Below are 57,671 nucleotides of genomic sequence, written 5' to 3'. Positions count from 1 at the left end.
GTCATTTTGAGAAAGGTGGGCGAAGCCGCATAATTGTCGTGGGCTGAAAGGAGGATGTTTATGAAACGCTTTTCATTCTCGATGATCGGACTGGCGCTCGTAACCGCCATCATCGCCAATCCGGGCATTGCATTCGCCTGCAACAAGCTGATCGGCACCTGAGCCGCACCCCCCGCTTCCAAGGCGCGGTTTTGGCTGCGCCTTCTCTTTACGCGGGAATGCGAAATATCGGTGCCCGAAGGCTGCCCCTTGCGCCCAAGGACAATCCTTTCTATATCGGTGCCTCATCGAGAGACGGCGGCCGATCCCGCCGGAGATCAGCAATCCGCCGCAATTGCAGCGCAAGGGCGGATCGTGACCGCGCAGAATTGGCACCATCGTTGAACACACTGGATTTTGACAAGAAGCCGGAAGAGACCCGTGTCGTCGTCGCCATGTCGGGCGGCGTCGATTCATCCGTTGTCGCTGGCCTTCTCAAACAGCAGGGTTACGACGTGCTCGGCATTACGCTGCAGCTTTACGATCATGGCGCCGCTGTTCACCGCGCCGGCTCCTGCTGCGCCGGCCAGGATATCGACGATGCGCGCCGCGTTTGCGAAACACTCGGCATCCCGCATTACGTGCTCGATTATGAAAAGCGATTTCGCGAGACCGTGATCAACCCCTTCGCCGAAAGCTACGTGGCGGGCGAAACGCCGATCCCTTGCGTTTCCTGCAACCAGACCGTCAAATTCGCCGATCTTCTGGCGACCGCCAAGGAGCTCGGTGCCGATGCACTGGCGACCGGCCACTATATCCGCTCGGGACCGAACCCTTCGCCCGAAAATCCCGGCCGCCGCGCGCTTTTCCGCCCTGCCGATGCCGACCGCGACCAGAGCTATTTCCTCTTCGCCACGACGCAGGAACAGATCGATTATCTCCGCTTTCCCCTGGGCGGCCTGCCGAAGGCCGAGACCCGCAGGCTCGCCGAAGAGATGGGCCTCGTCGTTGCCAAGAAGGCCGACAGCCAGGACATCTGCTTCGTGCCGCAGGGCAAATATTCGGACGTCATCACCAAGCTGAAGCCGAATGCGGCGCTCGCCGGCGAGATCGTCCATCTCGACGGCCGCGTGCTCGGCACCCATGAGGGCATTCTGCACTTCACGATCGGCCAGCGCCGCGGCATCGGCATCGCCACCGGCGAGCCGCTCTACGTCGTCTTTCTCGACGCCCGCTCGCGCCGCGTCATCGTCGGACCGAAGGAGGCGCTGGAAACGCACCGCGTCTACCTGCGCGACGTCAACTGGCTGGGCGACGAGACGCTTGCGGAAGCCGCCTCCGGCAAGGGCTTTGCCTGCTACGCCAAGGTCCGCTCGACACGGGCGCCGGCACCCGCCGTGCTGCATGTCGATGCAACGGGCACCTATGTCGATCTGACGGTCGGCGAGGCGGGCATCGCGCCCGGCCAGGCCTGCGCGCTTTATTCCGCCCCCGGCGACAACGCCCGCGTCTTCGGCGGCGGTTTTATCGAACGCTCGGAGCGCGAACCTTCGGCGGAAGCTTGCCTGAAGGCTCTCTTGGCCAGCCCGGTCGCCGCCTGAAACCCATAGATAACGACGGCCGGCAAAGCCCACCGTTTTTCTCGATCATGCGCTTGACACAAAGCCGAAGCGCACCTTATAAGCCGCTCATCCCACGAACCGGCATCGCTTCGCGAGCGGGTATCGTTGACCAGTGGCGGAGTAGCTCAGTAGGTCAGAGCAGAGGAATCATAATCCTTGTGTCGGGGGTTCAAATCCCTCCTCCGCTACCAGTCAATTCCAAAAGAAATCAATGGATTATGAGCCAGATCGCTCTCGCTAATGGCTGGTATTATGTCCTGCGACCTACGCCAAATTTCCTTTTATTTTCAACGGTCGCAATCTCATGGCGGCGGCTCCGCGCGACATGAATGCGACATGGAGTGTGTAGCCGGAGGCGCGCGGAGCTCCCGTGATTTTCATCAACCTCTGGGAAAATCTCTGTGTCAGCATCGGCGCAGCGCACTCGACGTAAGATATTGATCCATAAAATAAATACAAAGAGGCGGCCTTGGCCGCCTCTTCTTCGTCGATCGCCCGTGTCTTATTCCGGCAGCGAACGCATGTAGGTGTATTTCGCCTTGGCCGGACCAAGGTTCGTCTGCGCGTCAATGTAACCAACGTCGAGGCTCGGGTTCATCGTCGCCTTGACGTCGACATTCCAACTGAAGGGCTGGGCAGGACCGAGCACGCTCTCACTGCCGGCAGGCATCTGCACCGTGAGCTCAATTTCGGCGCTCTTTGTGATCGGGTTCATCGTGTACGAACCATCCCATTTGCCATGGCCGATGTCAGATCCGTAAACGCGCCCATTGTCAAAAATCAAAACACCGTAACCGGAGCCATTACGGCCGGCAAACTCAAGCTGATAGAGACCATCTTTCATCGTCAATTTTTCCACTTCGGATTTTTGTATTTCGAGCTCCTGTTGGGAGGGCGAGAGCTTCGAAAAGAGGTTGATGTATGCTTCGGCTGGACCAGGAATGCTTCGCTCGCCGGTAAGCCACATGCTGATAGCGCGCGGTGTTACGTCTAGGAGTTTCGACAGAGAGGCTGCCGAGAGGCCAAGGGCGGACATCGCATTTTTTAGCTCGTTCTGATTCATGAGAACATTGTGCCATCGGACGAACATTGCGTCAAGGCGGTATCAAAATATGCCATGCACAGGATGCGACCCGACTAGATGTAGGGTCCCGAATTTTTTCTCCGATCAGATTTGACGATGGGACCAGAAGAGCGCTACCCAACTGTGACAACTGGGAGGTTTTTCGATGAGCAAAAAGGCCCTTGGCCAACGGGGATCATGGTTTGCCACAGTCGATGGGATAGCGCTGCCATGCGTGCATAATCATTGGCTGAAATGGCCCCACTACCACGATCCGTTTGATCCAGTAGAGAATGGTCCGAGCCTCGCCAAAATTCATAAATACGTCCAGGCAATTCAACATGAGAAAAAGGTGATTCTCACCAACGACACCGTTCACCGCGACGCACAAGGGATGCTGTCGGGATTCACACGAGAAGGCTATGTCGCAATGTTCGAGGTTGACGACGTCACTTTCGATCCGGGCATTGGACTTAAGTTCAGGATCACCAGCAAGTTGTCCGATCTGCAATAACGGTGAGAATAAGCCTCAGGATTTCGATTTCCGCCAGCCGGCCGCCCAAGCTTCAAATTCCGAGCAGAACCACCGTTCTCCATACCGGGGGCTGATCTTCGTCTCTGCGTAGCGTCGCTGCCCCGGCACATGGAAGATGCGCTCGCCGGTGGCGATGCTGACGTTGCCCTTGATCTTGCATGATTGTCCCGAGCCGCCTGAAGCGCTCCATGAGGCCAGCAAGTCGCTCGCGGTCCAGCCGCCGGCTCCACCAAACGCGAGCGCGCCGATGACCAAACCCGGCGCCCCGAACAGCACCGATTTCTTCTGCGGATTGCGATAACCCGGACGCATGCCCCCCATCTCCGCCATTTCGCCGAGATCGTAACCGCGTTAGCGCACGGCGGACATTTATCAAAAAGGGGTATTACTCCCATTGGATGCACTATATTCACAGGACAAATCGATGCATCCTAAGAAGATGCTTCCGTGACTGTGATTGCGCGCTAAACTGGTGGTACAATCGATTCGGCTCAGGGCGCCATGCGGAAGAATCCAAATCTCATCAACAGCGTAGAAGTAAAGTATTTTCGCTCCATCAACACACAGAAAATTCGTGAATGTAAGCCTGTAAATATAATTACAGGAAGTAATGATGTAGGAAAATCAAATTTACTTCGAGCTTTGAATCTTTTCTTCAATGAAAAAAACGAACATGGCGACGATATTGTTTTTCGAGAGGAGTTTTCCCATTCTCGTTTAGACGCTGTTCGGAGAGAATCTATTAAAGGTAAGCAGTTTATACAAATTGAAATTGAATTTAATTGTCAAGAATCATTTCAGAAAACTCTGCCGCCTCGCTTTAAAGTGCGGAAGACTTGGTTCAGGGATAGTAAGAGTCCGAACTTCACCCATGACCTCGAACGTTATATTGCATCCGGAAGTCTGCAAACGACGAAGAATAAGGCAGAAGGAAGCCTTCAACGTTTCCTAAACTCTATCGTTTTCACTTACCTGCCAGCCATTAAGGATAGGGGTATTTTTCAATCTGTACTATCGGAGCTTCAGAGTGTTCTGTTTGAACGAAGTGAAACGTCAGGCGATAATTTCATTGAAGATATCGAGAGATTCAGTAACGAGTTGGAAAATCAAGCGCAGGAGCTTCGCCAAGCGTTCGAAGAAATAACAGGCGTAGACGCGAGAATATCCCTCCCGTCAACCTACGCCGATCTGTTCCGTGCATTTAATATCAAGACGGCTGGTCCATTCGAAGAGTCGGTCGCATTGGACAACAGAGGAGATGGTGTCCGGGTACGATTTCTCCCTGCTATTCTGAATTACATAGCAGAACGTTCTACAAAGGTGCACGTCTGGGGGATTGAAGAGCCCGAAAATTCGATGGAATACAAACGAGCGTTCGAACTTGCGGACACTATGGCTAAATCATACTGCAAGAACGCCCAGATTTTTCTGACCACGCATTCACCTGCGTTTATAGACGTCAATCGCGAAGGCCAGTCGATCTACATGGCACAGCGGAAGGGCCATGATACCGAATTTCTGCATTTGAACAGTGCGCGACGAAATCGCCTCGTCATCGAAGATCCGTATATGCTCGTGGCAGACGAACTCGGTCACATCAAACTGATGAACGAGCTTCACGACAAACTACAAGAGCGCATCTTAGTGGCGGAAAAAGCCGCCGCGAGTCTTGCCGCCACGATGGCTGAGGTTGAGGCCGTCAAAATTCCCGTCTTGTTGACCGAAGGGAAGACAGACGTATTAGTTCTCAAGGAGGCATGGAGAAAACTTAGGGGGACTGCGCTGCCGTTCGCGATCAAATCTTGTAATGTATTGAGTGAAACGGAAAAGAACGATGCTGCTGGCGCTGCACAACTCGCCATCTGCCTGCGATCAATTATGGCAGATAGTCACAGCGTAGTAGTCGGTCTTTTTGATCGCGACGATGAGGGCCAGAAATGTTGGGGTCTTGACGCTAATTTCGCTAAGCAAAACCTCTTCTCAGACGTCAAAGCTTCGAAGAACGGCAAGGCATACGCGATATTACTGCCTGTTCCTGATAGTGAACCGGATCTTGCTAACAGCAGCCACCACTGCCTAGAATTTATGTTTCCGATCGCTGCATTGAACACGAAGAAGGATGGGCGCGGACTGACACTAAAAGGACTTCCTCTTGTCACCAAGTGCGGCAGCAAGATCGTCTCGTCTGTTGAGGGGACAGAGATATGGCAGATGACCATTGTCGACGGGAAGAAGGTTTTTGCCGAAGAGATCGTGCCGACTTTGGAAACAGCCCACTTCAAGGAGTTTGAAAAAATCTTCGGCCTCATCGAAGGAATCATCGCCGCGATTCCTAAACAGCAACCAGATGGGTCAGCCGTGGCTGAGGAAGATGGAACAGAAACCGCCTCTCTAGATATAGTCGCCTAAAAGCCCTCTGTTTGGTCGGCGACTTTAAAGCCGAGGTTGACCAATCGCCGGTTTGAGGCCGGACGATCCGCGCCGAATCTTCCTCGTCGCTTAGGCACATCGGCGAGCGTTGGTTCAGTCACTGACGACGATCTGGAAGGGCCTCAATCCTCATCGGCCGGCCGTAGATCCGGCTCGCCTCCTCGGTTGCCAGGGCGAGAGCCGTTTCCAGCGTGATCCCTAAGCGGGCGCAAAGTTCGTCAATCGATATGCTTTTGCCTTGCGCCCGCTCCACGGCGATCTTTGCAGCTTCGGCCATAATCTGCTCGTCGGTCAGATGCGAGTAATGTTCCGACATGTCCGGTCCTCACGGTTGATCCGCCCTTCTTATTCGCCCTCGTTGAGATAGGCGCCGCGCCAGCCAGTGATGCCGCAGCCGAAATCCAGGATCGCCCGGAATTCGGTTCCCAGCGTGTTCCAGCCTTCGCGTGTTTCCAGTTTCGGCTGCTGGACACCGTTAAGGTAAGCAATCTCAAGGATCGGCGCCTGGTCAGGAGATGCGAAGAGCCGCCAGGCGTCTTCCTCAAGGCGAGGCTCGACCAGCAGAGAAAGCTTCCCGGAGAATGGGTTCACTTCTTCGGTTGCCGAGGGCGTGGTCGCCGCGATGATTTGCTCAGCCGTCGTTTCGTTGCCGCTGCCGACGATGAGGAACTGCGGCTTCAGCGAGAGCGGCGTTTCGTTGTCGAGCCCCTTCTGGTCGCGCAGCGCCTTGCGGCCAGCACTGACGCTGCTGATCGTCAGCCCCGACCCGGCAACCGCTTTGTTTCCTCGCGCATTTGCGAAGAGCGTAATGCCGTCATCGAGCAGCGGCCCGAGGCCGTCATTGTCGAGCAGAAGATCGGCGATCAAATCCGCCTCCGTCTGCGCGGCGGCTTGACCAAATGCCCGAAGCGTATCGGAGAAGGCGTCAAGATCATCGTTGATCAGGGCTTCGCGCGAGATACCGAACATCTTCGCATAGGTTTTGACGCGATAGGTTTCTTTCGCCTCCGAACGCGTGCCGTAGGTAATTTCGGCGCCTTCAAGCACCTCTTCCAGCTTTGGCATTTCCGACATGCGGCCGATGGTCATAGCCTTGAAATTTGCGGCGTTGCGGATACGCGCCAATTGCTTCAGCGGCGTCTCGGCGGCCCGATAGGCGTCGAGCAGGAAACGGTTCGCGGCGTTGCCGGTGACGAACGGAAAATCCGACGTGCTGTGCGTCGCCCCGCTGCTCATTATCTGTGTCGCAAGCCGGTTGCGATTTCTCGAAATGATCCGCTCGCCGCGCGCCTCCAACAGAGCGGCCCCCATGTCGAGTAGGCTACGGCCCTGCCAATCCGAGGCGCGGCCCTGGGCAGGCTTGCCAGCGATCCGGGCATAGAGCGCGTCCTCGATATCGCGGGCGACCATCACTGAGAAGTCGCTGTGCGCATTGGGATTGTGCGACACGCGCCCGCCCATCGGATCTTGATCGGCAAGATGATTGATAACCATCGTCTGCGCTTTGGCGAAGTCGCCTTTCGTGTCGAGCACGATTTTGTTTGCCTCGGCAAGCGTCATCTTCGCGGTGGTGCAGAGCTGGTAGATGCGGGAATTGACGTCTTGCAAATTGGCGGTCGCCTGGTCGTCTGCCGGAGCCACGTTCGGTTCGGTCATGATCGCTTCCTTTCGTTTATGCGGAGCGGACGCAACCGCCACCATGGGAAGACCCATTGCCTTCCGTTCTGTTGCCATCCTCTTCAGACGATCCGGCGCTTTGGCGTACGTGCGATAATCGAAGGCCGCATCAGCCATCGGCGCGGTCGTCGCATGTTCGGAAACCGAGGTGGCGAAGCCGTTGGCAAGCGCGTCCTGCGGCGCCATCCAGGTTTCATCCTTCATCATCTGGCGGATTTCTCTTTCGGAAAGGCCGGTGCGCTCCGCATAGACTTGCGCAAACACGCCGGTCATCGTGTCGAGCACGCCGGCCGTGCGCCGGTGATCGTCGGCCGGGCCGAGGGTCATTCCCGACGGCTCATGGACCATCAACAGGGTGCCGAGCGGCATTTCGATTTCGTCGCCAGCCATGGCGATCAACGAAGCGGCAGACGCGGCGATCGCGTCGATCTTGACGATTACCCTACCGTCGTGACGCTTCAGAGCGTTGTGGATCGCCGAGCCCTCCATGGCGATGCCGCCGCCGGAGTTGAGACGCACGACGATATCGCCGGAAAGCTGCGCCAAAGCCTCGATCACTTGCGAGCTGGTGAAGCCGCTTTCATCCCAAAAATCCATGAAGCCAACCGGCCCGTAAAGCATCAGCTCGTCGTCTACGATCAGTTTTGACATGCTGGCCTCAATTCGTTTGCATCAGGATTTCCCGAAAGCGTGGTCACGAAAAGCCTTAACTCGTGACCAAGATTTTCCTGATCCGCTGGGCTGAAAGCGCGTGATCGACGCGGGTCAAGATGAGCCAGAGCGCCGCATGCAGGTCGCTGGCTTTGTATGGACATGTTTCTTTCTGCCAATCGGCGCGCCAGGCGGAAGCCTCATAGCGTCGGAGGGCTACCGCCAGCTCGTCGGCCTGCTGCTTCGGTTTCAGGGCGGGGAAGAATTTCTCTACGGCTTCCCGAATGGCGGCGTTGCGTGCCTCGACCCGCGACACCGTGCGCCAACCGCGTTTTCCACGTGGTATTTTCAGGTCGAGCGCTGCGGCGACGTCGGTTGTTTCGCCCGACACGAACCGGTTAAGGCGGGTCGCCACCTTGCGCGCCCAGGGCTCCTGCAGCCGGTCTAGGTGCTCCACTACGTCGATGAGGTCCTTTAACGGGGTCGACATGTCATCTCCTAACAACAATCATCATGATAGTGCGTAGTTTAGCGGTGACGCATATAGTCAAATCGTCTGCGCTGCCGCCCTTCCCGCTTTCACCTTCCGGCCGGGAAGAACCTAAGCCCCCGACCCATGACCGCCCGCCTCGGCCTATTCGAGCGCGCGGCTCGACGTCGTTCTGCTTCGACTCGATCCGGTTTAACTGCTCGACTGTGTCGAGTGGATTATCCGCCATTATTGATCGGCCCCTTTGGCATTCGTCCGCCCCAACGCATCGCTATGCCGACGGTCGTGCCGCGAAATGAAATCGGAAACCGCGTCGGCCGGTGTCCGTTGCGCTCGTTGGTCTTTGTCGGCGAACAGCGTCTGATCGATGGAAGCGCTTGTTGACTTCACGGCTGCCGCTGCCTTCTCGGCGTTTCGCTTGGCGTGCCATTTGGCGACGGCGTTCGGATCGCCTTTCGGCGCCGGCAGGGCGCGCGACTTGCTATGCTCGTCCCACTTGTAGCGGCGCGCTGCCTCGGCCTCGCGCCGTCGAGCCTCCACATGCGGGATCATGATCCTGTCTATCTCGCGTCTCAATTCGGGCGGGCTGGGCATAAAACTGTGAGCGAGTGAACCCTGCAAAATCGAGCGCGTCGCCTGCGCCAGGCCCCAACGTGAAACGCCCTCAAGCGCCACTTCATAGGCTCCGAGCATGAGCTGCATGTCGACCGGCTGCCTCCCCGGCAGCGCATTTGCCAAAACGCGCAGGGCATCCACGCGGTCAGCGTGAGTTGCCGGGTGGAATACGAGATCTGAACCCAGGCTCGGCTTCTCCATAGCCATCTCCTCCGTGCTGATGTGCTCGTTCGGACTGGCCTTTGAGGAAGGCCGCGAAGTCCGGTTCTTTCGACGTCCGCTGAGCATGGCCGTTTCCGCGCCGCTCCTGCCGCCACTTCAGTTCCCTGATGAGCCAGGTGCGCCAGGTTGCAGGCCAGCTAATCCGTCGACCGGCCGCACCGGGCTTTGATCGCCAGTAGTTGCAAAAAGCTTCGGCCTCCAAACGGCCCTCGTCGGCCGTAAATCCGAGTTGCAGAGCTTCGGAAAGGTCAGGTTGGAAATGATCGGGAAGGCGGCAGCCCTGCTCGTGCGTCGGCGCGCGCTTGCGCGACCCTCTCCCAGTTCCTTCATGTTCCCTTTCCAGTTCCTTATAGTGGGGAGCACCAGGTGCCGCTTTAGGGGTGCACGACGTGCCGGTTTGACCGGCGCTGGTACCGGTTAAATACCGTTCCGGGGTTTTGTTATCCGGCACCGCGTGCCGGTTAAAATCGCCCGAAAGCTGATAACTATTTCCCGCCTTACCGCCACCCTCGACCCGGATTAGACCTGCCTGCTTTAGCTTGGTCAGCGCCTTGCGAACCGCGCGTTCCGAGTAGTCGGTCTCTAGGCAGATCGTCGCAACCTTAGGGTTGCATTGCCCGCTCTTGGCGTTGTGGTGCTCGGCAAGGGCGACCAAAACATTCTTGGCGACCGGATCACCGAGAGGCTGTCTGCGTGCCCATTGGACGGCGTCGTGACTCATGGCGCACCACCGGCGATGCGATTAGCAAGATCGAGCCGTTGCCGTTCAAATGCAGGAATGTGAGGCATGGGCCATACTCCTATGGCCACCTTGCTTGCGAGTGCGGAAAGGACGTCTATATTAGGAATTGCACACTCAATCCCAAGCCGCTGCCGTAGCTCGCAAAAAGCCGGTGGCGGTTTTTTTAGGCAGGCTGCTCGCCCGCAAAGTACATACGCAGCTTCGCTTTTGAGGCGACCCATCGACCGCAGACTTTCACGGCTGGCAGCTCGCCCCGTTCCAGCAGATGGTAGGTCGACCGCTCATTGCGACCGATTTCCGCGGCGATTTCGCCTGCGCCCCACAGCAAATCGTCTTTCAATTCCATCTCAGTTTGCATCGATACAATCCTCTTGAAGGAGCGCTAAGGGAAGTCGTTTTGTCCGTTAGTTATGAAAAATACCGTAACGCAAGAAACAAGCTTGCGTCACGTGTGTTTTTTTCATATTTGTAACTTTTTGAAAAGAGCGTAACAGGGAAGTGGCGATGATACCGATCCGCTTAAACTGGCAGCGGCACACGGACGGCTTTCAGCTTCGAGATTTTAGACAGTCGAATGGTTTGACAGTAAAAATCGCGGAACCACGAAGCAGACGGACAGATGCGCTTCTTCATGAAGCAATCAATCTGGAAGACCCAATCGTGTTGCGCCTCGTCAACTGCGAGACGGACGCGGACTACATCACTTTCTTGAACCGTTTCGGCGCCCTGGAACAAAAGGACATCAGCACGAGCGACGAGATCATAGGTGACCTTGAGTACACACTTGGGAGCTTCGACAAGCCGAGATCGGGTGGCGCGGTCGCAAATGTTATCATCTTAAACGTGCTTAGAGATCGCGCCCTATCTCTGGAAGGGCTTATCAAAGAAACCTTGTGGACCGGACGCGTTGACACCGCCTATAGGGTGCGTTTCCTCAACGAGCTAATGGATCACGCAGAAGTAGTCGTGCACCCCCACTTCGTGCATGCCGCAGACAAAATGCGGTTTGTGCTGCAGGCTGCCACATTGTTTGATTTTATGGTGATGGAAGTCACAGCTGCCCATGAGGCGGAGGCGGTTGCCACATCCTGTGAGCACTGCCGCAGAATTTTTCTAACCGGCTCGCTCACCGGCCGCCGATCCCATGCCAAATATTGCTCCGATCGCTGCCGTGTCGCGGCAATGCGGGCGCGCAACGCGGCCAAAGAGGGCTGATCATGTCTATTCGCAAGCGCAAATGGAAAGGGCCGGACGGGATCGAGAAGGAAGCTTGGGTTGTCAACTACACCGACATAAAAGGTGTGCGGCGGCTCAAAACTTTCACGAGAAAGAAGGACGCGGATGAATTTGCGAGTAAAGCGGCCATTGAGGTAAGGGAGGGGGTACACGTTGCCGATCGCGATACGGTGACGGTAAAGAAGGCCGGCGAACTGTGGATTGCGACCGGTGAGGGTGAAGACCTAGAGCGCTCGACCATCAATCAGCGCAAACGGCATCTGAAATTCCATATCGAACCGTTTATCGGCGGTACGTTGTTGTCGAAAGTGGACGCGCGCGCTTTTCAAGACACACTGCGCGCCGAAGGTCGGTCGCCTGCTATGGTGAAAAAGGCACTCGGCTCCCTCGGCTCCATTTTTGCCGACTCCATCGAACGCAAGCTGGCCGTACGCAACCCGGTGCGCGACATGCGCCGAAGCCGCAAGGGCAAGGAAAGGCGGGCTGAGCAGCGCCAAAAGGGCAAGTTGATAGTCGGGGAAGACATTCCAACCCGCGACGAGGTGAAGGCGCTTGTCGGGGCTCTCTCGGGCCGTTGGCGGCCGTTACTGCTTACGGCGATTTTCGCGGGGCTTCGATCGTCGGAGTTGCGAGGGCTCCGTTGGCAGGACATCGAGCTCGATCGCCGCGAAATCCGCGTGCAGCAGCGTGCTGATGAATTCGGGGAGATAGGCCGGCCTAAGTCACATGCGGGTGAGCGCACAATCCCGATTCCGCCGATTGTCATCAACGCTCTACGGGAATGGAAATTGGCCTACAGCCGCCGATCGTCGGCAGGAACGAAGACGGCGAGCCGGTCCGGGAGGACGTGAAGCCACATCATCTCATCTTCGCCAATGGCGCGGGGAAGGTCGAGAGCCATGCCAACATCATCAACCGCGGCCTCGTGCCTGCGATGTTAGCGGCCGACGTGACTGTCAAAACTAGCAAGATGGACAAGGACGGCAACGTCGTCATGGCGGCAAAATATTCAGGCCTTCACGCCCTGCGGCACTTCTACGCATCATGGCTCATCAATCGGCCGGCAGATGGCGGGCTGGGGCTGCCGCTAAAGGTCGTGCAGGAGCGCATGGGGCATTCCTCAATTACTATGACCGCAGACACGTACGGCCACCTCTTTCCGCGGGGCGACGATGCTGATGAATTGGCCGCCGCCGAGAATGCGCTCCTAGGGTGAACGCGACATGGATGCGACATGGCGCGCCATAAGCCATGGAAATCAAGGCTTCTAAGAGGAATCATAATCCTTGTGTCGGGGGTTCAAATCCCTCCTCCGCTACCATCTCCTTATTTGTCCATACCGGAGACATAGGTAACAAAACGTACCTAATACATGGGTGACAACCTCGTGCCGAACGGGTTGTCGATGGTTTGCAAAGTTCTCTGCTGCAGGTCGATATATCCCAGATCATAATGCATGAAGCTGACGAGCCAAATGCCGTCGTCGACTTCCTTGAGCCCCAGTTTCTGGCCGGCCAGCACGGTCGAGATGTTGATCTTCTTGCGATAGATGCAGATGCGGCCGCAATTGGTCACCAGCGCATCCCGATCATGGAAGGGGTAGTCGATCTCCGGCAGGCCCTGATAGAGGCGTGACGAAGCGACGTAGAGATCTGCCGGCACCTTCATGTTGAGCGCCTCGTGCGGCCGCTCCTGATTGAATTCGCTGACGAAAGCATCGAAGCGGGCCTGCTGCTGAAGGATGTTTTTGCCGGGTGGTCTGGTCGCCTCTTTTTTCAGCGTCAGGTGCATGCGCTCATGCCGGCCGTTTTGTTGGGGACGGCCCGGCCTGATGCGCTCCAGCGTGATCCCGAGCCTCAGCCACCACACCGACAGCTTCGACAGATTGTAGAGCCCGTTTGGACTGGCGAAAGGCAAGCCGTTGTCGCTGCGGATCGCCGTCGGCAGGCCACATTCGATAAACAGCCGGCGGAACGCGTCGAAGACAGCCCGTTCTCGCGTCGACTCAAAGGCTTCGCAGGCGAGAAGATAACGTGACGCCTGGTCGGTGACCGTCAATGGGTAACAGTATTGACCATTGCCAAGTTTGAACTCGCCCTTGAAGTCGGCGCACCACAGATCGTTCGGCAGTAATGCCGGTGACAAGGCTGTCCCTTCGGCTCGATGTCGCTGCCGCTTGCGGGCATGGGCGACCAGACCATGTCGATCGAGAACGGCATGCACCGTACTCTTCGACGGCACGCGCACATCGCCGGCCAGGCGCTTCACCAAAAGCTCCCTGATCTTCCTGGCACCCCAATGCGGCTTGCTCTTCTTGCACGAGACGATCATCGCCTCGACCGGCTCAGGCAGCTGGTTGGCATACCGCACCGGCCGTCGAGACCGATCCGTCAGCGCCTCCAGGCCGTCGTCCTTATAGCGATTGAAGATTTTGTAGCCGGTCTTGCGCGAGATGCCGAATGCACGGCACACATCGCTCATGCCTTCGCCCTCTAGCAGCCGGGCGACAAATCGTAGACGTTCCTCCATCACCGAAGTCTCTTTCCACGGCATCAACACCTCCCGCCAAAAAACGAAAAGTGTTACCCATGTCTCCGGTACGAAACGTCACCTATCTCTCAGGTCGGGCAATTGCAGAATTAGCGATTTTTGCGGTTCGATTTTGAGCCGGTTCCGAAGGCCGTGCTAGAGTCTGTCAGGGTTATTTTGAACCATACCCTGCATGTCTGAGGTAGTTGGAGCACTCCTGGGGACTGAACGCCTTCAAGAGTTCTCCAATGCGTCTCCATGTTGTTTCGACGGCTCGTTCGTCTGCCTTTCTGACGAGTGTCTTGAGCTTTGCGAACATCATCTCGATGGGATTGAGGTCGGGGCTGTAGGGAGGCAGGAAGAAGAGATGTGCACCGACGTCTCGGATCGCATCGCGGGCCGGCTTTCCCTTGTGGCTTCCGAGATTATCGAGGATGACGATGTCACCGGCTTTGAGTGTCGGGACCAGACATTGCCGAACCCACGCGGTAAAAGCGATGCCATTGATGGGACCATCGAGGACGAAAGGGGCAATGATGCTATCGCGGCGTAAGCCGGCCAGGAAGGTCAGCGTCTTCCAATGACCATGAGGGACTTTTGCAATGAGGGGCTCTCCCCGCTGACACCATCCGCAGGTGCGTGTCATGTTGGTTTTGACCCAGGTCTCGTCGATGAAGACGAGACGGTCCGGATCAAGCCGATGCTGGTGGGTCTTCCATCGCATCCGGAACCGGGCCACCTTCGGGCGGTCTTGCTCGCTTGCCACCAGCGTTTTTTTTGAAGGTCTTGCCCTCGCTACGCAGGAAGCGCCAGACGGTGTCGTGAGACACGTTGATCCCCGCAGCCTTCAGGTCCGCCGACAGTGCGCGCACCGTCCAGTCGGACTTGACCTGCAGCCGCTGACGCACTGCGTCGGCCGCAGCACCCCTCAGTGTCGGTTTGACATAGCCGCCGATCTTCGCCGGCATCAGGCCTTTACCTGAACGATCGAGCTGTCCGATCCGTACCGCTGTCGCAGCCGATATGCCGAACCGCTCCGCTGCGGCGCGAACCGTCATGCCATCATTCAACGCTGTAGCAATGCGTCTTCGCAAATCCAGAGAAAGAGGTCGCACCGTCATTGCTGGCCTCCACACCAGCAACGATCTTGAATCACAAAATCAAAGGCAAGGGAATCTCTCCACACGATTCCGATTAGCGCTGACAGACTCTAGGACATTGGTGGCAGCGCCAGACGTGGCGGCGAGGGGACAAAACCCATTGCGCCCTGATCTGCAGATTTCCCCAACGCCGAGGACAGGCCTATCTGTAGAGCGCCAAAAGCAATACAGGCATCTTCGTCGCCCAAAGGTGGGATGCGACAGCGATAATAATAGCCCATACGGCAAGCGAGAACATGACCGCCGCTAACCTCATCCCGACTGGCTGCATCATTTCCTCCATCCCAGCATAACCGTGCCTCCTCGCACCATCCTATGCTAGCAAGACGCAACCCGGTCAGCTATCGCAAGATATTGGTATCAGATAGCCACAGTAGCTTGGCGAAGATGCAAGGATTTCGGCGATACCACGCCCTTTTCCCCCACCGTCAAACGATGAAATGAAAGTCGTCGTATCGCGCGCCATAATAATCCGGGCCGCTCGTCTCTGTGATGACGGGCTCCGTGTCGAGCACGAGAGAGTCGATGTCGCCGTAGGCGCTGAGATCGATCACTTGCGGGTCATGAATGCTGTCGGCGGTGACGTTGACCGTGACCAAGAACACGGTATCGCCGTTCAGCTTACCTTCGATCGTCAGTACGTTGTCATAGTCCGATGTGCCGTTTGCGACACTGAATTGCTCGATCTGAAAGTGACCGCCATCGGCGGCTTGGATGGGTGTCCAGAACACGCCGCCTGACAGATAATGGTTGCCGTCGGCTTCCTTCTGTACCGTTGCGTCGTCACCATCGTGCCAAGCACCCCAATCAAAGCCCTTGTAGCCCGTCGGGAAGTCATATTTGCCGACATCCTCGAAATTGACGAACACGTCGCCATGTTCCGGCAAGTCGACCGCGATGTTGAGCAAGCCGAAATCGGTGGCGCCTTTGCCATCCGAGATCTTGAAATTGAACTGGTCGACGAGTTGGTCTCCCGGGCCGAGCGCTGATACCACCGGGTTGGAGTGATCGAGTTCATACGTGTAGTTGCCGTTGGAATAGACGGTCAGCGTGCCGTATTTTCCCTCGACTGTGGTGGTCGTGGCGGGCCCGTTCGGATCGGCCGGTTGCGGAATGCGTTGTCCATTGACGAAGTTGAGACGCACCTGATCTCCGTCGGCATCCACCGAACTGGTATTGTCCAGGATGTTGCCGTCGATCGGGTTGTCGATGTTGAAAATAGGCTGGTATACATCACCTGCGACCGGCTTGTGGTTTGCCATTTCTACCTCCCGTGTGATTTTCTGCTCGACTATGCAACCCTATCGGGTATCTGGCAACCAAAATTGAGGGAGCGTCAGAGCAATTCCGCCCGTCAACGCCACACATTCCGGTCGATTACAGCTCAACCGTACAAGTAAAGGGAGCGGCATAAACGTCGATCCTGATTATGAACCAGGATTTACGTCTGATCTTACGTTGCTGCCGCTTCATCGATCATGGTGTTTCTCGCCTTTTCAGGCGATCCATCAATTCGGCCAGCGGAAAACTTTCAGGCAGGATAATAATGACAGGTAAATCATGACGTCGTCATGACGATATACTGCATGAATTGCTCGGCGCGCCAAGAGCAATCTTGAAAGCGAAAGGGGAGCAATTAGCAGAGCACGAGCTTCTGCCGATCATCCCATCAATGCAGGCCGCCGACCCCGAGCAGGCTCTCGACAGCCTCGTGATCGCTGGTGAGGCTCTGCGGCGTTCCCGTCCAGGCCAGTCTGCCGCGTTCGAGAATGACGACCTGATCGGCGAAATCGAGCGCGCTCTGGATGCGCTGTTCGACCAGCAGGATGGTCATGTCTCCTGTCTTGGCGAGGTCGGCGAAGGCAGCCATCAATTCCTCGCAGATAACGGGGGCGAGGCCTTCCAGCGGTTCGTCGAGCAACAGGACGGAGGGGCGGCCGAGAATGGTGCGGGCCGTGGAGAGCATCTGCTGCTCGCCGCCGGAGAGCTGGCTGCCGAGATTGCGGCGGCGCTCCTTCAGGCGTGGGAACATCGCATAGGCTTCCTCCAGAGCCGTCTTCGGTCGCGCCTTCAAGCCAACGAAAAGGTTTTCTTCGACTGTCAGCGTCGGGAAGATGCAGCGTGCCTGCGGTACATATCCGAGGCCTTTGTGCGCGCGCGTGGCGCTCGGTGCTGCGCTGACATCCGAACCGCCGAGGCGGATGCTACCCTCGTATCGCCTGGTCTGGCCGGCGAGCGTTGCGAGCAGCGTGGTCTTGCCCATGCCGTTGCGGCCGAGCACGGCAAGCCGGGCGCCTGCCGGCACGGAGAAGGAAATGCCTTCGAGCACTCTTGTCGGCCCATATCCGGCCGACAGATTTTCGACCTCAAGCGATATGGCTGGCATTGGCATAGCTCCCGAGATAGGCCTCGCGCACGCGCGCATCCTTGGTGACGTCTTCAGGCAGGCCGTCGAAGATGATCGCGCCTGATGCAAGCACGATGACGCGTTTGGCAAAACGGAAGACGAGGTCCATGTCGTGTTCGATCATCAGCACGGCGAGATCGGCAGGCAGATCGGCCAGCGCCTGCTCGATGCGGCCGGTATCGCTTTGCGGCACGCCGGCTGCCGGCTCGTCGAGCAGCAGCACCTTCGGCTTCAGCGCCAGCGCTACGGCAATCTCGAGAAGCCGCTGCTGGCCATAGGCGATCTCGCTGACCTTGCGATGCATCAGGAAAGGCAGTCCGAGCTTTCCAAGGAGATCGTCGACCTCTGCCATGACATCGGGCATACGCAGGAAATTGCCGAACATGCGCCCGGTCTTTCCGTCGCGTTGAAGGACGGCAAGTCCCACATGTTCGGCCGGCGTCATGTCCTGGAAGAGCCGCGTCACCTGAAAGGAGCGGACGAGGCCGCGTCTGACCCTGCCGATCGCGTCGACCTTCGTCACCACCTCGCCGCCGAGGCGAACCTCGCCGGAATCGGGAGAGAGATTACCGGTCACGAGGTTGACGAAGGTGGTCTTGCCGGCGCCGTTCGGGCCGATCAGCGCGATGCGATCGCCAGGCGACATCGTGAGCGAGACATCATTGGTGACGGCAAGGCCGCCGAAGGCTTTCTTGAGATTGGCGACTTCGAAGACCGGGCTCATGAGCGTTGCTCCCTGCGGCGGCTAACGAAGGCTGCTGATGTGCCGTAGAGACCTTTCGGCGCAAAGAGCACGACGGCGATCAGCAGCGCACCGACCATGGTCAGCCAATGGAAGGGATTGGCGGCGGAGACGTAGTCCTCGAAGAGCATAAAGATGACGGTGCCGGAGAGCGCCCCGAAGAGGGAGCCGGTGCCGCCGAGCACCAGCATAACAAGCGCCTCGGCCGACTGCGTGAAAGACAGGCTGTCGAGGCCGACGACCTGTGTCGAAATCGCATTCAAGGCGCCGCCGACACCGGCAACGGCGCCGGAGATCGCATACATCCTGATCAGAGCGGCCTTCGGCGAAGCGCCCATGGCGCGGATGCGCAGCGGATCCTGCTTGATGGCGTGGCAGAGCATGCCGAAGGGCGAGCGGACCAGGAATCGTAGCAGCACAAAGACGATCAGCAGCAGCGCCATTCCGAAGAAGAAGGCGGTGTGACCGTAGAGATCGAATTCGAAGAGGCCGAAGACCGGGTCCGGCGCGATGCCGGAAAGTCCATCGCTGCCGCCTGTCCAAGAAGAGGCCTTGTTGGCGAATTCATGGAAGAGGTTGATCAGCGCAATCGACAGCACCAGCTGCGGCAATCCATGTGCACGCAGGATGATGGCGCCGCAGAGCAGCCCGGCAAGCGCGCCGCCTGTGATGCCGGCCAGCATCATCAGCAGCGGGTCATTGATGCCGTAATGCGCCGACAGGATCCCGGCGGCATAGGCGCCGGAGCCGAAAAGTGCGGCATGGCCGAGCGTTGCAACGCCGCAATAACCGGTCACCAGATCGAGCGACAGGACGAGCAGCGCGATCGTGATCATCCGAGTCAAAAGCGCGAGATTATCGGGGAAGGCGAAGTAGCCGATCGCGGCAATGGCTATCATGACCGCTATTCCGGCGAGATCGCGGCTGATGAATCCGCGCCGATGCTGGAGACGTTGGTTTTCGTCGTTCATGACAAGCGCCATCTTATTTCGCCCTTCCGGCAAGGCCGCGTGGGAAGACGCAGATGATTGCGATCACGGCGAGATAGAAGAAGAATTCGCCGAATTCAGGCATCAGATACCGGCCGGTCGTATCGATCGCGCCCAGTAGCAGGCAGGCAATCAGCGCGCCCGGAATGGAACCCGCGCCGCCGACGGAGACGACGACCAGGAAGGTGACCATGTAGCGCAGCGCGTAATAGGGTTCGACGGGCAGGAGTTCGGCGCCGACCACGCCACCGAAGGCGGCAAGGCCGACGGCAACGGCAAAGCTCACCGCATAGATGATCTCGGTGCGCACGCCGAGTGCCGCAGCCATCGCCGCATCATCGACGGAGGCGCGCAGCTTGACGCCGAAGCTCGTCCTGTCGATCGCAAACCAGAGGGCGAGCGCCACGGCCAGGCCGCAGAGGATGACGAAAAGCCGGTGAATAGGAATGGTGCGGAAGCCGAGATCGGCCGATCCCTGCAGCGCACCGGCAAGCGGTATGGTCTTCAGCGTCGGCCCCATCACATAATTGGCGATGCCGATGACGCAGAAGGTGATGCCGATCGTCATCAGCACCTGGGTCAGTTCCGGCGCGCCATAGATCCGGCGGTAGAGAAAGCGTTCGATCGGAATGGCGACGATGATGGTGATGACAACGGCGGCGATGGCCGCCGTGGCATAACCAAGGCCGAGGTCGCGGGCGACATAGGAGGCGATATAGCCGCCGATCATCGCGAACGCGCCGTGAGCGAGGTTGACGACGCGCATCAGCCCCATGGTCACCGAAAGGCCGATTGATATGACGAAGAGCACCATGCCATAGGCAAAGGCATCGACGGCTATGCTGAAGACTGTCTGCATGGACATACCTTGCTTCGATGCGACGGGCTCGGCGCCGCCGGGCAGCTCCGGAGAGATCGGAAGTCTGCCCGAAGCACTGCCCAAGCCCGTCGCATGCCGTGATGCTCGATGTTACTTGACGGCCGCCAGGCCGGGATCGCCCTGCTTTTCGAAGGTCTGAACCTCCTTGTTGATGTAGGTCCCGTCATCCGCCTTGGTGACTTCGCGCAGATAGATGTTCTGCGTGATGTGGCGACTTTCCGGATCGATCGAAACCGGGCCGCGCGGGCTGGTCCAGGCAAGGCCCTTGACCGCATCGACGGCCTTTTCAGCATCCTGCTTGCCGCCCGTCGCCTCGATCATCTTGTAGATCACATACATGCCGTCATAGGCGCTGACCGCGGGGAAGGAGAGTTCGGCCTTGTTGCCGATCGCTTTGGTCGCAGCCTCGACGAAAGCCTTGTTTTCCGGAGAATCGTGCGACACGGCGTAGTGGAAGGTCGTCTGGATGCCGAGTGCCGCATCGCCGAGCGCCGGCAGATCGGATTCCTGGGTCAGATCGCCCGGCGCGAAAAACTTGATGCCGGCCGTCTTCAGGCCATTGTCGTTGTAAGCCTTGACGAAGCCGAGCGTCGTCGGGCCTGACGGCAGGAAGGCGAAGACGCCCTCGGCGCCGGAATCCTTGATGCGCTGCATGATCGGGCTGAAATCGTTGGTCGCAAGCGGCATGCGGATTGCCTCGACCACCTGACCGCCGGCCTTTTCGAAGCCGGCCTTGAAGGCGTTCTCTGCGTCGATGCCGGGGCCGTAATCGCTGACGACCGAAATCACCTTCTTGACGCCGGCATCGAAGGCGACCTTGGCGATCGGCGTCGAGGTTTGCCAGGTGGTGAAGGAGGTGCGGACGACAAGCGGGCTCTTGGTGACGATCGCCGAGGTGGCGGCGTTCATGATGACCATCGGCACATTGCCCTGCTTCAGGATCGGCGTCACCGCCATCGCATCGGGGGTGAAATAGAAGCCTGTGAGATACTGGACCTTCTCCTTGACGATCAGTTCCTGCGCCAGGGCCTTGGATTGGGCGGGATCAGCCTGCGGCACGTCGCGATAGACGATCTCGACCGTGTCGCTGCCGACCTTGTTACCGTTGACCGCCATATAGGCGTCGATGCCGGCCTTGAAGTTCTTGCCTTGCAGCGCGAACGGACCGGAGAACGGGCCGATGACGCCGACCTTGATGGTGTCTGCATAGGCCGTGCCGCTGAGCACGACGGCCGCAACGGCGGCTAGAAATAGCTTCTTCATTCTCTCTCTCCCTTTTTGGCGCACTCCCGCGCCGTATTCGCTAGCCGCCCAAAATTGAGCGTTAGCTTGTCATGCGAAGTGGTGATGTAAAATGAAATAAATGCCGTAATCCATGACCTAGCGATTATGATTGTGCATCGAGGATGCAGAATTATCCTCGTCTCAGAATGGTAATCCCACATAATTCTCCGCGAGCGCCATCGAGGCGGCGCGGGAATGGGTGAGATAGTCGAGCTCCGCCTCCTGGATTTTCTGGTCGAAATCACCGGTATCCGGAAAACGATGCATCATCGTCGTCATCCACCAGGAAAACCGCACGGCTTTCCACACACGGGCGAGCGCCTTATGCGAGTAAGCGTCAATGCCACTATTCGAGCCTTCGCGGTAATGCTCGATCAGCCCGGAGAAAAGGTAATGGACGTCGCTGGCGGCAAGGTTCAATCCCTTGGCCCCGGTCGGCGGGACGATATGGGCAGCGTCGCCGACCAGGAAAAGCCGGCCGAAACGCATCGGTTCGGCGACGAAGGAGCGCAGCGGCGCGATCGATTTCTCGAAGGACGGCGCGGTCGCCAATGCCTCGGCATGATGCGTCGGCAGCCGCCGTCTCAACTCGTCCCAGAAGCGATCATCGTTCCAGTCATCGATTTTCTCGTCGAGCGTACATTGGATGTAGTAGCGGCTGCGGGTGGCCGAGCGCATCGAACAGAGCGCAAAGCCCCTTGGATGGTTGGCGTAGATCAGCTCATGGCTGACAGGCGCCACGTCGGCAAGGATCCCCAGCCAGCCGAAGGGATAGATCTTCTCGAAACTCCTGATCGCCCGTTCCGGGACGGCCTTGCGGCTGGCGCCGTGAAACCCGTCGCAGCCGGCGATGAAGTCACAATCGATGCGCTTGGCAACACCGTCTTTCACATAGGTGACGAAGGGAGAAGGGCCGTCGAAGTCATGCGGCGCGACATCGACGGCATCGTAGATCGATAAGGAGCCGCTTTCTTCGCGCCGCTCCATGAGATCGCGCGTCACTTCGGTCTGTCCGTAGACGGTGACGCGCCTGCCGCCGGTCAATTCGTGAAGGTCGATGCGATGGTCGCGTCCGTCGAAGGCCAGCGAGAAACCGTCATGCGGCAGCCCCTCGGCATGCAGCCTCGCGCCTGATCTGGCCTGATCCAACAGCCCGACGGTGCCTTCCTCCAGAACGCCGGCACGAACCCGGCCGAGGATGTAATCCTTGTTCACACGATCGAGGATGACATTGTCGATGCCGGCTTCGGTCAGAAGCTGGCCGAGCAGCAAGCCGGATGGCCCCGAACCGATGATGGCGACCTGAGTTCGCAAATGCTGCCTCCCTGCATTTTTGCGTTTTGCCAGATTCTGCCGTGCCGCGCTTGCCGCAGCAATGGACATGCCGACCTAAAAATTGCACTAATCGAACATTGGTGTCGGCGAAGCCCCACGGAGCCCCATGAGCAGACAGGTCCCTACCTATGAACTCTACGGCGAAAAGACCGGGCGAGAACCGGATTTTTGGGTGCATTGCGAAACAATTCGCTCTCGCAGCAGTTTGCATCACTGGGAGATTCGCCCGCACCGCCACGAGAGTTTCTTTCAGATATTGTACATCGAAAGCGGTTCGGGCGATGCGATCTTCGGCGAAAAGAGCCATGCCATCCGTCCGCCGGCCATCATCACCGTGCCGCCCGGGCTCAATCACGGCTTTCGTTTTTCACGCGATATCGACGGCCTGGTGATCACCCTGTTGAGATCCCATCTCAGCCATCCGCCCGGCGACCGAAGCCAGCTCGGCGAATGGCTGGCGGCGCCGCATCTGACGCCGCTCGATCCCGATCATGCCGAGGCAGCCTATGTCATGCAGACGTTGAGGCGGCTGGGCGACGAATTCGAAAACCGCCGCAGCGGCCGCAATGAGGCGTTGGCCGCCTATGTCGCCCTGGCGCTACGGCTGACGGCAAGGATTTCCCATGAGGGGAATACGCATGAACTTCCGCCCAACGAGAACGAGCGGCGGATGGAAATGCTGAGCGAACTCATCCAGCAGCATTTTCGATCGCACAAGCCCGCGTCTTTCTATGCCAGAGAGCTTGGGATTTCGCCGACGCATCTCACCCGCATTGTCCGGTCGATGACCGGCAACACTCCCCACGAACTGATCGCCGGCAAACTTGTTGAAGAGGCGAAACGCCAGCTGGTTTTTACGCTCGGTAGCGTTCAGGAGATCGGGTTTCGGCTCGGCTTTGCCGATCCCGCCTATTTCTCGCGCTTCTTTTTTAAATATACGGGAGAAACGCCGCGGGTCTGGCGCATGAAGGAAAAGCTTCGGCTCGAACATGCGTAGGGTTCCGGCATTCCGGGTGCGACGCGTTCGCGGACAGGCATCCGCGACGGTCGCCCGGTGGGGATCGCCCTACCAGGCTTCGACGCCGTCTTCGGTGTTGCGAGTGCGTTCGCCGGCGCGGGTCTCGTATGCCTCGCGTTCCCCGGCCGGCTTAACGGCATCGGCTGAGCCATCCGGCCGGGCTTCGGGCGTCATGTAGAAGGCGAGCGCCTTTTCCAGCCGGGCGGCGGTGAGCGTGGCAGCGAAACCCTTCATGTCGTTTCCTCGGTCAGTGGCTTAGAGCTTTCCCAAGACACATAGCCTACGATATGGCCATTCTGGAACAGCGCCCTGATCGTTTTCACCAACTTTAGACGTTGCTTGACAGTTACTCCCGCCGGATGGTCTCCGCCGACCAGTTCCGCGCGATTCTGTTTGGTTTTGGCTTCACGCCGTCGGCCATGTCCAGTTCCGCACCTCCGGCATGTCCTCACCATATTCGCGGACATAGTCGTGATGTTCCGCAAGCTTGCCGCGGAAGGCGGCGAGCGCTTCTCCTGCTTTTTCCTTCAGGCCCGGCACACGCTCGATCGCTTCGATGGCGAGGTGGAAGCGGTCGAGTTCGTTGAGGACGGTCATGTCGAAGGGTGTCGTCGTCGTGCCTTCCTCGATGAAGCCGCGGACGTGGATGTTGCGGTGGTTTGTGCGTTTATAGGTCAGGCGGTGGATGAGATAGGGATAGCCGTGATAGGCGAAAATGACAGGCTTGTCGGCGGTGAAGATCGCATCGAATGCCTCGTCGGTCAGGCCGTGCGGATGCTGATCCCTGGATTGCAGTGCCAGGAGGTCGACGACGTTGACGGTGCGGATCTTCAGTTCCGGAATGGCCTGGCGCAGCAGGTCGACGGCAGCAAGCGTCTCCATGGTCGGCACGTCGCCGGCGCAGGCCATGACGAGATCGGGCAGGATGGTGTCGTCCTCGTTGCTCGCCCAGTGCCAGATGCCGATGCCGGCCTCGCAATGTTTCACCGCCTCGTCCATCGATAGCCATTGCGGCTCCGGTTGCTTGCCGGCGACGATGACGTTGATGCGGTCATAGGTGCGCAGGCAATGGTCGCCGACCCAGAGCAGGGTGTTGGCATCCGGCGGCAGATAGATGCGGACGATATCGGCCTTCTTATTGGCGACGAGGTCGACGAAACCGGGATCCTGGTGGCTGAAGCCGTTGTGGTCCTGACGCCAGACGTGCGAGGTCAGCAGGTAATTCAGCGACGAGATCGGCTTTCTCCACTCCAGTTCCCGCGTCACCTTCAGCCATTTGGCGTGCTGGTTGAACATGGAATCGATGATGTGGATGAAGGCCTCGTAGCAGGAGAACAGGCCGTGGCGGCCAGTCAGCAGGTAGCCTTCCAGCCAGCCCTGGCAGAGATGTTCGCTCAGCACCTCCATGACACGTCCATCCCGTGACAAGTGGACGTCGTAGGGTTCGATACCCTCCATCCAGACACGGTCGGTGACTTCGAAGACGCTGCCGAGACGGTTCGATTCCGTCTCGTCGGGGCCGAAGATACGGAAATTGGCAGCATCGGCGTTGCGCTTCATCGTGTCGCGCAGGTAATGGCCGAGGATTTCCGTCGATTGCACCATGGCGCTGCCGTGCTTGCCGATATCGACCGCATAGTCGCGGATATCGGGAACATCGAGTTCCTTGCGCAGCAAGCCGCCATTGGCGTGCGGATTGGCGCCCATGCGGCGCTCGCCGACAGGGGCTAGCGCCCGCAACTCGGGTTTCAGCCGGCCGTCGCTGCCGAACAGGTCCTCCGGATCATAGCCGCGCATCCAGTCCTCGAGGATCTTGCGATGGCCTTCATTCTCGCGGCAATTGGAGACCGGCACCTGGTGGGCGCGCCAGAAGCCTTCGACCTTCTTGCCGTCGACTTCCTTCGGTCCTGTCCAGCCCTTCGGGCTGCGCAGCACGATCATCGGCCAGCGCGGGCAGATATCGGGCGCATTGCCATTGCGGGCTTCCTCCTGGATTTCGCGAATGCGGTCGAAAACCCTGTCGAAGGTTGCGGCCATCTGCTGGTGCATGTCGCGTGGCTCGTGACCCTCGACGAAGAAGGGCTCGTAGCCGTAGCCTTCAAAGAGGCTCTGCAAATCCTCGTGACTGGCGCGGCCAAGAATGGTCGGGTTGGCGATCTTGTAGCCGTTCAGATGCAGGATCGGCAGCACGGCCCCGTCACGGGCGGGATTCAGGAACTTGTTGGAATGCCAGCTTGCGGCGAGCGGCCCGGTTTCGGCCTCGCCGTCGCCAACGACGCAGGCAACGATCAGATTGGGATTGTCGAAGGCGGCGCCATAGGCATGGACGAGGGCGTAACCGAGTTCGCCGCCCTCGTGGATCGAGCCCGGTGTTTCGGGTGCCGCGTGGCTCGGAATGCCGCCGGGGAAGGAGAATTGCCGGAAGAGCTTCCGCATGCCCTCTGCATCCTCGGAGATATCGGGATAGATCTCGCTGTAGATGCCTTCGAGATAGGTGTTGGCGACCATGCCCGGCCCGCCATGGCCGGGGCCGCACATGTAGATGATGTCGAGGTCGCGGGCGCGGATGAGACGGTTCAGATGCGCATAAATGAAGTTGAGGCCGGGTGTCGTGCCCCAATGGCCGAGCAGGCGGGGCTTGATGTGCTCTGGTTTCAGTGGCTCGCGCAGCAGCGGATTGGCCAGCAGATAGATCTGGCCGATGGAGAGATAATTGGCGGCGCGCCAATAGCGGTCGATCAGAGTGAGTTCGGCATCGGTAAGAGCGGCGGTCGAGACATGCTTTTCCATGGGTTTCTCCCGTTCGAAAACGTCTTCAACGTCAATTCTACCGGCGGATGCCGGCAAGCTGTTGATCTGGATCACCCGCCGCAAAGAAGAGACAGCGCCTCGTCAGCGATGACCTGTTCTTCATCGGTGGCGATGACATGGGCGGCGATGCTGCTTTCCCGTGTGCTGATCGTGAAATCATTGGCGGCATTGGCCTTTTCGGCGATTGCAAGGCCAAGCCAGGACAGCCGCTTGGTCACGCCTGCGCGGATCTCCGGTTGATGCTCGCCGATCCCGGCGGTGAAGACGATGGCGTCAAGCCCGTTCAGCGTTACCGCCATGCGGCCGATTTCGCCGGCAATGCGCAGCGTGAAGAGGTTGATCGCCTGGCGCGCCTCCGGCCGGCCGTCCTTCAACAGCTCGCGCGTATCGGCGCTGATGCCGGAGACGCCAAGCAGGCCGCAGCGGTGATAGAGCAGGTCTTCGATCTCCTCGAAGGACTGTTTCCTCTGATCGGCCAGATGCAGGATGACGCCGGGATCGAGCCAGCCCGGGCGCGTCGCCATCGGGATGCCATCGAGCGTCGAAAACCCCATGCTGCAATCGCGGCTGACGCCGTCATCCAATGCACAGAGGCTGGCGCCGCTGCCGAGATGGGCGACGACCACTCTTGCCGCGCCCGGCGCCTTGCGGCGAAGCTCTCCGGCGATGAATTTATAGGAAAGGCCGTGGAAGCCGTAACGCTTGATGCCCTCGTCATGCAGCGTACGGGGAATGGCGAAGCGGCGAACGAGATCGTCCTGTGTGGTGTGGAAGGCGGTGTCGAAGGAGGCGGTCTGGGCAAGATGCGGTTTCAGATGCTTAAGCGCGCGGATGAAACGCAGCGCCTGCGGCTGGTGCAGGGGCGCAAGCGGGGTCAGCGCATCGATGGCATCGATTGCGGTGGCGTCGAGGGCGATCGCCCTGGTGAAGCGGTCGCCGCCATGGACGACGCGGTGGCCGGCAGCGTGCGCGGCGGTCATGTCGAAATGATCGGCGAGAAGCGCGAAAGTCTCATCGATGACGCCGTGCAGATCTTCTGTCACCTCGGCCTTCATCGGCATCTCGAAGGTCTGCGGCCCTTTCGTCAGGCCGAGCGACAGCGGTTCGGCGCGGAAATCGATCACGCCCTTGCCGATGCGCCGTGCCTTGCCGCCGTCTATCGCGAAGATGCCGATCTTAACGGTCGATGAGCCGGTGTTGAAGGTCAGCAGCAGGCTGGTCGATGACATGTCTTCTAAGACTCCGCGCGGGTGTGAGATGACCGAACTTAGCGTCGGATGTCCAGGCGGGAAGGATTTATTCGCTCGGGGCGCGCTTTGTTGCTGCATAGACAACCATCGTCCGCCGCTTGGGATCATAACGCGGCATCTTTTATGGAGGCGAGGCTACCAGGCGCATCACCGTCGATATCGTCGGACATCAGTGGCTTACGGGCGGCTCAGTCGGGGCGTCATGAGAGCTTCACGCGGCGGAATTATTAACAAAAGGCAAATTTGCAAACGGAATAAGGAACTATGCCATGGCCGATATTGCCCCCAGCCAGGTTCATAGCGACACGTCCCACCCGCTCCACAGTTCGAATTCGGCCGGCAAGTGGTTCTTGCCGGTCTTCGCAATCGTTCTGGTCTGCGGCCTTGGATATGTTGCCTATGCACTCGCCCGCGACCTGACGACCGCAGTTGCCGTTCCCTGGATTCTCCTAGGCCTTGCGCTGCTCATCGCGCTCGGCTTCGAGTTCGTCAACGGCTTCCACGATACGGCCAATGCCGTCGCCACCGTAATCTACACCCGCTCCATGCCGGCGGAATTCGCGGTCATCTGGTCCGGCTTCTTCAATTTCCTCGGCGTACTGACCTCGAGCGGCGCCGTCGCCTTCGGCATTCTGGCACTGCTGCCGGTGGAATTGATCCTGCAGGTCGGCTCCGGCTCCGGCCTTGCCATGGTTTTCGCGCTGCTGATTGCTGCGATCGTCTGGAACCTTGGCACCTGGTATCTCGGCCTGCCGTCGTCGAGTTCGCACACGCTGGTCGGTTCGATCATCGGCGTCGGCCTTGCCAACCAGTTTCTGGCGCCGGCAGGCACCGCGACCAGCGGCGTCGACTGGTCGCAGGCGACCAATATCGGCCTGTCGCTTTTGATCTCGCCGCTAATCGGCTTCGGTCTTTCCGCTGTTCTTCTGCTGGTCATGAAGCTTCTGGTGCGCAACAAGGCGCTCTATGCCGAACCGAAGGGCAACCAGCCGCCGCCGATCTGGATCCGCGCGATCCTGATCTTCACCTGCACCGGCGTCAGCTTCGCCCACGGCTCCAACGACGGCCAGAAGGGCATGGGCCTCATCATGCTCATCCTGATCGGCCTGGTGCCGACGGCTTTCGCGCTGAACCGCACGCCTGATGTCAACTATCTCGAAGCCTACAAGTCGGCATCGGCCCAGGTGGAAACCGCGCTCGGCAAATATGTGAAGCCGGGTGTTACGGTCGCGGACTACAAGGCCGAAGTCAGCAACGCCGTCAAGAACAAGACATGGACGGATGCGACGACGCCGGCCCTGCAGCAATATATCCACCAGACAAGTGCCGAAGTCGCCGGCTTCCCGACGCTCGAAGCGGTGCCAACCAATCTCGTCGGCAACGTCCGCAACGACATCTATCTGATCGGCGAGGCGCTGAAGTTGATCGACAAGCAGAAGCTGCTGCCGATGGATGCCGGCGACCTCGGCGCAGTGACGAACTACCACAAGGCGGTCGACAACGCGACGAAGTTCATCCCGCTCTGGGTGAAAGTGGCGGTCGCGATCGCGCTCGGCCTCGGCACGATGGTGGGCTGGAAGCGCATCGTCGTCACCGTCGGCGAGAAGATCGGCAAGACGCATCTGACCTATGGTCAGGGGGCGGCAGCCGAAGTCGTGGCGATGGTCACCATCGCCTCGGCCGATCATCTCGGCCTGCCGGTCTCGACGACGCATGTGCTGTCATCCGGCGTTGCCGGCACCATGGCGGCGAACGGCTCCGGCCTGCAATGGTCGACCGTGCGCAACATGCTGATGGCCTGGGTGCTAACGCTGCCGGCCTCGATCGCGATCGCGTTCGTGCTCTTCGTGATCATGCGCCAGGTTTTTTAGGGCGTACCGTCAGGCCGTGGAGGCCAGGCTGGCATTGCGATCGCTGATGAAGATGCCCGCCTCGGCGGCGGGCATCGCCTTGCCGAAGAGATAGCCCTGGCCGATGTCGCAGCCGAGCTGCAGCAGGAAGGCGAGCTGGCCGTGCTCCTCGATGCCTTCCGCAGTCGTCTTGATGTTGAGGCTCCTGCCGAGGCCGAGCATGGCGCGGACGATCTTTTCCTGGCGTTCCTCGTCGCGATAGGTGGCGATGAAGCTTTTGTCGATCTTGATCTTGTCGAAACGATAGCGGGAGAGCTGGGCGAGGCTCGAATAACCCGTGCCGAAATCATCGAGTGCGATCTGGATGCCGGCGGCGTGCAGTTCGTCGAGAATGAGGGCGGCGACGGCGGGATCCTGGATCAGCGCGTTCTCGGTGATCTCCACTTCCAGGCGCTGCGGTGGCAGCCGGCTTGCCGAAAGCACCTTCAGAATGCGCGACGTCAGCAATCTGTCTTCCATCTGCACCGGCGAGACGTTGAAGGACAACGTCACATGCTCCGGCCAGGTGAGGGCATCGCTGCAGGCCTGGGCGAGAAGATCCTCGAACAATGCGGTGATCATGCCGGTTTCCTCGGCGATATCGATGAAGACCGGCGGCGGGATGTTGACGCCATCGTCGCCGATCCAGCGTGCCAGCGCCTCGAAGCCGCAGAGCTGGCCGGTCTTCAGGTCGATCAGCGGCTGATAGAAGGGCTTGATCGCCTTGTTGGAGATTGCTGCGCGCAGCCTGGTTTCCAACGCGGCGCGTTCCGTAACCTTGTCCTGCATCGAAGGTTCGAAGACGAAATAATGGTTGGGCCCGCGTGATTTCGCCTCGTACATGGCGAGATCGGCACGGTGGGCGGCATCTTCCAGCGGTTCGGCTTCCTCGACCCAGCGGTCATAGCCGACGCTGGCGCCGACTTCGACGGCAAAACCATCGATATGGATCGGCCGGGTGACGGCCTGGATCAACAGCCTGGCAAAACGCTCCTCGCGCTGCGCCGTCAGGGCGAAGGCGACGATGATGAATTCGTCGCCGCCGAAGCGATAGACGCAATCGGCATTGCCGAGCGCGCAGATGCGTCTGGCAACCTCGATCAACAGGATGTCGCCGCCCTTGTGGCCGACGAGGTCATTGACCTTCTTGAAGCCGTCGAGGTCGACGGAGAAGATGGTGACGTTGCGGTCCCACTCCTCGATCTCCGCCTCGTCGTCCTTGATCGGCCGTGAGAGGATCTTGCGCTCGAAGGCGTAGCGGTTCGGCAGCTTGGTCAGATGGTCGTGGGTTGCGGTCCAATCGGCCTTCGCCTGGGCGGTGGCGCGCAGTTCCATTTCCTTACGCAGATCGGCGATGCGCAGCACCGAATAGATGAAGCTCATGGCGCCGGCGATGCCGAGCGCCAGAACGAGCTTGTCGGCGCCGTACTCGCCGAAGCCGATCATGAAGGAGACCAGGCTGTCGTCGAGCTGCAACAGCGTGCCGAGGAACCAGAGGGTTATCCCAAATCCGACGATCGACACGCATTGCCTTCCGGCCCTGCTTTGGAAAAACACCGGCATTATGCCTTCTCCATCTCCCACCCTTCGCGGAGATATCACGAAAGTCTGAAATGTTTGTTGAAACCAGAAGGCGAATTATCGGAGGCAGCAGCCTGTTGCTGTGCCGCTGAGAGACCCGACGGGCTTGGGGGGAATCCGGGCGTCGTCGTGGGCGATCCCGGTTCAGGAGACCAGTCGACGCGGGAAAGAACGAAGGCGAGCGTGCTAATGCATCGCTCGCCCTTTCTCGTGCTTCAGGCGGTGGCGATCAGCAGCGGAACGCTGACGATGAGACCAACCAGAACCGTGACTGTGGCGAGACGCATGAAACGCAGCCGTCGCGTGCGCTCGCCACTCCAATCATATGTCATTCTTCCATCTCCTTGGGACAAGGAAGTAGTCCCCGCGAAACCGGGTTCAACAGAGATGACGCGATTTGCTTGTGCAAGGCTGGATAAGAATCAGCAGTTTCTAATGCTGGAAGCGCAGCGACCAGCGCAGTCCGTTGCTGGTCATGCGAACGATGGCGAGCGGCTCGACGTCGCTCAGCCAGAAAGAGGAGAGCGGCGCCTGAAGCACATGGGTGACCGCCGCCCGGATGACGGCCGCGTGGCTGACGGCGATCACATGGCCGCCGAGGGCGGATTCACTGTCCATCCAGCCGGCGACGCGGGTGCGCAGATCAACAAAGCTCTCGCCGCCATGCGGGGCCGCTTCCGGATCGCTCATCCAGGCCATGAGGTTCTCCGGCTCTTCGGCCTCTATCGCCGCGATCGACCTGCCGGCCCACCGGCCATGGTCGCAGTCACGAAGTGCGAGGTCTATCCTGGCTTCGAGGTGGAGCGCTTCCGCTGTCTGGCGGGCACGCAAAGCGGGGCTCATGGCAATGCGGTCGGCGCGCGGCGGGGCGGCCATTTTGCCGGCTTCTTCCGCCGCCTTGCCTTCCAGCGGTTCATCGAGCGGGAACAGCGCCTTGCGGTTCGCCGTCGTCGCGCCGTGGCAGATCCAGGTGAGGCGCGTGTTCACGGTTGTTCTGATCTCCCGGAATGCGGCTCCGGCGCCGCGCGTCTTTTCGAGAGGCGCAAGGGACGCTGTAGCAGTTTGAATGGCTCCATAATCTATCCCTGAATCAATTCCGATTTAAGGAATTATGCAGCAGGACGCCTCTCTGCCGGCTTGTGAAGTTTCGTTGACAGTCTCTTCGGCGTGCAGATATAACCGTGCTGTTGCGGGTTTGGAAGCCGGTGTAAGTCCGGCGCGGTCGCGCCACTGTGACCAGCGTGTCGAAAGTTCTTCGCGCTGGAAGTCAGACCCTACTGCACAAGCACTCTTTCGACTGAACGCGTCATTCCCGGAGGAATATATGTCTGACACCACTTTCGCGCCCGTTGCGGTACCGGCGCCGATCCCTGTAGGCGAGATCCTGCCCTGGGCGATTTTTGGCGGCCTGCTGATGCTGATCGTCCTCTATTTCGTCGGCACCGAGGAAGGCGCGATGGCGCTGTTCAACGGCATGTATGTGCACGAATTCGTGCATGACGGCCGTCATCTCCTCGGCTTTCCCTGCCACTAAAGCGCGTCGCGATCTTTCAGATTCGCTCGTCGCGCTTTAGGTTTTCGTTTTTACGCATGTCGTTATCGCAAAACCGCTGCACACTTTTGCGCGACATGCTTTAAGGGAGTTCCTGACATGGTTGGAAACCTTCTGCTTCGCGGCATGCTCGCGGGCCTGATTGCTGGCATCCTCGTTTTCGCTTTCGCCCATACTTTCGGTGAGCCGCTGGTCGATGCGGCGATCGCCTTCGAGGAGGCAAGCGCCCAGGCGGCCGGCGAAGCTGCCGAACCTGAAATCGTCAGTCGCGCCACGCAGGCCGGTCTCGGCCTTTTCACCGGCGTCATGGCCTACAGCGTCGCTGTCGGCGGGCTCTTCGCACTTGCCTTCGCTTTCGTACACGGCCGTTTCAGCAGCCTTTCGGCGCGTGGCACCTCAGCCGTCATCGCCATTGCCGCCTTCGTGGCGATCGTCATCGTTCCCAGTATCAAGTATCCGGCCAACCCGCCGGCGGTCGGCAATCCCGACACGATCGGCGTCAGGACCGAGTTGTTCTTCCTGATGATCGTCGTCTCGCTCGCAGCCCTGATTGCCGCGGTGGCGCTGTCTCGCCGCCTTTCCGAGCGCTTCGGTCTCTGGAACGGCGCGATCATCGCCGGCATTGTCTATCTCGTCTTCATCGGCGTCGTGCTCTATCTGCTGCCGCCGATCAACGAGGTGCCGGAGAACTTCTCGGCGATGGTGCTCTGGCGGTTCCGCACGACCTCGCTTGGCATGCATGTGATCCTCTGGGCAGCCTTGGGGCTGGCCTTCGGAGCGCTTGCCGAAAAGCGGCTTGCAGTTAAGGGCGGGCAACGAGGTCGGCCGGCAACGGCATTTCACTGAAAGCATCGAAGGGCGCCGCTTTGCCGGCGCCCTGAACTTTGGGAGCTAGCCCGACTTTTTCGAGCGAGTATGAAAAGCAGCAGAACCACACCACTCCTGTCGGCGGCGTTTATCACGGCCGCCTTTTTGTGTGTGGTTGCCGGAAGCGCTTCTGCTCATAGCCGCAGCGATGGCGGCAGCCATGCGGGCCTCAATATCCCGGAGATTTCCCATGGCGAGATGGCTATCATGTCTGACTATCGCAGTGGGATTATCGACCTTGCATCCCGCGCAGTCGATACGAACGAGCCGTTCCGGCGCGTTCTGAACTATGCCGAAATCCAGTATTCCTACTGCCTATGGGGCCGGATGCCGGGCAGTGTGACCGACGAGCAAAGCCCGTTCAACGAATGCGCCCATGCCTATCTCGCGGCGGCCAAGGCGGTCTTGCTTTCGATGCGTGAGATGCCACGGGAAAGAGCTGCGGCGGATGAAATCATTTCCGCGGTCGATGCCGATATGGTGCGGCGCGGTCTTGCGCTCATCACCTGTCGGTTCAGCGGCGAGGCCTTCAACACTGCTGATATCGTCAAGCCACGCTGGAGCGGGATACCATTCCATGCCGCCAGCATGGCGTCGCTGACGGGGCTTGCCTCCTTGTTCGGCTTTAGCGTGTTTGCGCTTCGCCGTTTCTCGCGGCCGAAAGCTCAATCGTCGGAATAGCGCTGCTCGCGCCAGGGATCGCCATAGATGTGATAGCCGTTCTTTTCCCAGAAGCCGGCCTGGTCGGCGGGCATCAGCTCGATGCGGCGCAGCCATTTGGCGCTTTTCCAGAAATAGAGATGCGGCACGACGAGGCGCATCGGGCCGCCGTGCTCCGGCGTCAGCGGCAGGCCTTCCCAGGCGGTGGCAAGGATCGCGTCTTCGGCGGCGAAATCGGAAAGCGGCAGGTTGGTGGTATAGCCGTCATAACTTGTCAGCATGACGTAAGCTGCTTCCGGCTTGGGCATGGCGAGATCAAGCAGATCGCGCGTCGAAACGCCCTTCCATTTGTTGTCGTAGCGCGACCAGGTGGTGACGCAGTGGATATCGCTGACCCCAGTGCTCTGCTCGATCGCCTGGAAGGCAGTCCAGGTGAGGGTAAGCGGCGTTTCGACGAGGCCGCGCATCTCAAGCCGCCAGGTATCTGTGGAGATGACAGGCTGCTGGCCGAGATCGAGCACCGGCCAGTTCTTGACAAGGTGCTGGCCAGGCGGCAGGCGCTCGGCTTCGGGACGGCTGATGCGGCCGGTCAGGAACTTGCCCTCGACCGCCCAGCGGCGCTTGGATGTGGTGAGTTTACTGTCGGCGGGCGTCTGGTCGTCGCTCATGGGCGGGGCCTCCTTGCGGTGCAGCAATAGGACATCCGCCCCTGCCGGGTGTCAAGTTTCGGCAGGCCCTTGGAAATCCTTGTCCACCCCCATAGAGCGCCGCGCGTCCGGCAGGACGCGCTAAGGACGCTCTATCACTTTGAATTGGCGCATAATCCTTTCCGAAAATCGATTCCGATTTTCGGGGTTATGCGTTAACTTGAGCCGTCGGGTATGCCTCGCTGGGGAGTGGAGGCAGAAAGGGGAGGAGCCGGATCTGTCTTCGAGATATCGTGCGATAGCGGCTTTGCTGGTGGTGCCGCTGATCATCTTCGCCTTCTTCACTTATGGGAGCGCGATTGCGACGCGCGCCTATATGGAGGAGGCTTCGGCACAGGCAGGAACGGCGCTGCGGCTTGCCGTTTCAGCACTCAGCGGCCATCTCAACCGCTACGAGGCGCTGCCGGCGCTGATCGCCGATCACGACGACATCAAGGAATTGGTGAGCGCGCCCGAGGATGCGGCGCTGCGCTATGCGGCCAATCTCTATCTCAAGGAGATCAACGGGCTGCTGAAATCCTCTGACATCTACGTGGTCAAGCCGGATGGAGAGACGATCGCGGCCAGCAATTACGATGGGCCCGGAAGCTTCGTTGGACAGAATTTCAGCTACAGGCCCTATTTCCAGGATGCGATCGAAGGCCGGCAGGCGCGCTTCTACGCGCTCGGCACCACCTCGTTGAAACGCGGCTATTATTTCGCTGCGCCGATCCGGACCGGTGCGGATATTCGCGGCGTCATCGTCTTCAAGGTCGATATTGATATGATCGAATCCTCCTGGGGCGGCGGCGAATACAAGATCTTCGTCTCCGATCCCGAGGGCATCATCTTCATGTCCGGCAGCCCGGAATGGCTTTACGGCGCGATCCTGCCGCTGACGGCGGACCGCATCGCACGCACGGAGGCCTCGCGGCGCTATGCCAATGCCAGGCTGGCGGCGCTGCCAGTGACGCGACATCACTTCGAGCAGCATGAGTTGATGACGCTGGCCGGCGAGCGCGACTCGAGCGAATATCTGGTGCTCTCGCATTATATGCCGGCCGAGGACTGGACGGTGAACGTGCTGATGGAGACGAGTTCCATCCGCGCCCAGGCGCGCACGGCGCTTGCCGCCGTGTTTCTTATTCTCTGCATTGCAGGGCTTACGGTGGCCGTCCTTCGCCAGCGGCGGGCGCGGCTTGCCGAGCGCATGCAGTTGCAAGCGGAGGCCCGCAACGAACTGGAACAGCGCGTCGAGGAGCGCACGGCCGATCTTGCGCGCGTCAACAGCCGCATCGAGGAGGAGATCGCCGAACGGCGGCTGACCGAACAGCAGCTCCGCCAGACACAAGCCGACCTCATCCAGGCGGGCAAGCTTGCCGGCCTCGGGCAGATGTCGGCTGCCCTTTCGCACGAGTTCAACCAGCCGCTCGCCGCCGCCAAGACCTATACGGACAGTGCCTCCGTCCTCATCGACCGTGGGCGGACGGAGGAGGCGCGGGATAATATCCGGCGGATCGGTGGGCTGATCGACCGCATGGCTGCGATCAGCCGGCACCTGCGCAACTTCGCCCGCAAGCCGAACGAGAAGCTCGGGTCGGTGTCTCTCGACGAGGCGATGCATGATACGCTCGAGATCATTGCCTGGCGGCTGAAGGCGGCGGACGCCGAACTCCTGCTGGATCTCGGGCCGCGTCCGCCGGTTGTGCGCGCCGGTTCGGTGCGTCTGCAGCAGGTGCTGGTGAATGTGATTTCCAACGCGGCCGATGCGGTGGAAGGGCTGGATGACAGACGCATCGAGGTTTCGGCCTTCGAGGAGGCCGGCAAGGTAGTGCTGACAGTGCGGGACCACGGGCCTGGCGTGCCGGCGGCGATCGCCGAGCGTATCTTCGATCCCTTCTTCACGACGAAGGGTGTCGGCAAGGGGCTCGGCCTCGGGCTTTCGATCTCCTACAACATCATCAAGGATTTCGGCGGCAGCCTTGCTGCTGCCAATCATCCCGAAGGGGGCGCAGTGTTCCGCATCGAGCTGCAATCGGCGGCAGGGCTGATGCCGGAGGCGGCGGAATGAACGATGCGAAGATCCTGCTGGTCGACGACGAGGAGGAACTGCGCCGCTCGACGGCGCAGGCGCTGGAGCTCTCCGGCTTCAACGTCGAGACCTATTCTAACGGCGACCACGTGCTGGAGCTGATCGGCTACAGCTTTCCCGGCGTCGTCGTCAGTGACATCCGCATGCCGGGCATCGACGGCATGACGCTGATGCAGAAGATCCGTGAGCTCGATCCGGAGGTGCCGGTCATTCTCGTCACCGGGCACGGCGATGTGCAGCTTGCGGTGAAGGCGATGCGCGAAGGCGCCTATGATTTCATCGAGAAGCCGTTCACGCCCGAGATGCTCGCCGGCGTCATCCGCCGGGCGATGGAGCGGCGCGGCCTCGTGCTCGAAAACCGGCTGTTGAAAGCGGTCGCCGGCAAGCGCGACGATATCGAGGCGCGGCTGCCGGGGCGCACGCAGGTGATGGTGGATTTGCGCTACCGCATCCGGGCGATCGGGGCGAGCGATGCCGATACGCTTATCGTCGGAGAAACGGGTGCGGGCAAGGAGGTGGTGGCGCGTGCGCTCCATGACATCAGCGCCCGGGCGAGCCGGCCGTTCATTGCGATCAATTGCGCCGCACTGCCGGCAAACCTGATCGAGAGCGAGCTTTTCGGCCATGAGGTGGGGGCCTTTCCGGGTGCGGTGAGGCCACGTTACGGAAAATTCGAACATGGACGCGGCGGCACGATCCTGCTCGACGAGATCGGCTCCATGCCCTTCGACCTGCAGGCGAAGTTTCTGCGGGTGCTGCAGGAACGGGTAATCTCACGGCTCGGATCGAACGAAGTGGTGGCGCTGGACGTGCGCTTCATCGCGACGAGCAAGGTCGATCTGGAGGCGGAGGTGGCGGCGGGGCGTTTCCGCGCCGACCTCTTCTATCGGCTGAATGTCGCGACGCTGCATGTGCCGTCGCTGTCGCAGCGGCGGGCGGATGTTCCGCTGCTTTTCCTGCAGCTGGTGCGGGAGGCGGCGGCACGCTACGGCCGCGACGAGATGGCCGTGCCGCCGGACGTGATTTCCGACATTGCTCAGCGCGACTGGCCCGGCAATGTGCGTGAATTGAGGAACGCCGCAGACCGTCTGGTCCTCGGTCTCGACAATGGCGGGCGCCAAGCCGAGGAGGCGACCGGGCTTGCTGAGCGTGTCGCCGAATTCGAACGAGGAGTCATTGCCAGCGCGCTGGTGGCCCATGGCGGCAGCCTTAGGCCGGTCTATGAGTCGCTCGGCATTTCCCGGAAGACCCTCTACGAAAAGATGCAGAAATATGGTCTCGACAAGCGGATGCTGACCACCGAAAGTTAGCCCTTTTTGGAAGGAGCATGCTCTTCGAAGTGACGAATCCGGCGGCTGGCGGCGCATTCTCTCCGACCTCAAGGCGCTGATCGAGACCGGCGAAGTGGTACTGCCCCCGAAAAGTAAGGGGGTGGCAACAGTGCGATGGGTGGATTTCCACCCATCGCACCGGCCGTTTGTTTCCGAATCGACCCATGCTGCATCGCACTGTCGCAAAATCGTCTTTCGAAAGTGGCCGCAATGATTGCGGGTCGATTTTTCCCGGCGGCAAATAGGTCATCCCCGGCGCGGAGGATGTGTCGGCGGGCTTGCTTATTTCATCAGGGAGGAAACGATGAAAATTCTGAAGGCCATGCTCGGCCTGACCGCGGCTGCCGCGGTCTCTGTTCTCGCCAGCGTCGCTTCGGCGCAGACCTATCCCGAGCGCACCATCACCATGGTCGTACCGTTTGCGGCCGGCGGCCCGACCGATACCGTCGCGCGCCTGGTCGCCGAATCCATGTCGAAGGATCTCGGCCAGCAGATTGTCGTCGAAAATGTCGGTGGCGCGGGCGGCACGCTCGGCGCCGGCCGCGTGGCGAATGCCGATCCCGACGGTTATACCATCCTGCTGCACCATATCGGCATGGCGACCAGCGCCACGCTCTACCGCAAGCTTGCCTATGACACGCTCGGCGCCTTCGACTATGTCGGCCTCGTCACCGAGGTGCCGATGACGATCGTTGCCCGCAAGGACATGGAGCCGGCCGACCTCAAGGGGCTGATCGATTACATCAAGGCCAATAAGGACAAGGTAACGGTCGCCAATGCCGGCATCGGTGCGGCCTCGCATCTCTGCGGCATGATGTTCATGAGCGCCATCCAGACGCCGCTGACGACCGTTCCCTACAAGGGCACCGGCCCTGCCATGACCGATCTGCTCGGCGGCCAGGTCGACGTCATGTGCGACCAGACGACCAACACGACGAAGCAGATCCAGGGCGGCACGATCAAGGCCTATGCCGTTACCTCGCCCAAACGCCTCGACGTGATGAAGGACGTTCCGACCGCCGTCGAAGCCGGCCTGCCGGGTTTCGAAGTCGGTATCTGGCACGGCATCTATACGCCGAAGGGCACGCCGGCTGAGATCAACGAACGTCTGTCGAAGTCGCTGCAGGTGGCGCTGAAGGATCCGAATGTCGGCGCCCGCTTCGCCGAGCTCGGCACTACGCCATCCTCCGACGCTGACGCGACGCCGGCTGCGCTGAAAGCCAAGCTCGAAAGCGAGATCGTCCGCTGGAAAACCGTGATCGAGGCTGCCGGCGAATATGCCGACTGAAGATTATCCTCATCCAGGACATGCCGGATGAGCCCCTCACCCTAACCCTCTCCCCGCATGCGGGGAGAGGGTGCCGGCAGGCGGATGAGGGGCAATCGCATCAGCAGCGCGTCACTAGCCATCTCCAACCCCAGGAGACACCATGAAATCCATCAGTTTCGATACCACCAATGCGATCTGCGGCGCGCTTTTCGTCGCGACCGGTGCTTTCTTCGCTATCCAGTCGCTGGGGCTCGACCTCGGCACGACAGTGCGCATGGGGCCCGGTTATTTTCCCCTGGTGCTTGCCGGCGTGCTCGTGCTTCTCGGCGCGATCATCTTCGCTCAGGCTCTCCGCGTAGAGGGCGAGCCGATCGACCCGTTTGCCTGGCGCGGCATGCTCTTCATTCTGCCGGCGCCGGTGTTCTTCGGGCTGACGGTGCGGGGGCTCGGATTTGCGCCGGCGCTGTTCTTCACCGCCTTCATCGCCTGCTTCGCATCGCAAAAGATGAACGTGGTGTTTGCGATCATCCTCTCGCTGCTGCTGACTATCTTCTCGGTTGCGGTCTTCAGCTACGGGCTCGGGCTGCCGTTCGAGCGCTTCGGCCCCTGGGTCCGGTTCTAGGAGACGATGATGGATCTTTTCAGCAATCTCGCGCTCGGCTTTGCAACAGCCGGCACTCCGGGAAACCTGTTCTTCTGCCTGATCGGCGTGCTGCTCGGCACGCTGATCGGCGTGCTGCCCGGCATCGGCGCCACGGCGACGATCGCCATGCTCTTGCCGATCACCTTCCAGCTCGAGCCGGTCTCCTCGCTCATCATGCTCGCCGGCATCTACTACGGCGCGCAGTATGGTGGTTCCACGACGGCGATCCTGATCAACATGCCGGGCGAATCTTCCTCGGCCGTCACCGCGATCGACGGTTACCAGATGGCCCGCAAGGGCAGGGCGGGGGCAGCGCTTGCGATCGCGGCGCTCGGCTCGTTCTTCGCCGGCACCGTGTCGACCTTTCTCGTCGCGATCTTCGCGCCGCCGCTCACCGCAATCGCGCTGCAATTCGGTTCGGCGGAATATTTCTCGCTAATGATCGTCGGCCTTGTTTCCTCGATCGCTCTCGCGCACGGCTCTGTCGTCAAGGCGTTGGCGATGGTGGCGCTCGGGCTACTGCTCGGTCTCGTCGGTACCGACATCTATACCGGCACGCCGCGCTTCACGCTCGGTATCCGCGAATATGCCGATGGGCTGAACTTCGTGGCGCTCGCCGTCGGCGTCTTCGGGGTGGCGGAAATCCTGCGCAACCTCGAGGGCGAGTCGACACGCACGGTGCTGATGGCCAAGGTGTCCGGCCTTTTGCCGTCCCGCCAGGAGTTCAAGGAGATGATCGCGCCGGTCATTCGCGGTACGGCGATCGGTTCGGCGCTCGGCATCCTGCCGGGCGGTGGCGCCATCCTTGCCTCCTTCGCCTCCTATACGGTGGAAAAGCGGATGTCGAAGACGCCGGAGGAGTTCGGCAAGGGTGCGGTTGCCGGCGTCGCAGGGCCGGAATCGGCAAACAATGCCGGTGCGCAGACCTCGTTCATTCCGCTCCTGACGCTCGGCATTCCGGCCAATCCCGTCATGGCGCTGATGATCGGCGCAATGATCATCCAGGGCATCGTGCCCGGTCCGAACGTCGCCACCGAGCAGCCGGCGCTGTTCTGGGGCATCATCGCCTCGATGTGGATCGGCAACCTGATGCTGGTCATCCTCAACCTGCCACTGATCGGGCTCTGGGTGAAGCTCTTGACCGTGCCTTACTACGTGCTCTTCCCCGTCATCATGGCTTTCTGCTCGATCGGGGTCTACAGCGTCAACGCTAACGTCTATGATCTCTATGCCGTCGCCTTCTTCGGGCTCATCGGCTATGTGCTGGCAAAGCTTCGTTGCGAACCGGCGCCGCTCTTGCTCGGCTTCGTGCTTGGGCCGCTACTCGAGGAGAACCTCCGGCGCGCCATGATCCTGTCGCGTGGTGATCCGACGACCTTCGTCACGCGGCCGATCAGTGCCATTCTTCTGGCCATTGCGGTTGCCGTGCTGATCGTCGTCTTCCTGCCGAGCGTCAAGAAGAAGCGCGAGGAGGTGTTCGTCGAGGAGGCGTAGAGCATGATGCCGAAAGTGTGAGCGGTTTTCGGACGACATCACGCTCTAACTCTTTAATTGAGAACAGGATTCAGATTTTTGGTCCGGCCTAAAATCATCCTGTTCTGGGGTTGAACTTGTGGGCCGTTTGATAAACAAAGAATGATCTGATGCGGGCGCCGGTTGGGCGCCCGTTTCGCATGACAGGATATCCAGGCCTCAGGACCATTGCCCGATGAGCATTCCCGCCCGGATCAAGGATGATCTGCCGTTTCTGACCTCCATGCGCCGCGACCTGCACGCGCATCCCGAACTCGGTTTCGAGGAGGAGCGTACCGCCGGCATTGTCGCGAGGCTTCTCGAAGAAGCTGGTATCACGGTGCATCGCGGCCTCGGCGGCACCGGCGTGGTCGGCACGCTACAGCTCGGCAACGGCTCGCGCAGGATCGGGCTGCGTGCCGATATGGATGCGCTTGCCATGCCTGAAATGGTGGAGCGGACTTATAAATCGACCGCGCCCGGCAAGATGCATGCCTGCGGCCATGACGGCCATACGGCGATGCTTCTCGGCGCTGCGCGGCATCTTGCTGTGACGCGGGATTTTTCCGGCACGGTGCATTTCATCTTCCAGCCGGCCGAAGAAGGGCGAGGCGGAGCAAGGCGCATGGTCGAGGAGGGGCTGTTTACGCTTTTTCCCTGCGATGCCGTCTACGGGCTGCATAACATGCCTGGGCTTGCGGTCGATGAGATCGCCGTGGTCGAGGGACCGCAGCTTGCCTCCTCCGACAGCTGGCGCATGACCTTCCGCGGGACGGGCACGCATGGCGCCAAGCCGCATCTCGGCCGCGATCCGATCGCGGCCGCCGGCACCTTCCTGTCATCGCTGCAGACGATCGTCGGACGGGTGGTCGATCCGCTGCAGCCGGCCGTCGTCAGCGCCTGTTTCCTGCTGGCGGGCGACCCGAAGGCGCTGAACGTCATTCCTGATATCGTCGAGATCGGCGGGACGGCGCGGGCCTATTCGCCTGATGTGCGTAATCAGCTGGAGACCGAGATCGGACGTCTGGCGCAGGGTAGTGCAGCTATGTACGGCATCACCGTGGACTATGCATTCGAACGGCGGATTCCGCCTGTCATCAATGACGCGGATGCGACCATGCGGGCGCTCGCGGCGGCCGGCTCGGTGTTTGGCGGGAAGGTGCAGACAAGTTTTCCGCCGTCGACGGCGGGCGACGATTTCGCCTTCTTCGCCCAGAATGCGCCGGGCTGTTACGTCTGGCTCGGCAACGGCCCGGCGGTGGACGGCGCGCTGCATCACAACACGGCTTATGATTTCAACGATGAAGCGCTTGGTTATGGGGCCGCTTACTGGGTTGCGTTGGTCGAGCGGGAATTGAAGGTCTAGCTGGAGTTTGAGGTGGCGGGACGCACGCCCCTTTGTATACAGTCTGTGCGTCTCTGCTTACATAACCTCCAGCACCGGACTCTCAAGCACTTTCCCCGTCACCACATCGGCAATTCCCCGATCAGTCTGGTGCGGGCCGGCATTGCAGGCGAGCGTTGCGCCGAAGCAGGCCTTGAAGACCCGATAGGGTGGTTTCCAGTCGACAATCTTTTCCATTGCCTTACGGATGCCGACGAAGGCCAAGGCGGTCTCCTTCAGCGATGCATCCGTCACCAGGCCGGAGAGCGGCAGCCGCAGGATCGCCTCGATTCGGCCGTCCGTGGCGACCGCCATGCCGCCGCCGGCTGATATGACGGCGTTGGCGGCGAGCGCCATGTCGCGCGCGTTGCCGCCAAAGACGGTGAGGTTGTGGCTGTCATGCGAAACAGTGGTACAGAAGGCGCCGCGCCACTCACCCCAGCCGGTGAGGAAGCCGATACGCGGGGTACCATCGGCTTTGCCGTGGCGATGGGCGACGGCGATCATGGCGCTGCCCGCCGGCGGAACGACGAAACCGTCCCTGACCTCGGTTTCGGCCTCGCCCCATTGCGTGAAGCGCGGGCGGTCGATGGTGGCGACGCGGACGCGCTCGCCCTTCGCCGGAATGCGGAAATCATTCTCAGTCAGCGGCGGCAGCTTCACCGAATTGACAAGCGGCGCCGTATCAATCTGCTGGACGGCAGCCTGCATGCTGCCATTGCGGGCAGCGATGCGGCCACCTGATATGACCAGCCGTGCCCGGAATTCCATGAGGTCGTCGAAGAGCACGATGTCGGAGCGGCGGCCGGCGGCGACGAGGCCGAGATCGGTGCGCTTCAGACGTTGTGCGGCATTGAAAGTCGCGGCACGGATGGCCCATTCCGGCTTCATGCCGTAGCGCACCAAGCGCCTGATGACGTCGTCGAGGCCACCATCTTCCTGGAGTTCGTCGGGAAAGACGTCGTCAGTGCAGAGCGTGACGGTCGGAGGCAGGTGACCGAGACCGTTCAGCACATCGACGAACTCCTTCAGCAGATGGTCGTGCGAGCCGCGCAGCTCGATCGTCAGGCCGGCGGTAAGCTTGGCGAGGAGATCGGCACCGGAGGTAAGTTCGTGGTCGGAGGTGATGCCCGATGCCATGAAGGCGTTGAGATCGGCGCCTTCGAGGCCGCGGGCATGGCCGCAGACGAGCTTGCGGGCGGCGAGGCCGGCATTGACGATGGCCGTCATGCGCGGATCGCCGTCGATGACGCCGCGCATGTTCATCACTTCGGCGATGCCGTCGACGGCGGAGGAGCGCAGCATCTCGGCGACGACGGAGGCATCGAAATCGGCGCCGGCAAGTTCCAGGCCCGGTGCGGAGGGCACGCAGGAGGGCGCGAGCAGGATCATGCGCAGCGGCAGGCAGCGCGCCGCCTCGATCGCCCAGCGCACGCCGTCGAGCCCGTGGACGTTGCCGAATTCATGTGGATCCCAGACGATCGTGGTGACGCCGCGCGGCAGGACGGCGCTTGCATATTCGGCCGGTGTCACCATCGAACTTTCGACATGCATGTGCGTGTCGATCAGGCCGGGCGTCATGATGCTGCCCGAGGCATCGATGATCTCGACGGCATCAGTGCGGCTTGCCGGGGCATGGACGCTTGATATCAGCGCGCCGACGAGGCCGACATCGGCTTCCCGGATTAGGCCTGTCACCGCATCGAGCAACCGGCCACCGGTGATCAGCATGTCGAAAGGGGCGTCGCCGCGCGCAGCAGCGACGGCGCGGGCGCGCAAGGCGGGATCATTGAGATCGGCGGGTTCTTGACGAGGGATGGCGGTCATTTGCGGGCCTCGTTGACCAAAGCGGCGAGAATGATGACACGCGCCATGTCGGCATCGATGTCGGCGGCGAATTGGGCATTGAAGGTCGCATGCGTGGCGCGGGTCTCGACGACGGTGCGGCCACGGGTGAGGGCACCCTGCAGCTCAACGTCGATACGCGCGGGGCGGAAGCTGACGATATCTGGAGTGACGAAGGCGACCGCGGCGGAAGGGTCGTAGATCGCCATGGCAGGGCGGCCGCGGCTGGTGCCGATGCGGATATAACCCGAAAACATATCGGCGATGAGTTCGGCATTGACACCGCCGGCATGGCGCACCGGCTCGGCATCCTCGGGTCTTGCCAGCACCTTGCGGCAGAGGTCGAGATCGACCATGCGCAGCGGCAAGCCGTGGGCGATGACGATCGACAGGGCCTCGGGATCGGCGAGCGCATTGAATTCGGCGGAGGCCGTATGGTTGCCTGATGTGAGGCCACCGCCCATCCAGACGAGTTCGGTCATGCGGGCGGCAAGATCGGGTCGAGCAAGCGCCACGGCGGCGATGTTGGTGAGCGGGCCGAGCGCCAGGATGCGATGCTGGCCTTCGCGCCCCAGCCAGTGGCAGAGTGCTGCAAAGGCATCGCTTTCGGCAAGGGCAGCCGCCTGCGGCAGGCTCTTGCCTGACGTCGGGATGCCGGTTTCGCCAAGGATCGCCTGAGCGGTTTCGAGCTTGCCGAGAACAGGCATGGCGCGACCCGTGTTTTCCAGCCGAAGGCACTGGCTGCACCTGCGGCATTCATTCTCACCTGCGGCAGCGGCGTATTGCCGAAGACCAGTGATACGCCGTCGATCTCGAATTCAGACTGTACCACCACCAGAATGGCGGCGATATCGTCGAAGCCCATGTCTGTGTCGATCCAAACGCCCATGATTTCACCCGAACCGTTTGAGGGTTGCCGCGCCGGCAACCGGCAGATCGAAGGCGAGCGCGGTATCGAGGAGGAGTGCTGCCGAGGCAATGAAAGCTTTTTTCATCTTACATATTCTCCATCTCTGAAGTCTTTTGTGCCGGTTTCGCAGGCCCGGATGATTGGCGGACGATCAGCTGCATGGCGACGCGTTCAATCTTCGCGGTAACGAGCACGCCCTCCCGGATGCCGCTTGTTTTTATGGTATCCACCAGCGCCGACACGGCAATTTCGGCAATCCTCTCCATGTCCATCCGGACCGTCGTCAGCGACGGCGTAACAACAGGCGACCAGATGAGGTCATCGAAGCCGGTGACACTGACATCGGCGGGAATGTTGATGCCAGCCTGCTGCAACTCCGTCAGTGCCCGCAACGCCTGCAGGTCGGAGAGGGCTGCGAAGGCGGTGAAACCCTGCCTGACTTTTTCGGCGAGGCCGAGCGGGCAGCCACTGCCGTTCTCCTGCTCCAGCCGGTCGATCCACAGGGTTTCCGAATGCATGCCCGGGCGCAGGCCGGAGCGGATGCCGCCGGTACGGTCATTCTGGACGTTGGATTCCTGATTGTTGCCGATGATGAGGACACGGCGATGGCCGAGGTCCGCGAGATGGCCGGCGATTTCGAGCCCGCCCTGCCAGTGGTCGGCAGCAACCGTGCTTCCAGGCGTCGAGGGAGTGTCAATGATGGCGACCGGACAGGTGACGGCTGAAATGCGGGTGGCGCGACGGGGAATGATGACCATGCCGTCGACGCCGCGCTCGACCAGCCGGTTGATCGCCTCGGTCTGGGCGGCGACATCGCCGCGGGAATCGGCGATCAGCACGCCGTAACCTGCGGCGGAGGCTGCGAATTCGATCGCCTGGGCGATCTTCGGGAACAGCGGATTGGCAATGTCGGGCAGCACCAGGCCGAGAACGCCGCTGCGGCCGGTCCGCAGCGCCCGGCCGGCCTGGCTCGGGACGTAACCGAGCTCGGCCGCATGCTCGCGTATTCTTTCGACCAATTGGCCGGAGACCCGGCCTTTGCCGGAAAGCGCATTGGAGACCGTGGCGACGGAGACGCCAAGCGACGTCGCTATCCTGCTGAGGTTCGGTCCCTGACGCGATGCAGTCATGATCGACGACCACTCTGATTAATCGTTTAACCAGGTTAGTAGCTCGGCTTTTTCCGCCTGTCGAATCCGAATTCAACTTATGCGCAATTATTCGATTGCGGCATGCTGCCGGCAAGAAAAAGCCCCGCGAGACGATCGCGAGGCTTTGTATTCCTCAGATCGATTGAAGCAGCTGTCAGCCCTTGACAGCCACAACCTTCGCCGCCGGTGCGGTCGTCTTGCCGCCGGGGGCGAAGCCACCGCCGACTGCGATGTTCAGCGACACGTAGTCCCTGGCCGTCTGCTGGACCGCTGCGGCAAGGCTTGCCTGGGCAAGCGAAACCTGGCGCTGAGCGTCGAGAACGTCGAGCAGCGAAGAGGCGCCGTCCTTGTAGGACGCTGTGGAAAGTTCGAGTGTTTCCTGCGTGGTCTTTACCTGGGCCTGAAGTGCCGCGACGGTGCGGGCATCGCGCCGGACGGCCGAAAGCGCGTTTTCGACCTGCTCGACTGCGGTCAGCACTGTCGACTTCCAGTTGAGGTAGGCCGTGGCGGCATCGGACTGCGCCGACTTGACGTTGGCGCGCAGGCGACCGCCGTCGAAGATCGGCAGGTTGAGGGTCGGACCGAAGGACCAGGGGGTCAGGCCGCCATGGATGCCGCGCTGGTTGATGTAGGATGGCGAGATCGAGCCGCTGAGCGAGATGCTCGGATAGAGCTGCGCCTGGGCAACACCGATATTGGCCGTTGCGGCGGCGAGATCACGCTCGGCGACCCGGATGTCGGGACGGTTGCGGATCAGGTCTGCTGGAATGCCGGAGTTGATGCCGCCGCGGAATACCGGCTGACCGGCGCCCCTCAGCAGTTCGTCAACGAGTGCCGAGGCCGGGAGGCCGAGCAGCGTGGCAATGTGATGGGCTGATATGCGGATGTTGGTTTCAAGGCCCGGAATTTCGGCGAGCGTCGACTGCACCAGGCCTTCGGCCTGAACGACGTCGAGACGCGAGGCGGCGCCGGCTTCAAGCTGGAACTTGGTCAGTTCGTAGGTTTCCTGACGAGACTTCAGGTTGGCCTTCGAAAGCGCCAGGCGCTGCTGATAATAGCGAACGTCGATATAGCTCGACACAAGATCCTGCACGAGGGTCAGCTTGGCGACATCAGCCGATGCGTAAGCGGAATCGAGCGAAGCGAGCGCGCTTTCCGTGCTGCGCTTGTAGAGGCCGAATAGATCGAGCAGCCAGCTCAGCTGGACGTCGCCGGCGCTGGTGTTGCGCGTGTCGAGCTGCGTGCGCAGCTCGCCCTTCTGGCCGCTGACCGTCTGCGAGGCGCCGACCGTCAGGCTCGGCAGGCCGCCGGCGCCGGCGGTGGTGACGTTTGCGGAAGCTGCATTGATTCTTTCGATCGCCTGCTGAACTGTCAGGTTCTGATCGAGGCCGGCCTTGACGTAGCCGTTCAGTTTGGGGTCGTTGAAGGCGGTCCACCAGGCTGCGGTAGCAACATCGCCGACACTTTTTGCTCCGCCTTCTCCGAATTTGGCGGGCAGCGGCATCTCAGGAGGAACATGATCCGGGCCCACAACGCAGCCCGACAACAATAACAATAATGCCGGTGTGGCAAAACGAAGAGATACCATTCATTTCATCCTGTACTCGAGCAAGTCAATTCTTGTCCAAAGCTTCATGCTTCACTATCGGCCGCCGCGCCTCGTTCTACCAAAAACACCATTCCGAAGCAGTCGGGCGCAATGTAGCAACGGCAACTGCATTATCACAGTGCATTTATATCACAGTCCTGCCGCATTTTTGCCGCGTGTGGCAAAGATGCGTCGAATGACGACGAAAAACGACGGCACGAAGAAAATTCCGAGCATCGTCGCCGCCAGCATGCCGCCGAGAACGCCAATGCCTATGGCGTTTTGCGCCGCCGAGCCCGCGCCTGTCGCGATCGCCAGCGGCACGACGCCCAGAATAAAGGCAAGCGAAGTCATGATGATCGGCCGCAGGCGTAATCTCGCGGCTTCCAATGTCGCCTCGTAGAGCCCCATGCCGCTTTCCATACGATCCTTGGCGAATTCGACGATCAAGATCGCATTCTTCGCCGCCAGCCCGATAGTGGTGAGCAGGCCGACCTTGAAATAGACGTCGTTCGCCTGGCCGAAGAGGGTTGCCGCCGTCAGTGCCCCGAGAATACCGACGGGCACCGCCATGATCACCGAGAAAGGGATCGACCAGCTTTCGTAAAGCGCAGCCAGGCAGAGGAAGACGACGAGAACCGAGATCGCATAGAGCATCGGTGCCTGCGAACCGGAAAGGCGCTCCTGATAGGATATGCCCTGCCAGGCGACCGTATAACCGCCGCCGAGGTCATTGGTCAGGGCTTCCATTTCGTTCATCGCATCGCCGGAGGAAACTCCGGGAGCGGACGCGCCGTCGAGCGGGATGGCGCTGACGGCATTAAAGCGGGCAAGCGAGGGCGCGCCCTTCACCCACTCCGTGCGGGTAAAGGCGGAGAAGGGCACCATTTCGCCGTCATTGTTGCGGGCGTACCAGTGGTTGAGGTCGCTCGGCTGCATGCGGAAGGGCGCATCGCCCTCGACGTAGACCGGCTTGATCTCGCCATTCAGCGTGAAGTCGTTGACGTCGCGGCCGGTGAAGATGATCGACAACATCGAGTTGACCGAGGCGATGTCGACGCCCATGGCGCCGATCTTCTCCTGATCCAGCACGATGCGCATCTGCGGCTCGACTTCCTTGTTGCTGCTGCGCAGCGCCACGATCTTGCCCGACGTGTTGCCCATCTGGATCAGCCGCTTGGAGGCTGCCGTCAGGGCGTCGTTGCCGTGGCCGCCGGTATCGACGAGATACATCGAGAAGCCGCTCGACACACCTAGCCCCTGGATCGCCGGCGGCAGCAGCGCGAAGACCTGCGCCTCGCGGATCGCAAAGAAGCTGCGCAGCGCACGGTTGACGACCGATTGGGCGCTCAGCGTCGGATCGGTGCGCTGTGCGAAATCCTTCAGTTTGGTGAAGACGATGGCGCTGTTCTGGCCGGAACCGCTGAAGCCGAAGCCGAGCGCGCCGAAGACGGAATCGACGGCGTCCTTCTCGTTTTCACGATAATATTTCTCGACCTTCTCGACGACCGCCTGGGTTTGCTGCGTGGTCGAACCCGGCGGCGTGGTGACGATGGTCAGCAGCACGCCCTGGTCTTCCTGCGGCAGGAAGGAGCTCGGCAGGCGGGTGAAGAGATAAGCGCAGCCGGCGCCGACCAGGAGGAAGACCAGCATGACACGGATCGGCCGCTTCAGCAGATAGCCGATGGCGCTGATATAGCCGTTGGTCGAGCGCGTGAAGTTGCGGTTGAACCAGTCGCCGACACGGTGCTTCCTGTGTTCGCCGACCGGCTTCAGCATCGTGGCGCAAAGTGCGGGCGTCAGCACGAGGGCGACGAGCGCCGACAGCAGCATGGCCGAGACGATGGTGATCGAGAACTGGCGATAGATGATGCCGGTCGAACCACCGAAGAAGGCCATCGGAATGAAGACGGCAGTCAGGACGAGCGCAATGCCGACAATGGCGCCGGTGATCTCGCCCATCGATTTTTCCGTTGCCTCGAGCGGCGAGAGCTTTTCTTCGGACATGATGCGTTCGACGTTTTCGACGACGACGATGGCGTCGTCGACGAGAAGACCGATCGCCAGCACCATGGCGAACATCGTCAAGGTATTGATCGAGTAACCGGTGACCGCCAGCACCCCGAAGGTGCCGAGCAGCACCACGGGAACGGCAATCGTCGGGATCAGCGTCGCACGGAGATTCTGCAAGAAGACGAGCAGCACCACGAAGACGAGCACGATCGCCTCGATCAGCGTGTGCACGACCTTCTCGATCGACAGTTCCACGAACGGCGTGGTGTCGTAGGGATAGGTGATCTCCACACCTGCCGGCAGGCCGCGGCCGATGACCTCCAGGGCGGAGCGCACACGGGCAGCGGTATCTATTGCGTTGGCGCCGATCGCAAGGTTGACGGCAAAACCGGTCGATGGCTGGCCGTTGTACCGCGAACTACCGCCGTAGCTTTCCTGACCGATCTCGATGCGCGAGACGTCGCTCAGGCGCACCGTCGCGCCGTCCTTTTCGACCTTCAGGATGATGTGCTCGAAATCGGCGACGGTGGTCAGCTGGCTTTGAGCGGTGATGGTGACGTTGATCTGCTGGCCGGGGATCGTCGGCTGGGCACCGAGCGAGCCAACGGAGACCTGGGTGTTCTGCGCCTGGATGGCTGACGTCACGTCGCTCGGCGTCAACTGGTATTTCAAGAGCTTGAACGGATCGAGCCAGACGCGCATGGCGTATCCCGAACCGAAGACATTGATGCTGCCGACGCCTTCCAGGCGCTGGATCTGATCCTCGATCGAGGTCGACATGATGTTGCCGAGGTCGACCGAGTTGCGTTTGCCGTCGGTCGAAACAAGCGAGCCGACGAGAAGGATGCTCGAGGTCGAGCGGGTGACGCTGATGCCGGCATCGATGACGTCGCTTGGAAGCTGCGACTGAACCAACTGCAGTTTGTTCTGCACCTGCACCTGGGCGATATCGGGGTCGGCGCTCGTCCCGAAGGTGAGCTGGATGCTGGCCGAACCCGTCGATGAGGTCGAGGTCATATAAGTGAGATCGTCGAGGCCGGTCATGCCATCCTCGATGATCGTCGTCACCGATTTCTCGACAGTCTCGGCGCTGGCGCCGCGATAGGTGGCGTTGATGCGAACCGTCGTCGGGGCGATGTCGGGATATTGCGAGATCGACAGCATGAAGATCGCCAGCAGGCCGGCGAGCATGATGGTGATCGCAATGACCCAGGCGAAAATCGGACGTCGGATGAAAAACTTGGCCATCGGTTGTTCCTGTGCGACGAGACGGTGACGATGCGGGGCTTCAGCGATTACTTCGCTGCAGGCTTCTGCGCGTCACCGGCCGCGGGCTGCTCGGCAGGCACGATCACGCCGTTGTCATTGATCTTCATCGGGACCGGCTTCACCGGCATGCCGGAGGTGATCGATTGCAGGCCGCTGACGATCAACTGATCGCCGTCCTTGATGCCTTCGGTCACGAGCCAGGAATTGTTGGAGGGCGAGCTGTTCTCGAAGGCGCGGGTTTCGACCTTGCCGTCGGCGGAAACGAACTGTGCCGTCAGCCGGCCGTTGGCGTCACGGCTTGTCGCCAGCTGCGGGAGCGCATAACCGGCCTCGGCGCCAAGCTCGACGGTTGCGCGGACATACATGCCGGGCAGGACAATACGGTCGGGATTGGGAAAGAGCACGCGGATGATGAAGGTACCTGTGGTCTCGCTGACCACCTGCTTCGACATGTCCAGCTTGCCCTGCTGGTTGTATTCCTTGCCGTTTTCCAGGATCAGGTGGAAGACGACATTGGCTTCGCCCTTGATGTCCCCGGCGGCCATCGCATCACGCAGCTTCAAGAGGTTGGTGCTCGATTCCGTCAGCGAGATGTAGATCGGATCGAGCTGGCGGATCGTCGTCAGCGCCGTCGTCTGGTTGGCAGAGACGACGTTGCCGACATTAACGGCCGTCTGGTCGATGATGCCATCGAAAGGGGCGACGATCCTGGTGTGGTCGAGGTCGATCTGTGCCGCGGAAAGCGCGGCCTTCGCCGACTCGACTTCGGCCTTGGCCTGGAGCAGCGTCGTCTTGGCTGTTTCGAATTCGATCTGGGTGGCGCCGCTGCCGACGAGGCGCTGATAACGGTCGAGATTGCTTTCAGCGCTCGGCACGCTGGCTTGCGCCTTGGAGATAGCCGCCTTGGCCTGCTCGACGATGGCGATATAGGGTGCATCCTCGATCTGGTAGAGAAGGTCGCCCTTCTTGATTTCGCCGCCTTCCTTGAAGGCGATCTCACGGATGAGGCCGCTGACCTGCGGCCGGATATCGGCTGTCTGAAATGTCTCGGCGCGGCCGGGCAGGATCGTGGTGATTGGGAACGTGCCCTTCGTCAGCGCAATCACGCCGACGGGGGCAGCCTGCTGTGCCGCGCCTGCGCCCGCATTGCCGGCCGGCTTGGAGCCATTGTCGCTGCAGGCGGCGACAAGGGCTGCGAATGCCAGGGCCGAGGAGATGAGGAGGGCACGCCGTATCATGCTGAATTCCTGTGCGGTGGCAATCGCCGTTCAATCTACGAGCTCGGGCCTGCGGGCTCGGCTTGACCAAGCGCAGGCTTATATAAGCGTCAGGATTGAGTTCGCTCCAAATGCCGTTATCCGAATTTAAGAAAAGCTTTACGAAGTGACGTAATTCAGCAATCATCACTTAGCAAGCGCTATTTTGCAGTGCGGCATCGACGAAACACACGATTTTTTCGGCGCGGCGCACGAGCGTCTCCTTGTCGTCGCGGGCGATCAGGACAGGGTGCAGCACGCAGGCCAGGACGTCTGCGACGGTATGTGCCGCACTCCCGGCATCGCGGCAATGATAACGTCCCTCCGCCATGCCTTCGTGGATGATCTCGCCGAGCTTCGCTTCGATGCGGGCGCGATAGCGATTGCCGGCCTCGAGTTTGGCTTCGATCGTCGAGAGTACCATTTCGAAGATATAAGGGTTCTTCTGGATGTCCTGCAGGTGGCTCTCCAGCAGGCGCAGGATGAAGCGGAGCAGTTGTTCCCTCGGCGGCAGGTTCCCATCAAAGGCTGCGAAGCGCTCGGCAGCATCGTCGAGATGGCGTCCGGCGATCGCATCGACGAGCGCGACCTTGGAACGGAAATGCTTGAAGACATTGGCGGGCGACATGTTGAGCGCGCCGGCGATATCGGCGATCGACACAGCAACGAAGCCGCGCTCGCGAAACAGCATCTCCGCCATGGAGAGAATGTCCTCTCGCGTTTCCTCGGCCTTGCGTCTTGGCCTTCTTGTCATCTGTTCCCCGCCGGGCCGAGCCCGATACCCCTTTTTGCCAATGCTAGCGCATAAGCCCGAAAATCGGAATCGATTTTCGGAAAGGATTATGCGCCGATTCAAAGTGATAGAGCGTCCTTAGCGCGTCCTTTCGGGCGCGCGGCGCTCTAGCGCTATTGGACGAAATGCTGCAAGCCGATGATCGGCCCGGCGGCTTTCGTGTGCCGCGATTTCAAGGGAAATAGCGGGCGAGGTTGGTTCGGACACGGGCAAGCGGCGTCTCGCCGCTATTGTCGGGAACGAAGCGCTCACCGGTTATCGCCTCGTAGGCTTTGATGTAGACGGCCGAGGTCTGCTCGATCAGTTCGGCGGGGATTTCCGGGATCTCGTCCTTATAGGGATCGCAACGCTCCGCCACCCAGGCGCGGACGAAATCCTTGTCGAAACTTTCCGGGCGTTTTCCAGCGGCAAAGCTTGCCGGATAGCTTTCGGCAAGCCAGTAGCGACTGCTGTCCGGCGTATGGATCTCGTCGGCGAGGATAATGTTGCCGTCACCGTCGGTGCCGAACTCGTATTTGGTATCGACCAGGATCAGCCCGTTTTTCGCCGCCATCTCCTGGCCGCGAGCAAAGAGGGCGAGCGCATATGTCGACAGCGTCTGCCATTGCTCTTTGGTCAGAAGGCCACGCGTGACGATTTCGGCCGGCGTCAGCGGTTCATCGTGGCCGCCGTCGAATTCCTTGCTGGTCGGCGTGATGACAGGTTCGGGCAGGATCTGGTTGTCGCGCATGCCATCGGGCAGACGCATGCCGTACATCTCGCGCTCGCCCTTTTTATAAAGCGTCAGGATCGAGGTGCCGGTGGTGCCGGCGAGATAACCGCGCACGACGATCTCGACCGGCAGGATGTCGAGCCGCTTGCCGATGACAACATTCGGATCGGGATAGTCGAGAACGTGGTTCGGGCAGATGTCCTTCGTCGCCTCGAACCAGTAGCGCGCCGTCTGCGTCAGTACCTCGCCTTTATAGGGGATGCAGGTGAGAATGCGGTCGAAAGCGCTCAGCCGGTCGGTGCTGATAATGATGCGGCGTCCGTCCGGAAGATCGTAATTCTCGCGCACCTTGCCGCGATAATAGTTCGGCAATTCCGGGAAATGGGCTTCGGAGAGAATTCGCACGGCGCTCGACTGTCCTTAATTATTGGGTGAAGACTTCCTGCTCTAGTTTCATTGCTGGGGAAGTCAAGCCGATCGGGTAATGCATCACAGCCAGAACAGAGCGGTAAGAAGCAGGGCGAGGCCGTAACTTGTGACGGCAAGCGGCCAGCCGGCGCGCAGGAAATCGCCGAAGCGGTAGCCGCCGATGCCCATTGCCAGTGTGTTGTTGTGATGGCCGAAGGGCGTCAGGAAATCGAGGGAGGCGCCGGCGGCGGCCGCGATCAGATAGGCGTCCGGCGCATGCCGGCCGGCTCTTGCGAATTCCAGAGCGATCGGGGTCAGGACGATCGCGACCGTCGCGTTGTTGACGAAAGGCGTCAATGCCATGGCGAGGAAGAGGATGAGGGCCATGCCGATGAGCGGATGGGTGATCGGCACGACGAGGCTGAGCCAGCTGGCGATGGTTTCGGCCGCTCCGGTGCTCGCCACCGCCTGGCCGATCGGGATCATCGCCGCGAGCATGATGATGATCGGCCAATTGAGATCGGCCATCGCCCGACGGATGTTCAGATGATTGAGCAGAGCGAGCACGAGTACGACGACGGCAAAAGCGACGTCGGGACGCAGGCCGGCCGCGGAGGCGGCGACGCCACAGGCAAAGAGCGCGAAGGGCCGCCAGGAAAGGAGCGCCGGTTCGGCCGGTGTTGTCGAGGCGAGCGGCAGGCACTCGCTTTCCTCCAACGCTTCTGAAATCGCCGGGCGCGGCCCCTCCAGTGTCAATATATCGCCGATCGACAATTGCAGGTCGAGGAAGCGGCCCTCGATGCGTGGCGCGCGCATGGAAAGGGCGGTGACCGCTATGCCGCGACGGTGGAAGATTTCGAGCGAGCGGACGCGCGAACCGACCAACGTGCTTTCCGGCATGACGACGGCTTCGACATGGGTGAAATCCGGCTGCAGGCCATGCGGATGGGCATCGGCCATCAGCGCCTGCGTGGCGGCAAGGTCGGCAAAGACCGCATCGGCGCCCTCGGCAAGCAGCACGTCGCCCGGTTCGATCACCGACTGGTCGAGCGGACCGAAGACGAAATTATCGCCGCGGATCAGCGCGTGCGGCTTGATGCCGAAACGCACCGGGCAATCGGAAAGCCGCACGCCGATCAGTGGCGAGATATCAGGGATGTAACGCTCGACGACGACGCGGCGCGCGGCCGGGGAGGTCGTCACCGGTGTTTCGTCGGGTTCCGGAAACAGGCGCTGCACGCGAAAGGCGATGAGCAGAATTCCCGCGATGGCGACCGGCAGGCCGTCATAGGCGAAATCGAAGAAGCGAAAGCCGGTTCCGGTCGCCTTGGCGAGCGCATCGCTGACGAGCAGGTTCGCCGGGGTGCCGATCAGCGAAACGAGACCGCCGAGCAGGGCTGCGAACGAGACCGGCATGACGAGCTGGCGGCGGGGGATTTTCAGGGCTGCGCCGAGGCGTAGCGCCACCGGCAAGGTGATCGCAAAGGCGCCGATATTGTTCATGAAGATGGACATGAAGCCGGCGAGTGCGGAAGTGCCGGCGATGACGGTGAAGTCGGAGGGTCTTGTGGCCGCGAAACGGGCGGCGAGACTGTCGAAGAGCCTGGCGCGCGCGCGCACCTGGACGCGATCAGCAGGATCTCGACGACGGTGATGACGACGGGACTGGCGAAGCCCGTGAAGATCTGGTCGGCGGGATAAAGGCCGAGCGCATAGCCGGCAAGCAGGCCGGCGATCGAGACCACCTCGATGCGGATGCGATCGAGCGAGAAGAGAGTGAGCATCGCCAGCAGAAGGATCAGCAGGGATGCTTGCTCGAACATGGGCGGGTCCGTTGTCTCATCGATCAGGCGGACTGTAATCGTTCCTCATGCGCTGTACAGAGGCGCCTTCAGGTCAGGATTGAACAATCCTCACATCTCGCGTCAGGCTGGTGGTGCCTGCCACCGGCCGGCGGCATTCCGCTCCAGAATGGGCGTTGCGAAGACGCTGACGGTGCGCGCGATCCATTGTGGCCCGACGGCTGCGAGGCTGTCGCGCCACCGCTCCGATTGCAGCATAGCCGCACCGATGACGACGGGTTCGATACCACAGGCCATCAGCAGATGCAGGCCGGCAACGATCGAGGCGCCGCTGGAAATGACGTCATCGATGAGTGCGGCGCGCCGTCCCTGAAGCAGTGGGAGCATGCGTGGATCGATATAGAGGCGTTTCTGCTGTGTCGGCGTGGTGATCGAAGACAGGGCAACGGAGAGTTCGTCGCGATACCAGAATTTGCGTGAGGTGCCGAGCGGAACATAGCGGTCATGGCCGAGCTTCTGCGCCACGGCGGCGGCCAGCGTCAGGCCGAGCGTCGGCAGGCCGGCGACGACATCGATGCGCATGGACCTGATCTTTTCGGCGAGGCTTTCGGCGAGCGTATCGAGGACGAGGAAGCTCGCCTGGTTGACGATCAGCGAGGCGAGGGCGTGATTGCCATCCGCCAGCCCACGGATCGGCAGGCGAAGCTGACGGCCATCTTCGAGCGCGGCGACATAGAAAGAGGTGAATTCGCCATCGCCGGCAAAGGTGCCGGGCGGGTGGATCTCCTGC

General features: G+C 60.6%; 45 protein-coding genes, 1 tRNA gene and 4 pseudogenes (1 of these 50 cut by a window edge). 17 read left to right on the top strand and 33 right to left on the bottom strand.

Annotation, left to right across the window (positions count from 1 at the left end; all coding sequences use genetic code 11):
- Window positions 1-380: 380 nt before the first annotated feature.
- Complete coding sequence (gene mnmA / locus U5G49_RS17850; protein ID WP_047622668.1) at window positions 381-1,580, top strand: tRNA 2-thiouridine(34) synthase MnmA; 1,200 nt, start codon at window positions 381-383, stop codon at window positions 1,578-1,580.
- A gap of 135 nt (window positions 1,581-1,715) precedes the next feature.
- Window positions 1,716-1,792: transfer RNA gene (locus U5G49_RS17845), tRNA-Met, on the top strand.
- Between the two features lie 311 nt (window positions 1,793-2,103).
- Here the strand turns inward: U5G49_RS17845 and U5G49_RS17840 are convergent.
- The gene (locus U5G49_RS17840; protein WP_170961413.1) at window positions 2,104-2,664 is read right to left on the bottom strand and encodes a GrlR family regulatory protein; all 561 of its coding nucleotides are present in this window, start codon (window positions 2,662-2,664) and stop codon (window positions 2,104-2,106) included.
- Window positions 2,665-2,830: 166 nt separating this feature from the next.
- Between U5G49_RS17840 and U5G49_RS17835 the strand changes: the two genes are divergently transcribed.
- Window positions 2,831-3,178, top strand: a complete 348-nt coding sequence (locus U5G49_RS17835; protein WP_193444250.1) for a hypothetical protein — start codon at window positions 2,831-2,833, stop codon at window positions 3,176-3,178.
- 15 nt (window positions 3,179-3,193) lie between these two features.
- Here U5G49_RS17835 and U5G49_RS17830 read toward each other — a convergent pair whose 3' ends face one another.
- Window positions 3,194-3,511, bottom strand: coding sequence for a sunset domain-containing protein (locus U5G49_RS17830; RefSeq protein WP_193444249.1), 318 nt, complete (start codon window positions 3,509-3,511; stop codon window positions 3,194-3,196).
- A 189-nt stretch (window positions 3,512-3,700) separates the two neighbouring features.
- On the opposite strand from U5G49_RS17830, the gene U5G49_RS17825 reads away from it, so the two are divergent.
- The gene (locus U5G49_RS17825) at window positions 3,701-5,608 is read left to right on the top strand and encodes an ATP-dependent nuclease (protein WP_193444248.1); all 1,908 of its coding nucleotides are present in this window, start codon (window positions 3,701-3,703) and stop codon (window positions 5,606-5,608) included.
- A gap of 118 nt (window positions 5,609-5,726) precedes the next feature.
- Here the strand turns inward: U5G49_RS17825 and U5G49_RS17820 are convergent, their stop codons facing one another.
- The 6 genes from U5G49_RS17820 to U5G49_RS17795 all read right to left on the bottom strand — a co-directional run bounded on the left by U5G49_RS17820 (window position 5,727) and on the right by U5G49_RS17795 (window position 10,384).
- Complete coding sequence (locus U5G49_RS17820) at window positions 5,727-5,906, bottom strand: hypothetical protein (RefSeq protein WP_193444247.1); 180 nt, start codon at window positions 5,904-5,906, stop codon at window positions 5,727-5,729.
- A 68-nt stretch (window positions 5,907-5,974) separates the two neighbouring features.
- Window positions 5,975-7,957: a head maturation protease, ClpP-related gene (locus U5G49_RS17815; protein WP_193444246.1), complete on the bottom strand. Its 1,983-nt coding sequence runs from the start codon at window positions 7,955-7,957 to the stop codon at window positions 5,975-5,977.
- A gap of 55 nt (window positions 7,958-8,012) precedes the next feature.
- Entirely contained in the window at window positions 8,013-8,447 is a 435-nt protein-coding gene (locus tag U5G49_RS17810) for a hypothetical protein (protein ID WP_193444245.1), read from the bottom strand.
- A 228-nt stretch (window positions 8,448-8,675) separates the two neighbouring features.
- Window positions 8,676-9,263, bottom strand: coding sequence for a hypothetical protein (locus U5G49_RS17805; protein WP_193444244.1), 588 nt, complete (start codon window positions 9,261-9,263; stop codon window positions 8,676-8,678).
- Window positions 9,208-10,005 (bottom strand): helix-turn-helix domain-containing protein, encoded by a 798-nt coding sequence (locus U5G49_RS17800; RefSeq protein ID WP_193444243.1) that lies wholly within the window; start codon window positions 10,003-10,005, stop codon window positions 9,208-9,210. The genes U5G49_RS17805 and U5G49_RS17800 overlap by 56 nt, the downstream gene beginning before the upstream one ends.
- Window positions 10,006-10,189: 184 nt before the next feature.
- Entirely contained in the window at window positions 10,190-10,384 is a 195-nt protein-coding gene (locus U5G49_RS17795) for a hypothetical protein (protein ID WP_096769850.1), read from the bottom strand.
- A 146-nt stretch (window positions 10,385-10,530) separates the two neighbouring features.
- Between U5G49_RS17795 and U5G49_RS17790 the strand changes: the two genes are divergently transcribed.
- Together U5G49_RS17790 and U5G49_RS17785 are read left to right on the top strand one after the other, a co-directional pair.
- Window positions 10,531-11,241, top strand: a complete 711-nt coding sequence (locus U5G49_RS17790) for a DUF2256 domain-containing protein (protein WP_193444242.1) — start codon at window positions 10,531-10,533, stop codon at window positions 11,239-11,241.
- A 2-nt stretch (window positions 11,242-11,243) separates the two neighbouring features.
- Window positions 11,244-12,478, top strand: a pseudogene (locus tag U5G49_RS17785) (tyrosine-type recombinase/integrase).
- A gap of 149 nt (window positions 12,479-12,627) precedes the next feature.
- Here the strand turns inward: U5G49_RS17785 and U5G49_RS17775 are convergent.
- From U5G49_RS17775 to pobA, 9 genes are all read right to left on the bottom strand, one after another.
- The gene (locus tag U5G49_RS17775; protein ID WP_322790896.1) at window positions 12,628-13,815 is read right to left on the bottom strand and encodes an IS481 family transposase; all 1,188 of its coding nucleotides are present in this window, start codon (window positions 13,813-13,815) and stop codon (window positions 12,628-12,630) included.
- Between the two features lie 148 nt (window positions 13,816-13,963).
- Window positions 13,964-14,912 (bottom strand): IS630 family transposase gene (locus U5G49_RS17770; RefSeq protein ID WP_210262308.1). Its coding sequence is split into 2 segments (ribosomal slippage): window positions 13,964-14,569 and window positions 14,571-14,912, totalling 948 coding nucleotides; the frame shifts between segments, so codons are not numbered across the junction.
- A gap of 467 nt (window positions 14,913-15,379) precedes the next feature.
- Window positions 15,380-16,213, bottom strand: coding sequence for a VCBS domain-containing protein (locus U5G49_RS17765; protein ID WP_193445274.1), 834 nt, complete (start codon window positions 16,211-16,213; stop codon window positions 15,380-15,382).
- Between the two features lie 407 nt (window positions 16,214-16,620).
- Complete coding sequence (locus U5G49_RS17760) at window positions 16,621-17,337, bottom strand: ABC transporter ATP-binding protein (RefSeq protein ID WP_166480862.1); 717 nt, start codon at window positions 17,335-17,337, stop codon at window positions 16,621-16,623.
- Window positions 17,318-18,082: an ABC transporter ATP-binding protein gene (locus U5G49_RS17755; protein ID WP_112904908.1), complete on the bottom strand. Its 765-nt coding sequence runs from the start codon at window positions 18,080-18,082 to the stop codon at window positions 17,318-17,320. Before U5G49_RS17755 ends, U5G49_RS17760 begins: the two co-directional genes overlap by 20 nt.
- On the bottom strand, window positions 18,079-19,083 hold the full coding sequence (locus U5G49_RS17750; RefSeq protein WP_112904906.1) for a branched-chain amino acid ABC transporter permease: 1,005 nt from the start codon (window positions 19,081-19,083) through the stop codon (window positions 18,079-18,081). The genes U5G49_RS17755 and U5G49_RS17750 overlap by 4 nt, the downstream gene beginning before the upstream one ends.
- Before the next feature lies 1 nt (window position 19,084).
- Window positions 19,085-19,948 (bottom strand): branched-chain amino acid ABC transporter permease, encoded by an 864-nt coding sequence (locus U5G49_RS17745; RefSeq protein ID WP_193445289.1) that lies wholly within the window; start codon window positions 19,946-19,948, stop codon window positions 19,085-19,087.
- 111 nt (window positions 19,949-20,059) lie between these two features.
- On the bottom strand, window positions 20,060-21,232 hold the full coding sequence (locus U5G49_RS17740) for an ABC transporter substrate-binding protein (protein ID WP_112904904.1): 1,173 nt from the start codon (window positions 21,230-21,232) through the stop codon (window positions 20,060-20,062).
- Window positions 21,233-21,394: 162 nt separating this feature from the next.
- On the bottom strand, window positions 21,395-22,567 hold the full coding sequence (gene pobA, locus U5G49_RS17735) for a 4-hydroxybenzoate 3-monooxygenase (RefSeq protein WP_112906659.1): 1,173 nt from the start codon (window positions 22,565-22,567) through the stop codon (window positions 21,395-21,397).
- A 127-nt stretch (window positions 22,568-22,694) separates the two neighbouring features.
- Here pobA and U5G49_RS17730 point away from each other — a divergent pair, with 127 nt between their 5' ends.
- Entirely contained in the window at window positions 22,695-23,585 is an 891-nt protein-coding gene (locus U5G49_RS17730; protein WP_112904902.1) for a helix-turn-helix domain-containing protein, read from the top strand.
- 69 nt (window positions 23,586-23,654) lie between these two features.
- Here U5G49_RS17730 and U5G49_RS17725 read toward each other — a convergent pair.
- The 3 genes and pseudogenes from U5G49_RS17725 to U5G49_RS17715 all read right to left on the bottom strand — a co-directional run bounded on the left by U5G49_RS17725 (window position 23,655) and on the right by U5G49_RS17715 (window position 27,646).
- Window positions 23,655-23,932: pseudogene (locus U5G49_RS17725) on the bottom strand (hypothetical protein).
- Window positions 23,933-24,011: 79 nt separating this feature from the next.
- On the bottom strand, window positions 24,012-26,396 hold the full coding sequence (locus U5G49_RS17720) for a phosphoketolase family protein (RefSeq protein WP_193445275.1): 2,385 nt from the start codon (window positions 26,394-26,396) through the stop codon (window positions 24,012-24,014).
- 71 nt (window positions 26,397-26,467) lie between these two features.
- Window positions 26,468-27,646: an acetate/propionate family kinase gene (locus U5G49_RS17715; RefSeq protein ID WP_112904896.1), complete on the bottom strand. Its 1,179-nt coding sequence runs from the start codon at window positions 27,644-27,646 to the stop codon at window positions 26,468-26,470.
- Window positions 27,647-27,936: 290 nt separating this feature from the next.
- Between U5G49_RS17715 and U5G49_RS17710 the strand changes: the two genes are divergently transcribed.
- A complete protein-coding gene (locus tag U5G49_RS17710; RefSeq protein WP_112904894.1) occupies window positions 27,937-29,538 on the top strand; it encodes an inorganic phosphate transporter in 1,602 nt (533 codons plus the stop codon).
- Window positions 29,539-29,547: 9 nt separating this feature from the next.
- On the opposite strand, the gene U5G49_RS17705 is transcribed toward U5G49_RS17710, so the two are convergent.
- Both U5G49_RS17705 and U5G49_RS17700 read right to left on the bottom strand, forming a co-directional pair.
- A complete protein-coding gene (locus U5G49_RS17705; RefSeq protein ID WP_193445276.1) occupies window positions 29,548-31,119 on the bottom strand; it encodes a putative bifunctional diguanylate cyclase/phosphodiesterase in 1,572 nt (523 codons plus the stop codon).
- Between the two features lie 450 nt (window positions 31,120-31,569).
- The gene (locus tag U5G49_RS17700) at window positions 31,570-32,124 is read right to left on the bottom strand and encodes a histidine phosphatase family protein (protein WP_028733473.1); all 555 of its coding nucleotides are present in this window, start codon (window positions 32,122-32,124) and stop codon (window positions 31,570-31,572) included.
- Between the two features lie 337 nt (window positions 32,125-32,461).
- Here U5G49_RS17700 and U5G49_RS17695 point away from each other — a divergent pair, with 337 nt between their 5' ends.
- The 3 genes from U5G49_RS17695 (at window position 32,462) to U5G49_RS17685 (ending at window position 34,237) form a co-directional block, all read left to right on the top strand.
- Window positions 32,462-32,671 carry a CbtB domain-containing protein gene (locus tag U5G49_RS17695; RefSeq protein ID WP_003542661.1) on the top strand — a complete coding sequence of 70 codons (210 nt, stop codon included), beginning with the start codon at window positions 32,462-32,464 and terminating at the stop codon, window positions 32,669-32,671.
- A gap of 117 nt (window positions 32,672-32,788) precedes the next feature.
- On the top strand, window positions 32,789-33,535 hold the full coding sequence (locus tag U5G49_RS17690; RefSeq protein ID WP_028733472.1) for a CbtA family protein: 747 nt from the start codon (window positions 32,789-32,791) through the stop codon (window positions 33,533-33,535).
- Between the two features lie 69 nt (window positions 33,536-33,604).
- A complete protein-coding gene (locus U5G49_RS17685; RefSeq protein ID WP_193445277.1) occupies window positions 33,605-34,237 on the top strand; it encodes a hypothetical protein in 633 nt (210 codons plus the stop codon).
- Here the strand turns inward: U5G49_RS17685 and U5G49_RS17680 are convergent.
- Window positions 34,222-34,884, bottom strand: coding sequence for a sulfite oxidase-like oxidoreductase (locus U5G49_RS17680; RefSeq protein WP_193445278.1), 663 nt, complete (start codon window positions 34,882-34,884; stop codon window positions 34,222-34,224). The genes U5G49_RS17685 and U5G49_RS17680 overlap by 16 nt on opposite strands.
- A 292-nt stretch (window positions 34,885-35,176) precedes the next feature.
- Here U5G49_RS17680 and U5G49_RS17675 point away from each other — a divergent pair, with 292 nt between their 5' ends.
- The 6 genes from U5G49_RS17675 to U5G49_RS17650 all read left to right on the top strand — a co-directional run bounded on the left by U5G49_RS17675 (window position 35,177) and on the right by U5G49_RS17650 (window position 43,116).
- Window positions 35,177-36,973 (top strand): sensor histidine kinase, encoded by a 1,797-nt coding sequence (locus tag U5G49_RS17675; RefSeq protein ID WP_322790937.1) that lies wholly within the window; start codon window positions 35,177-35,179, stop codon window positions 36,971-36,973.
- Window positions 36,970-38,304 (top strand): sigma-54-dependent transcriptional regulator, encoded by a 1,335-nt coding sequence (locus U5G49_RS17670; protein WP_193445280.1) that lies wholly within the window; start codon window positions 36,970-36,972, stop codon window positions 38,302-38,304. Before U5G49_RS17675 ends, U5G49_RS17670 begins: the two co-directional genes overlap by 4 nt.
- Before the next feature lie 325 nt (window positions 38,305-38,629).
- Window positions 38,630-39,613: a tripartite tricarboxylate transporter substrate-binding protein gene (locus U5G49_RS17665; RefSeq protein WP_028733468.1), complete on the top strand. Its 984-nt coding sequence runs from the start codon at window positions 38,630-38,632 to the stop codon at window positions 39,611-39,613.
- Between the two features lie 142 nt (window positions 39,614-39,755).
- Complete coding sequence (locus U5G49_RS17660; protein ID WP_193445281.1) at window positions 39,756-40,217, top strand: tripartite tricarboxylate transporter TctB family protein; 462 nt, start codon at window positions 39,756-39,758, stop codon at window positions 40,215-40,217.
- A gap of 9 nt (window positions 40,218-40,226) precedes the next feature.
- Window positions 40,227-41,732 carry a tripartite tricarboxylate transporter permease gene (locus U5G49_RS17655; RefSeq protein ID WP_193445290.1) on the top strand — a complete coding sequence of 502 codons (1,506 nt, stop codon included), beginning with the start codon at window positions 40,227-40,229 and terminating at the stop codon, window positions 41,730-41,732.
- 214 nt (window positions 41,733-41,946) lie between these two features.
- Entirely contained in the window at window positions 41,947-43,116 is a 1,170-nt protein-coding gene (locus tag U5G49_RS17650; protein ID WP_193445282.1) for a M20 aminoacylase family protein, read from the top strand.
- Window positions 43,117-43,173: 57 nt separating this feature from the next.
- Here the strand turns inward: U5G49_RS17650 and U5G49_RS17645 are convergent, their stop codons facing one another.
- The 10 genes and pseudogenes from U5G49_RS17645 to U5G49_RS17600 form a co-directional block, all read right to left on the bottom strand.
- Window positions 43,174-44,961: an adenine deaminase gene (locus U5G49_RS17645; protein WP_193445283.1), complete on the bottom strand. Its 1,788-nt coding sequence runs from the start codon at window positions 44,959-44,961 to the stop codon at window positions 43,174-43,176.
- Window positions 44,958-45,868, bottom strand: a pseudogene (locus U5G49_RS17640) (nucleoside hydrolase). Before U5G49_RS17640 ends, U5G49_RS17645 begins: the two are co-directional and overlap by 4 nt.
- Window positions 45,869-45,975: 107 nt before the next feature.
- Entirely contained in the window at window positions 45,976-47,019 is a 1,044-nt protein-coding gene (locus U5G49_RS17635; RefSeq protein WP_193445284.1) for a LacI family DNA-binding transcriptional regulator, read from the bottom strand.
- A 175-nt stretch (window positions 47,020-47,194) separates the two neighbouring features.
- Window positions 47,195-48,628: an efflux transporter outer membrane subunit gene (locus U5G49_RS17630; protein WP_113544453.1), complete on the bottom strand. Its 1,434-nt coding sequence runs from the start codon at window positions 48,626-48,628 to the stop codon at window positions 47,195-47,197.
- A gap of 150 nt (window positions 48,629-48,778) precedes the next feature.
- On the bottom strand, window positions 48,779-51,889 hold the full coding sequence (locus tag U5G49_RS17625) for an efflux RND transporter permease subunit (protein WP_193445285.1): 3,111 nt from the start codon (window positions 51,887-51,889) through the stop codon (window positions 48,779-48,781).
- 47 nt (window positions 51,890-51,936) lie between these two features.
- Window positions 51,937-53,148 carry an efflux RND transporter periplasmic adaptor subunit gene (locus U5G49_RS17620; protein WP_193445286.1) on the bottom strand — a complete coding sequence of 404 codons (1,212 nt, stop codon included), beginning with the start codon at window positions 53,146-53,148 and terminating at the stop codon, window positions 51,937-51,939.
- A gap of 169 nt (window positions 53,149-53,317) precedes the next feature.
- A complete protein-coding gene (locus U5G49_RS17615) occupies window positions 53,318-53,920 on the bottom strand; it encodes a TetR family transcriptional regulator (RefSeq protein ID WP_112904877.1) in 603 nt (200 codons plus the stop codon).
- 211 nt (window positions 53,921-54,131) lie between these two features.
- Window positions 54,132-55,076: a phosphoribosylaminoimidazolesuccinocarboxamide synthase gene (locus U5G49_RS17610; RefSeq protein WP_018445869.1), complete on the bottom strand. Its 945-nt coding sequence runs from the start codon at window positions 55,074-55,076 to the stop codon at window positions 54,132-54,134.
- Between the two features lie 84 nt (window positions 55,077-55,160).
- A pseudogene (locus U5G49_RS17605) lies at window positions 55,161-56,902 on the bottom strand (SLC13 family permease).
- A gap of 102 nt (window positions 56,903-57,004) precedes the next feature.
- Window positions 57,005-57,671 carry the 3' portion of a phosphoribosyltransferase gene (locus U5G49_RS17600; protein ID WP_112904873.1) on the bottom strand. Its footprint extends 20 nt past the window's final position, so only the last 667 of its 687 coding nucleotides appear in the window; its start codon lies beyond the right edge, outside the window; the stop codon is at window positions 57,005-57,007.

Origin of the sequence: Rhizobium indigoferae (assembly GCF_034554815.1) — a bacterium.
Classification (GTDB): Bacteria; Pseudomonadota; Alphaproteobacteria; order Rhizobiales; family Rhizobiaceae; genus Rhizobium; species Rhizobium leguminosarum.
This window is presented reverse-complemented; position numbering and strand designations above follow the sequence as displayed.

What these genes read in the sequence shown, in the direction of transcription:
- U5G49_RS17840 (WP_170961413.1), bottom strand. Translation starts at nt 2,664, where the DNA reads ATGAATCAGAACGAGCTAAAAAATGCGATGTCCGCCCTTGGCCTCTCG.
- U5G49_RS17835 (WP_193444250.1), top strand. Translation starts at nt 2,831, where the DNA reads ATGAGCAAAAAGGCCCTTGGCCAACGGGGATCATGGTTTGCCACAGTC.
- U5G49_RS17830 (WP_193444249.1), bottom strand. Translation starts at nt 3,511, where the DNA reads ATGCGTCCGGGTTATCGCAATCCGCAGAAGAAATCGGTGCTGTTCGGG.
- U5G49_RS17825 (WP_193444248.1), top strand. Translation starts at nt 3,701, where the DNA reads ATGCGGAAGAATCCAAATCTCATCAACAGCGTAGAAGTAAAGTATTTT.
- U5G49_RS17820 (WP_193444247.1), bottom strand. Translation starts at nt 5,906, where the DNA reads ATGGCCGAAGCTGCAAAGATCGCCGTGGAGCGGGCGCAAGGCAAAAGC.
- U5G49_RS17815 (WP_193444246.1), bottom strand. Translation starts at nt 7,957, where the DNA reads ATGTCAAAACTGATCGTAGACGACGAGCTGATGCTTTACGGGCCGGTT.
- U5G49_RS17810 (WP_193444245.1), bottom strand. Translation starts at nt 8,447, where the DNA reads ATGTCGACCCCGTTAAAGGACCTCATCGACGTAGTGGAGCACCTAGAC.
- U5G49_RS17805 (WP_193444244.1), bottom strand. Translation starts at nt 9,263, where the DNA reads ATGGAGAAGCCGAGCCTGGGTTCAGATCTCGTATTCCACCCGGCAACT.
- U5G49_RS17800 (WP_193444243.1), bottom strand. Translation starts at nt 10,005, where the DNA reads ATGAGTCACGACGCCGTCCAATGGGCACGCAGACAGCCTCTCGGTGAT.
- U5G49_RS17795 (WP_096769850.1), bottom strand. Translation starts at nt 10,384, where the DNA reads ATGCAAACTGAGATGGAATTGAAAGACGATTTGCTGTGGGGCGCAGGC.
- U5G49_RS17790 (WP_193444242.1), top strand. Translation starts at nt 10,531, where the DNA reads ATGATACCGATCCGCTTAAACTGGCAGCGGCACACGGACGGCTTTCAG.
- U5G49_RS17775 (WP_322790896.1), bottom strand. Translation starts at nt 13,815, where the DNA reads ATGCCGTGGAAAGAGACTTCGGTGATGGAGGAACGTCTACGATTTGTC.
- U5G49_RS17765 (WP_193445274.1), bottom strand. Translation starts at nt 16,213, where the DNA reads ATGGCAAACCACAAGCCGGTCGCAGGTGATGTATACCAGCCTATTTTC.
- U5G49_RS17760 (WP_166480862.1), bottom strand. Translation starts at nt 17,337, where the DNA reads ATGCCAGCCATATCGCTTGAGGTCGAAAATCTGTCGGCCGGATATGGG.
- U5G49_RS17755 (WP_112904908.1), bottom strand. Translation starts at nt 18,082, where the DNA reads ATGAGCCCGGTCTTCGAAGTCGCCAATCTCAAGAAAGCCTTCGGCGGC.
- U5G49_RS17750 (WP_112904906.1), bottom strand. Translation starts at nt 19,083, where the DNA reads ATGGCGCTTGTCATGAACGACGAAAACCAACGTCTCCAGCATCGGCGC.
- U5G49_RS17745 (WP_193445289.1), bottom strand. Translation starts at nt 19,948, where the DNA reads ATGCAGACAGTCTTCAGCATAGCCGTCGATGCCTTTGCCTATGGCATG.
- U5G49_RS17740 (WP_112904904.1), bottom strand. Translation starts at nt 21,232, where the DNA reads ATGAAGAAGCTATTTCTAGCCGCCGTTGCGGCCGTCGTGCTCAGCGGC.
- U5G49_RS17730 (WP_112904902.1), top strand. Translation starts at nt 22,695, where the DNA reads ATGAGCAGACAGGTCCCTACCTATGAACTCTACGGCGAAAAGACCGGG.
- U5G49_RS17720 (WP_193445275.1), bottom strand. Translation starts at nt 26,396, where the DNA reads ATGGAAAAGCATGTCTCGACCGCCGCTCTTACCGATGCCGAACTCACT.
- U5G49_RS17715 (WP_112904896.1), bottom strand. Translation starts at nt 27,646, where the DNA reads ATGTCATCGACCAGCCTGCTGCTGACCTTCAACACCGGCTCATCGACC.
- U5G49_RS17710 (WP_112904894.1), top strand. Translation starts at nt 27,937, where the DNA reads ATGGCCGATATTGCCCCCAGCCAGGTTCATAGCGACACGTCCCACCCG.
- U5G49_RS17705 (WP_193445276.1), bottom strand. Translation starts at nt 31,119, where the DNA reads ATGCCGGTGTTTTTCCAAAGCAGGGCCGGAAGGCAATGCGTGTCGATC.
- U5G49_RS17695 (WP_003542661.1), top strand. Translation starts at nt 32,462, where the DNA reads ATGTCTGACACCACTTTCGCGCCCGTTGCGGTACCGGCGCCGATCCCT.
- U5G49_RS17690 (WP_028733472.1), top strand. Translation starts at nt 32,789, where the DNA reads ATGGTTGGAAACCTTCTGCTTCGCGGCATGCTCGCGGGCCTGATTGCT.
- U5G49_RS17685 (WP_193445277.1), top strand. Translation starts at nt 33,605, where the DNA reads ATGAAAAGCAGCAGAACCACACCACTCCTGTCGGCGGCGTTTATCACG.
- U5G49_RS17680 (WP_193445278.1), bottom strand. Translation starts at nt 34,884, where the DNA reads ATGAGCGACGACCAGACGCCCGCCGACAGTAAACTCACCACATCCAAG.
- U5G49_RS17670 (WP_193445280.1), top strand. Translation starts at nt 36,970, where the DNA reads ATGAACGATGCGAAGATCCTGCTGGTCGACGACGAGGAGGAACTGCGC.
- U5G49_RS17665 (WP_028733468.1), top strand. Translation starts at nt 38,630, where the DNA reads ATGAAAATTCTGAAGGCCATGCTCGGCCTGACCGCGGCTGCCGCGGTC.
- U5G49_RS17660 (WP_193445281.1), top strand. Translation starts at nt 39,756, where the DNA reads ATGAAATCCATCAGTTTCGATACCACCAATGCGATCTGCGGCGCGCTT.
- U5G49_RS17655 (WP_193445290.1), top strand. Translation starts at nt 40,227, where the DNA reads ATGGATCTTTTCAGCAATCTCGCGCTCGGCTTTGCAACAGCCGGCACT.
- U5G49_RS17650 (WP_193445282.1), top strand. Translation starts at nt 41,947, where the DNA reads ATGAGCATTCCCGCCCGGATCAAGGATGATCTGCCGTTTCTGACCTCC.
- U5G49_RS17645 (WP_193445283.1), bottom strand. Translation starts at nt 44,961, where the DNA reads ATGACCGCCATCCCTCGTCAAGAACCCGCCGATCTCAATGATCCCGCC.
- U5G49_RS17635 (WP_193445284.1), bottom strand. Translation starts at nt 47,019, where the DNA reads ATGACTGCATCGCGTCAGGGACCGAACCTCAGCAGGATAGCGACGTCG.
- U5G49_RS17630 (WP_113544453.1), bottom strand. Translation starts at nt 48,628, where the DNA reads ATGGTATCTCTTCGTTTTGCCACACCGGCATTATTGTTATTGTTGTCG.
- U5G49_RS17625 (WP_193445285.1), bottom strand. Translation starts at nt 51,889, where the DNA reads ATGGCCAAGTTTTTCATCCGACGTCCGATTTTCGCCTGGGTCATTGCG.
- U5G49_RS17620 (WP_193445286.1), bottom strand. Translation starts at nt 53,148, where the DNA reads ATGATACGGCGTGCCCTCCTCATCTCCTCGGCCCTGGCATTCGCAGCC.
- U5G49_RS17615 (WP_112904877.1), bottom strand. Translation starts at nt 53,920, where the DNA reads ATGACAAGAAGGCCAAGACGCAAGGCCGAGGAAACGCGAGAGGACATT.